Source organism: Tibeticola sediminis, from assembly GCF_003843835.1.
GTDB classification, from domain to species: domain Bacteria; phylum Pseudomonadota; class Gammaproteobacteria; order Burkholderiales; family Burkholderiaceae_C; genus Tibeticola; species Tibeticola sediminis.
The window spans coordinates 1-55,957 of record NZ_RKQL01000008.1; the positions used below are offsets into that span (position 1 = coordinate 1).

Sequence of the window (55,957 nt, forward strand, 5' to 3'; positions counted from 1 at the left end):
TCGGGCGCGGGGGCGGCGTTGCAAATCCTCGCCATGGCACCCGCCATGGCTGCGGTTTGCGCCTTGCCCGCGCGCCCGATGACGACCCGCCCGGGCGCGCCCAACTGCCGGATTTAGGTTGAGTCCAGCTTGAAGCCGTCCCGGACAAGGGCCGGCGGCTGCGCCGCGCGAGCGCCGGGTTCGCGTGGCGCTTACTTGCGGCGAAACTGCTTGTGGCAGCTCGTGCACTGGTCCTGCACGGCGTTGACCGCGCGGCGCATGGCGTCGAGGTCGTCGCCTTTGGCGGCGGCGAGCAGGGTTTGGGTGGCGGCGACGTACTGCTCGCGGGCTTTCGTGAACTCGGCAGCCTGGCTCCAGACCTCGGGCTTGGCGCGGCTCGGTGGGTAGTTGGCGTCGGGCGTGAAATACGGCCAAGGCTCGGGCGCGAGCCGCGCGAGCTCCTCGGCCTGAGCGAGGAATTTCTCGCGCTTGTAGGGCTCGCGCGCGCGTGCGACCAGGCCCATGGGCTCGAGGGTTTTGGCGAACTGCTTGAAGATCGCTCGGCGCTTGGTCACGGGCTGGCCCGGGTGGTCGTCAGGGGGCTCGCCGCTGCAGGCGGCAAGCCCCACGGCCACGAGCAGGGCCAGCACCAGCACACTCAAGCTCAAGCGCAGGCTGCGGATCATCGGCATCGATGGCATGGGTGTCGATGGCATGGGTGAAGGATGGAAGGCAGGGCGCGCGTCGGGCTGGGCGCTCACTGGCCGCAGCATTTTTTGTATTTCTTGCCGCTGCCGCAGGGACACGGGTCGTTGCGGCCCGGCTTCAGGGCTCGGCGCACGGTTTCGACGCGCGGGCCGAGGGAGGCCCAGACGTCGTGCAGGTCGTACACCGCCCAGATCGCGTCGGCATAGGCGTCGAGGCGCGACTCGCTGATGCTGGGCGGGCCGTCTTCGGAAAAAGGCGAGAGCGTGGGCGGATCGCGGTCGTCTTCGGTGAGCGCATGGATCGCATCGAGGCTGTCGTCGATCAGGTCGGCGGCCTCGCGGTCGCGCGGCAGCGCCCAGTCTTCGGGCCAGCTTTCGACGGCGGTCAGGAAGCCGATGGCCCAGACCTGCGCGAACGAGGGCAGCTCCGCGCCGCCGACTTCCTGCTCGAACGCGCGCCGATCGTCTTCGGACAGTAGCGCGACCATGCCGCGCATGTCGAGCAGCTCGGGCGCGTAGGCCTGCGTGTCGTCGAGGTTCTCCACCTCGGCTTGGAGCGCGGCCTTGACCTGCGCCAGACGGCGCTCCCACAGTTCGACGAAGCGCGCCGCCTGGGCGGCGTCGGCAAACACGCCGAACGTGCCCTCGGCTAGGGCTCCGTCCGCCCCGCCGCCGAACAGCACCCGCAGCGCTTCGGCCGTGGGCACGGGCGTGCGCGCGCAGGCCAGCGCGGCGATGAAGCCCTCGCAGAATTCCCACTGCGGGGTGTCTTCGTTGCGCGTGCGCAGCTCGTCGAGGATGGTTTCGAGCGTCTCGTAGTCCTCGGGTTGCATTTCGGCGCCCTGCGGCGCGGGGGTGGTGGTGTCAGCGGTCATGCGGGGCCTCGTTCGGCAAGCGGCGGTGGGGAAAGCGTCGGCGCAGGCTCGGGAAAACCCGCAGTGTAGTCGCGCGCGGCGCGCACGCCGTGTGCGACCAAGCGTCGGCGCGTGGCCAGCACGGCGCGGTCTTTGCTGAGCAGCACCGCGCGGTAGGCCACGGCCAAGTCGATGAATTTCTGGTCATCGGCGTCGCGGCAGACCACGGGGGCGCGGGGCGCCGGCGCCACGCTGTGGCTGGCGGCGTCGTAGCGCTCGAGTAGCGTGGCCGCCTCGAGGCCATGAAACCGGCGCCGCGGCACGATTTGCGGGTAGTCGAGGACGCGACGGAATTCCTCGCGCATCGCGGGCGTGGCCAGCCACACGTGGCGACCGGCTTCGAGCGCGCGCGCGAGCGGCTCGGCGGCCGGGTCGGCAAAGAGCAGCAGGTCGAGCGCGATGTTGGTGTCGAGCACGAGCGCGCGGCCGGCGTAGGCCTCGTTCATCCCGGCGCCCCAGACTGCGCGGCGGCGTCTGCCGCGGGCCCGCGCGCGGGCCGCACCGGGCCGCGCACCAGGTCGAAGCGGAACAGCCGGCATTCGATCGGGCCGTTCCACATCGGCACGCGGCGGCTTTCTTTGAGGCGCATTTTGGCCGGCAGCTTGAGGTCGGGCGTGAGCAACCAGGCGGTCCAGCCCGCGTAGTGGCGCTTCCAGTGGCTGGCCAGTTGGGCGAAGAAATCGCCGCCGTCTTCGGTCTGCGCGAGTTCGCGCGCCCCAAAGCGCGGCCCAGCCTCAGCGTCTCGCCCCGAGCGGGTGCCGGCCACGCCTGCGACGGCGATGCGCTCGCCATACGGCGGGTTGAGCAGCATCACGCCCGGCGTCTCGCACGGCGGCATACGCTGCAGTGCGTCGCCGCCCCGCAGTTGCACGGCGTGGGCGACGCGGGCGCGTTCGGCATTGCGTTGCGCGAAATCGACCATGCGGTGCGCGACATCGCTGCCAAACACCGGCGCCGTCGGGGCGTGCTCTGCCGCACGGGCTTGGTCTTTGAGGTCTTGCCAGACATGAGCCTGAAACGGCAGCATTTTCTCGAAGGCAAAGCGGCGCTGGCCGCCCGCAGCGATGCCGCAGGCGATTTGCGCCGCCTCGATGACGATGGTGCCGCTGCCGCAGCAGGGGTCGTAGAGCGGCACGCCGGCAGCGCAGCCGCCCTCGGGATCGGTGCTCCAGCCGCTGGCAGCGAGCATGGCCGCGGCCAGCGTTTCCTTGAGCGGCGCGTCGCCCTTGTCCTCGCGCCAGCCGCGCTTGAACAGCGGCTCGCCCGAGGTGTCGATGTAGAGCGTGGCAGTGTCGGTGGTCAGGTGGGCATGGATGCGCACGTCGGGGTGGCGCGTGTCCACGTCGGGGCGCACGCCGCCGGCCTTGGCGCGGAAGCGGTCGGCGACTGCGTCCTTGATCTTGAGCGCGGCGAAGTTGAGGCTTTGCAGCGGGCTGTGCTGCGCGGTGACTTCGATCTTGAAGCTCTGGCGCGGCGTGAACCACAGCTCCCACGCCACGGCGGAAGCCGCCTCGTAGAGGTCACGCTCGTTGCGATACGAACGGTGGCCAACCTGCACCAGCACGCGCTGCGCGAGTCGGGTGTGCAGATTGAGCCGCATCGCATCACGCCAGCTCGCGCGCACGCGCACGCCGCCACGGTGGCTCAGCAGGTCCTGGCCTTGCGCGCCGGTGAGGGCGTGCACTTCGGCGGCGAGGTAGTCCTCGACACCGCTGGCGCAGGGAAGAAACAGGGTGAGATCGTTCACAGGGTCTTTCGCAGGGGGGCGGGCGCGATCCGCATCGCCTCTCGGTATTTGGCCACGGTGCGGCGCGCGCAGGCGATGCCTTGCTCTTTGAGCATGTCGGCGATCTGGCCGTCGCTTAAGGGATGGGCGGGGTCTTCGGCGTCGATGAACTGGCGGATCAGCGCGCGCACCGCCGTGCTCGAGGCGCTGCCGCCCGCTTCGGTCTCAAGGCCCGAACCGAAGAAGTATTTGAGCTCGAAGGTGCCGCGCGGCGTAGCCATGTATTTGGCGGTGGTGACGCGGCTCACGGTGGATTCATGCAACCCGAGTTCGTCGGCAATCTCGCGCAGCACCAGGGGCCGCATGGCGAGTTCGCCGTGCACGAAAAAGCTCTTTTGCCGCTCGACGATGGCGCGCGAGACGCGCAGGATGGTGTCGAAGCGCTGCTGGATGTTCTTGATGAACCAGCGCGCTTCCTGCAAGCGCGCAGACAGCGCAGCGCTCCCCTCGCCCTTGTGCTCGCGCAGGGCGCGGGCGTAGATGTCGTGCACCCGCAGCCGCGGCAACACCTCGGGGTTGATCTGCACGCGATAGCGGGGCTGCGCGCCCTCGGTGTCGGCCGTGACGATGACATCGGGCACGATCACCAGCCGCTCGGCCTGAGCAAAGCGCCGCCCCGGCTTGGGTTCGAGCCGGGCGATGAGCGCGAGCGCGGCGCGCAGCTCGGTTTCATGACGCCCGGTGGCGGCAGCGAGCCGCTTGAAGTCGCGCCGCGCCAACCACTCGAGCGGCTGGGCCAGCACGTCGAGCGCGGCGGCTGCGACCGACTCGCCATCGGCGGCGCGCTCACGCACCTGCAAGCGCAAGCACTCGGCGAGATCCTGCGCGCCCACGCCCGTCGGCTCGAGCGACTGCAACAGGCCGCGCGCGACGGTGAGGCGGTGGACCAACTCATCGAAGCGCTCGGCATCCTCGCGCGGGCACAGCGCTTCGGCCAGGCGCTCGAGCGGTTCGCTGAGGTAGCCGTCGTCGTCGAGCGAGTCGATGAGGAAATCCAGCGCGGCGCGGTCGACCGGGTCGAGCCGCAGCGCCAGCGCCTGGCGGTGCAGATGCTCGGAGAGGCTGTCCTCGGAGCCGGCGCGCTCCCAAGGCGATTGAGCATCCTCATCCTCGCCGCCAGCGGATCCGGATACGCCGCTGCGGCCTTCGGCGCCGTCGAAGGGCGCGTCGTCTTCGCGCTCCCCGTGCGGCGCCTCGTCGGGCGAGCCCGCCCAGTCGGTCGGACCCTCCCAGTCGGGTGCGGCGGCTTCGGCGCCGTGGTCGGCCTCGGGCGTGGCCCCAGCGCCTTCATCCAAGCCGAGGGGGCCCGATGCCGGCGTCCATCGGTCTTCTTCTGCTACAAAATCAGGATTGGCCAGCGCAGACTCGGGCGGCGCCTCGTCACCAGCGAGGCCCGCGGACTCGGTCTCGGCGCGCTCGAGAAACGGGTTCTCGTCGAGCATCTGCTCGATTTCCTGTCCGAGTTCGAGCGTGGACATTTGCAGCAGCCGGATCGACTGCTGCAACTGCGGCGTCAGGGCCAGATGCTGCGACACCCGCAGCGACAAGCCTGGCTTCATGGGCGTGCCCTCTGCATCGCCGACCTACATGCGGAAGTGTTCGCCGAGGTAGACGCGGCGCACCTCCGCGTTGTCGATGATGGCCGCCGGTGTGCCTTGCGCCAACAGCCGACCCTCGCTGATGATGAACGCGTGGTCGCAAATGCCCAGCGTCTCGCGCACGTTGTGGTCGGTGATGAGGACGCCGATGCCGCGCCCTTTGAGAAACGCGACGATGCGCTGAATCTCGATCACCGCGATCGGGTCGATGCCGGCAAACGGCTCGTCGAGCAGGATGAAGCGCGGCTGCGTGGCCAGCGCCCGCGCGATCTCGACACGGCGCCGCTCGCCGCCCGAGAGCGAGACGGCGGGCGCATCGCGCAGATGCTCGACGCGCAGTTCGCGCAGCAGCGCGTCGAGCCGGCGCTCGAGCGCTTCACCCGCGAGCGGGCGGCCGGTTTCATCCCGCTGCAACTCCAGAATCGCCCGCACGTTCTCCTGCACGGTGAGCTTGCGAAAAATCGACGCCTCCTGCGGCAAGTAGGACAACCCGAGCCGCGCGCGCCGATGGATCGGCATGTGCTCGATGTGCTGCTCGTCGATCCAGATTTCGCCCGCGTCGGGTCGGATCAGCCCCACGATCATGTAGAAGGACGTCGTCTTGCCCGCGCCATTGGGGCCGAGCAAGCCCACGACCTCGCCCTCGTGCACGGTCAGCGAAACGTCATGCACCACCGTGCGCGCCCCGTAGGCTTTGCGCAGATGTCGGGCCTCGAGCTTGCCCGCCGCCACGCGCAGCTGCGTCGAAGGCGCCGCGTAGGCTTCGTCGAGCCGCTGCGTCATCGGACCGCCCCACCCAGGGCGCTGGCGGGCCGCAGCGGCGAGGTCGCCGCCGGCAGCGCGCTGGTCGGTGCCGAAGCCGCCGCCCGCGGCGCGATGACCGCGCGCACACGCCCGCCACCGGGCACCTCCCGCACACCGTCGACGCTGAACTGGCCGCTGGCGTGCTCGTAGACGATCACCTCACCCGTCACCTGATCGGCCAGCGTCTCCCCGCGCAGACGCCGCAACTCGGCGCGCCGCACGAAGCGCACGCGGTCGGCGCGCCCGTCGTACTCGATACGCTCGGCCTCGCCCTCGATGAACTCATCGACGCCGTCGCGCTTTTGCCGGAAGAACGCACGTTCACCGGGCGCGGCCGTCAGCGTGCCCGAGACTTGGCCATCGGGCTCTTGCCGCACGACCAGTTGCGCGCCGCGCATCACGATGGTGCCCTTGGTGGCCACCACGTGACCGGTGAAGGTGCTCGTCTGGGTGCGCTCCTCGTAGCGCAGCGCGTCCGACTCGATGTTCAGCGGTCGGTCCCGATCGGCGCGCTCGGCATGCGCGGCGGTGACGGCCGCCAAAACCAGCGCGGTCGCGGTGAGGAAAAATTGGGCGTTCATAAAGAGGGCATGAATCTTGCTGACGATTGTACGGTTGCCCCGGTGGCGCGCCCGTCCGCCGCCATCAAGCAACGCTGAATTCGTTCCCGCGATGGCGCGCGCCCGGTTTCGGGATGCGATGCGAGGCGCAAACCGAGGCAATAGCCGCAGCTGTGGCGAGGATCGTCAACGACGCAGACCGCCCGCAGCCGGGATGCGCGGCGCGCCAGGCGCTTGTTCAGCGTTGCCATAAAAAAGGCCGCCCGAAAGCGGCCCGCTTCAGCCAGGAATGTTCACGCGACCAATCGCTTGGCCGCCTCCTGATGATGATCCTGCAATCGGCTCTTGTGCTGCACGACCTGGCGGTCGAGTTTGTCCATGAGCTCGTCGATGGCCGCATACAGATCGGCGTGGGCCGACTGCGCGAACAAGTCGTTGCCCTTGACGTGGATCGTGCATTCGGCCTTTTGCCGTTTGTCTTTTTCCTTTTGGTTGTCCACGGTGAGCAGGACCTTGACGTCCACCACCTGGTCGAAATGCCGGATGACGCGCTCGAGCTTGGCCTTCACATAGTCGCTCAGGGCGGGAGTGACTTCGAGGTGGTGACCGCTGATCGTCAGGTTCATGAATAGCCTCCTGTTGCTCTCGAAATGGAATGCCGCCAACCGGACACGCTCGGCAGCGGCTGTAACGGGCCTGACATGTACGCCCGAATCCACTATGCCCGCGACCGCGCGCTTTGGCAATGACCGGCATCATTCCCCAACGTGGCCGGGGAATCGCTCGCTGCCCGGTTGGGGCGATGCCATAATTTCGGGGTTCACGATTTCCGCAAGCTTCCCCATGGAAAACCCCGCGAGTCGCTAGCTTTCGGCACCCTGTGCGCGGTGGGTGTCGAAGGCGTTGATGTTCGAGACCGCCAGCCCACCCAGACACGCCAGGGAGTTCACTCGTGCTCAATGTTTTCACGCTCGTCAACGGCCGCCTGTTCCAGGAAGAAATCGAGTCGCTCGAAGAGCTCTCGCGCTTTCAGCCCATCTGGGTCGACCTCGAATCGCCGAGCGTCGAAGAAAAGCGCTGGGTCAAGCAGTATTTCGGCCTGTCGATCCCGGAAGACGTCACCGACGAAGACCTCGAAGAATCGGCGCGCTTCTACGAAGAGCCCAACGGCGAGCTGCACATCCGCAGCGACTTCCTGATCGACGATGACGAGCCACGCACGGTCCGCGTGGCCTTCATCCTGAACCAGCACAACGCGGAGCTCAAAAGCCGCGGCGTGCTGTTCTCCATCCACGACGAGGACGTGCCGGTGTTTCGGCTGCTGCGCATGCGGGCCCGCCGCGCGCCCGGCCTGATCGACGACGCCAAGGACGTCTTGCTCAAGCTCTTCGACGCCGACGCCGAATATTCGGCCGACACGCTCGAGGAAATCTACGACCAGCTCGAAAAATCGAGCAAGCTCGTGCTTTCCGGCGACGTGACCGATGCGGTCGCCGGCGAAGTGCTCGGCGCGATTGCGCGCCAAGAAGACTTGAACGGCCGGATCCGCCGCAACATGATGGACACCCGGCGCGCGGTGAGCTTCATGATGCGCAGCAAGATGCTCAACGCCGAGCAGTTCGAGGCCGCGCGCCAGTTGCTGCGCGACATCGACAGCCTCGACAGCCACACGGCCTTCCTGTTCGACAAGATCAACTTCTTGATGGACGCCACCGTCGGCTTCATCAACATCAACCAGAACAAGATCATCAAGATCTTCTCGGTGGCCAGCGTCGCGCTGCTGCCCCCGACCTTGGTGGCGAGCATTTACGGCATGAACTTCAAGTACATGCCCGAGCTCGAGTGGCAGGCGGGCTACCCGTTTGCGCTCGCGCTCATGGTCGCCTCGGCCGTGGTGCCGATGATCTATTTCCGCCGCCGCGGCTGGCTGAAATAGCCCCGCCGGCAAGATTTTTCAGCCTTTTTGCCCAGACCCCAGCGCCAAATGGTCAGTGGGCGCTATTATTTTTGATATTGTCCAGCAGCGCGTCGATCACCGCGAGGCTGTAGGGGCTCGCCACCGTGCGCACGAAGCGCATGAAATCGGCGTGCGCGGCGTCGTCCGCCCGGTCTGAAATCGTGCGCACCACCGCGAGCGGCACGCGGCAGTCGTGGCAGACCTGGGCGAAGGCTGCGCCCTCCATCTCCACCGCCAGCGCATCGGGCAGCGCGCGCTGCAAGGCCCGGCTTTCCTCGGCGGTGGAGACGAAGCGGTCGCCACTGATCAGCAGCCCCTGATGCAGGCGCGGCCTTCCGAGCCCCAGCGCTTGCAGCGCGTCGGCCAAGCCGTGGCGCCCGAGGTTCTCGAGCGCCGCGCCGGCGGCCGCGCACAGCGCATCGGTCCAAGCCGCATCGGCCTCGTAGCGGGCACGGCCGTGCCCCGGCACGACGTATTTTGGAAAAATCGGCGAGGCGTCGAGGTCGTGCTGCAGAAAAGACCGTGCCACGACCACGTCGCCCACCCGAACGCCTGCGCCCAAACCGCCCGCCACCCCGGTGAACACGATCGCGCGCGCCCGGCAGTGCTCGGCCAACAAGACCGCCGTCGTCGCCGCCGCGACCTTGCCGATCCCCGACAGTGTGGCCACCACCGGCAGGCCATCCCAATGGCCGTGCAGAAAATCGCGCCCGGCCACGCGCTCCACCCGCGCATCGGGCAGACGGGCGAGCACCGCGTCGAGTTCTTCGCGCATCGCGCTGACCAGGGCAATCGGTCGGTTCATGGGTCTGAGCGGCTCTATGGAACGTCGGAATTTGTGGAAGGCAAAAAGGCAACAGGCCGCCGAAGCGGCCTGCCGATGCTGCCACAAGCCCGCGCCCGTCTGGGCGCAGTGGAGCGCGGTCAGCGCTTGTCGCGCAGCTCGCGCCGCAGGATCTTGCCCACCGGCGTCTTGGGCAGTTCTGTCCGGAATTCGATGATCTTCGGCTGCTTGTAGCCGGTGAGGTTGTCGCGGCAGAACGCGCGCACCGCGGCTTCGGTCAACGCCGGGTCCTTCTTGACGATCACGAGCTTGACCGCTTCGCCCGATTTCTCATCAGGAATGCCGACCGCCGCGCATTCGAGCACGCCCGGACATTCGGCCACCGTTTCCTCGATCTCGTTGGGGTAGACGTTGAAACCGCTGACCAGAATCATGTCCTTTTTGCGGTCGACGATGCGGAAATAGCCGCGCTCGTCCATCACGCCGATGTCGCCGGTGCGGAAGTAGCCGTCGGCGGTCATCACCTTGGCCGTCTCGTCGGGCCGCTGCCAGTAGCCCGCCATGACCTGCGGCCCACGGATCGCAATCTCGCCGGGCTGCCCCGGCGGCACCTCATGGCCCTCGTCGTCGAGCAGCTTGATGTCGGTGCTGGGCAGCGGCACGCCGATCGTGCCGGTGAATTCGGTGCTGGTGACCGGGTTGCAGCAGGCCGAGGGGCTGGTCTCGGACAAGCCATAACCCTCGCAAATCGGGCAGCCGGTCTTCTCCAGCCACAGCCGCGCCACCGCGCTCTGCACCGCCGTTCCGCCGCCGAGCGAGACTTTGAGGTGCGACCAGTCCACTTTGTTGAAGTCGGGGTGGTTGGCCAGCGCATTGAACAAGGTGTTGACCGCGGGGAAGCTGTGCACCTTGTGTTTGGACAGCTCCTGCAGCACCGCGGGAATGTCGCGCGGATTCGGAATCAGCACCAGCTTGCCGCCCGTGCGCATGGTCAGCATCATGCCCACGGTGAAGGCGAAGATGTGATAGAGCGGCAAGGCGCACACGGTGGTGGGCTGCTCGCCCTTCGGAATCTTGTCCATCACCGGCTGGTTCCAGGCTTCGGACTGCAGCACGTTGGCGATGATGTTGCGATGCAGCAGCGCCGCACCCTTCGAGACGCCGGTCGTGCCACCGGTGTACTGCAGCACCGCGACGTCGTCGGGGCCAATGGAAGGCGCTTTGAAGGGGGCACGGGTGCCGCGCGCGATCGCGTCGTTGAACCGCACCGCCTGCGGCAGGTTGAACGGCGGCACCATCTTGCGGCGATTGCGGATCACATAGTTGACGATGGCACCCTTGACCAGGCCCAGCATGTCGCCGAACGCGCACAGCACCACATGCTTGACCTCGGTGTGCCCGATGCACTGCTCCAGCGTGTGCGCGAAGTTTTCGATGATGACGATGGCCTTGGCGCCCGAGTCTTTGAGCTGATGCTCGAGCTCGCGCGGCGTATAGAGCGGGTTGACGTTGACGACGATCAGGCCCGCGCGCAGGATGGCTGCCACCGCCACCGGGTACTGCGGCACGTTGGGCATCATGATCGCCACGCGGTCGCCTTTGACCAGCCCCAGGCTCTGGAAGTACGCCGCCAGCGCCTGGCTCAAGGAATCGACCTGGGCATAGGTGATGTCCTTGCCCATGAAGCTGTAGGCCACGCGATCGGCGTACTTGCGAAAGCTCTCTTCCATGAGCTCGACCAGCGATCGGTAGACGCTCGGATCGATCTCGGCGGGAACGCCCGGGGGGTAGCTTTGTAGCCAGATGCGGTCGGTCATAAAAGGTCAACTCCGTGGAAGATCCGCCGCAGGCGCGGCGTACAAATGGAAACAGCCGCCATTCTGTCGTGAAACTGACAGCTCGGCGGCTGTGTTTTCCCTAGGCAAACCTAGAGAGGCGGCTCGAAAATCCCCCGAATCGGGGCAAAGTCGAAGCCATGCCCATCAAAGCGGACACGGATGGGTCCGGCCCTGCTTCAGCCTTTGAGCGCGACGAAAACCTCGTCGAGCATCTTCTTGGCATCGCCAAAGAGCATGCGGGTGTTGTCTTTGTAAAACAGCGGGTTGTCGACACCCGCATAGCCGGTGGCCATGCTGCGCTTCATCACGATGCAGGTGCGGGCCTTCCAGACCTCGAGCACCGGCATCCCCGCAATCGGGCTGTTCGGGTCTTCCTGCGCGGCCGGGTTCACGATGTCGTTGGCGCCGATGACCATCGCGACGTCCGCATCGCTGAACTCATCATTGATCTCGTCCATCTCGAAGACGATGTCGTACGGCACCTTGGCCTCGGCCAGCAGCACGTTCATGTGGCCCGGCATGCGGCCCGCCACGGGGTGGATCGCGAAGCGCACGTTCACCCCCCGCTCGCGCAGCAGCCGCGTAATTTCCGACACCGTGTGCTGGGCCTGGGCCACCGCCATGCCATAGCCCGGAACGATGATGACGTTCTTGGCTTCGCGCAGCAGCTCGGCCGTCTCGACCGCGCTGATCGGATGCACCTCGCCGCCCACCGCCGCACCCGCCCCTTGCGGTTTTTGCTCGGTGCTGCCAAAGCCCCCGGCAATCACGCTGATGAAGCTGCGGTTCATCGCGTTGCACATGATGTAACTCAGGATCGCGCCCGACGAGCCGACCAGAGCGCCCGTGACGATCAGCAAGTCGTTCGAGAGCATGAAGCCCGTCGCCGCCGCCGCCCAGCCCGAGTAGCTGTTGAGCATCGACACCACGACCGGCATGTCGGCGCCGCCGATCGCCATCACCATGTGCACGCCAAAGAGCAGCGCCACGGCCGTCATGATGGCCAGCGGCACCAGGCCCTGCTCCACGGTTTCGGTCTGCAGATAGGCGCGACCAAACCACAGCACCAGCAGCAAACCGGCCAGATTCAGCCAATGGCGGGCCGGCAGCAGCAAGGGTTTGCCGCCGATGCGGCCCGAGAGCTTGCCGAACGCCACGAGCGAGCCCGAGAACGTGACTGCCCCGATGAAGATGCCGATGTAGATCTCGAGCTCATGCACGGTGCGCGCCGCCCCGGTGTACGCACCGATGGCGGTCGGATCGATCGCGGTGGCGTAACCGACCAGCACCGCGGCCAAGCCCACCATGCTGTGCATCAAGGCCACGAGTTCGGGCATTTGCGTCATCTGCACGGTCCGGGCGGCATAGAGGCCGACCGCCCCGCCAAGCAGCATGGCAGCAATGATCCAGGGCAGCCCTTGCGCCGTGACCGCAGGGCCGAACACGGTGGCCAGAACGGCCAGCGCCATGCCGACCATGCCGTAGAGATTGCCCCGGCGTGCCGTCTCCTGATTGGACAGGCCCCCGAGGCTGAGGATGAAGAGAATCGTCGCTCCGATGTAGGCGACGGCGGTCAGACTGGTGGACATGCGTCGTCTCCTCTTATTTGCGGAACATCGCCAGCATGCGCTGGGTCACGGCGAAGCCGCCGAACATGTTGATGGCCGTGAGCACGACCGCAGCCGCAGCCAGCCACCGGATCCAGTCGTCGGGCCGCTCGGGCGCGCCGGTCGGAGAGATTTGCACGAGCGCGCCGATCACGATGATGCTGCTGATGGCATTGGTCACGCTCATGAGCGGCGTGTGCAGCGCGGGCTTGACGTTCCAGACCACCATATAGCCCACGAAGCAGGCGAGCACGAACACCGTGAAGTGCGACAGGAACTCGGGCGGCGCGTAGCGCCCGATCAGCCAGAACAACACGGCCGCGACCGCCGCCAGCACTGCCAGGCGCGTGGCCGGCAGCGGGCCTGAGACCTCCCCGTGGGCGGCGGCTTTCTTGGCCGCCGCGGCCGGCGCCACGGCCGGTTTGGCGGCAGCCGGGGGCAGCTTCGGGGGCGGCGCGGGCCACGTGATCTCGCCGTCCTTGATGACGGTGAGGCCACGGATGGCATCGTCTTCCATGTTGATGTGGATGACGCCGTCCTTGGTCTTGCACAGCTCCTCGGTCAGGCGCAGCAGGTTCGTGGCGTACAAGGTGCTCGACTGCTTGGCCAAACGCGACGGCAGATCGGTGTAGCCGACGATGGTCACCCCGTGGCGCACCACGGCCTCGCCGGGAACGGTCAGCTCACAGTTGCCCCCCTGCTCGGCTGCCATGTCCACGATCACGCTGCCGGGCTTCATGGTCTGCACCATCTCGGCGGTGATGAGTTTGGGCGCAGGCTTGCCCGGAATCAGCGCTGTGGTGATGATGATGTCGACCTCGCGCGCCTGCTTGGCGTACATCTCACGCTGCGCTTGCTGGAAGCCCTCGCTCATGACCTTGGCGTAACCGCCGCCGCCCGAGCCTTCTTCCTCATAGTCGACCTTGACGAATTCGCCCCCGAGCGAAACGACCTGATCGGCCACCTCACTGCGGGTGTCGTTCGCGCGCACGATCGCGCCCAAGCCCACGGCCGTGCCGATGGCCGCCAGGCCCGCCACCCCGGCGCCGGCGACGAACACCTTGGCCGGCGGAACCTTGCCCGCAGCGGTGATCTGGCCGTTGAAAAAGCGGCCAAAGACGTAAGCGGCCTCGATCACGGCGCGGTAGCCGCTGACGCCGGCCATCGAGGTCAGCGCGTCCATCTTCTGCGCGCGGCTCAGCGTGCGCGGCAGGCAGTCCATTGCCAGCACCGTGACTTTTTGGGCGGCGAGCTGCTGCATCAGCTCGGGGTGCTGCGCGGGCCAGATGAAGCCGATGAGCGTCTGCCCGGCGTGCATGCGCGCGACTTCCTCGGCGCTGGGCGGACGAACCTTGAAGACGATGTCGGCACGCTGCCAAAGCGCCGCTGCGTCCGGGGCGATCTCGGCACCGACCGCGCGATAGGCCTCGTCGCTGAACGACGCCGCGGCACCCGCGCCCGATTCGACGCAGACGGAAAAGCCGAGCTTGCGCAGCCGCTCGACGATTTCGGGCACGGTGGCCACGCGTTTCTCACCGGGATAGACCTCGCGCGGAACGCCGATGCATTGCGCCGCAGGCGCGGCCGCCGGGGGGGTAGCCTCGGATGACATGGGGATTCCTCCTCGTGTGGGTGTTCTCGTCGGGCCGAGCCTCTGCCCACGCCGCAGCGCGGGCGACCGCCCAACGCGGGGGAGCTTAACGGAAAAACGGCAAGCCACGCGCGTCCGATAATCGAGGCATGACTCAAACCCGATGGAAACCCAGTGTCACGGTGGCGGCGATCATCGAGCGCGACGGCCGCTATTTGCTCGTCGAGGAACACACGCCCGAAGGGCTGCGGCTCAACAATGCGGCGGGCCATCTCGAGCCGGGCGAGTCGCCGATCGAAGCCTGCGCGCGCGAGGCGCTGGAGGAAACCGGCTACGCCTTCGAGCCGACCGGAGTGCTCGGCGTGTATCTGTCGCGCTTTCAGCGCCCGAGCACGGGCGAGGACATCACGTACCTGCGACTCGCTTTCTGCGGCAGGCTGGGCGCGCACGATACCGCACGCGCGCTGGATCACGGCATCGTACGCACGCTGTGGATGACCCCTGAGGAAGTGCGCGCGAGCGCGCCGCGGCATCGCAGTCCGCTCGTGCTGCGCTGCATCGAGGACCATCTCGCCGGCCAGCGCTTCGACCTCTCGCTGATCTACACGGACCCGAGCGTCGTGCGGGCTGTGGCCCCATGAACGAAACCGCCGGTATCTGGGCACTGCTCGGTCTGGCCGCCTACGCCGCCGGGGTGCTCAACGCGATCGCGGGCGGCGGCAGCTTTTTGACTTTTCCGGCGTTGGTCTTTGCGGGCATTTCGCCGATTTCGGCCAACGCGACCAGTGCGGTCGCGGTCAGCCCGGGCTACCTCGGCAGCAGCTTGGGTTTACGGCGTGAACTCGCCCTCGTCCCCTGGCCGCAACTGCGGCGGGAAATGCTGATTTCGGCGCTCGGTGGCTGGTTCGGCGCGATGCTGTTGCTGGTCACGCCGGCGCGGGTTTTCTCCGGGCTGGTTCCGTGGCTGCTGTTGTTTGCGACGCTGCTGTTTGCGCTTGGGCCGCGCTGGGTCCGGGTCGGAGCGCCGGCGGCCGATGCGCCGCTGGTGCGCTGGCGCGCGCCCGCGTTGTTTGCGGTCTCGGTCTACGGGGGTTATTTCAACGGAGGCTTGGGCATCCTCCTGATGGCGCTCTACACGTTGGCCGGCGAATCGCGGCTGCCCGTGGCCAATGCGCTCAAGAACCTCAATTCATTTCTGCTCTCGCTCCTGTCGGTGGCGGCTTTCGCTTGGGCCGGCGCCATCGCCTGGCCGCAAGCGCTCTGGATGATGGCCGCCGCCACCCTGGGTGGCTACCATGGCGCCCGCCTGGCGCGCTGGCTGAGCCCGCGCTGGGTTCGGGGCGTCGTCATCATGACCGGTACGGTCATGAGCGTGGCGTTCTTCGCGCGCAGCTTCGCCTAGCGCGGCCGTCGCTGCCCAACCCGGCCGTTCTCGTCGACAATTGGGGTTTTTCCACTTCAACCAAGGCTCTCTGATGAACATCGCCCCCAATGCCGTCGTCACGCTCGGCTACCGCGTGACCAACCTCGAGGGCGACCTCATCGACCCCGGTGCGCAGCCGCTGCGCTATCTGCACGGCCACAACGGCCTGTTTGCGAAGCTCGAAGCAGCGCTCGAAGGCAAAACCGTCGGCGACGCAGTCGAGGTCACGCTCGCGCCCGAAGAAGCCTTCGGCCCGCACAACGAGGATCTGGTCTTCGTGGAACCGCTCGAGCGCCTGCCCGAAGGCGTCCAGGTCGGTACGCAGCTCGAAGCCCGAGGCCCCGAAGGCGCCCGTCTGCTGACGGTGACGCGCATCGAGTCCGGCCATGCCGAGCTCGACGCCAACCATCCCCTGGCCGGCATGGACCTGGTGTTCTCCTGCACCGTCAACGAGGTTCGCCCCGCCAGCGAGGAAGAACTCGCACATGGCCATGCGCACGGCCCAGAAGGTCACGAGCACTAAGGCAACGCTGAACAAGTCCCTCGCGCGTCGCGCATCCCGGCTGCGGGCGGTCTCGTCGAAAGCAAATCCTCGCCATAGCTTCGGCTGTGGCTGCGATTTGCGCCTCGCATCCCATCCCGCGGCCGGGCGCGCGCCATCACGGGGACTGATTCAGCGTTGCCCTAAGCATCAGCTGCCGAGAGGGCGCGCGTCCTCGAGGGAGCGGGTTCAGCCTGGCCCTCATTGCCCGCCTAGGCCGGGCCGGGGCGGGCCCCCGCTCGGTTTGTCGTTGTCTTTCCCATGAGCGAACGTCTCGAAACGCATCGCGTCGTCGTCGGCCTCTCGGGCGGCGTGGATTCGGCCGTCAGCGCCTGGCTGCTCAAGCAGCAAGGGCATGAGGTCGTCGGCATCTTCATGAAAAACTGGGAGGATGACGACGACAGCGAATACTGCTCGAGCCGCCAGGACTGGCTCGACGCCGCCAGCGTTGCTGACGTGCTGGGCATCGAGATCGAACATGTCAATTTCGCCGCCGAGTACAAAGACCGGGTCTTCGCCGAGTTTCTGCGCGAATACCAGGCCGGGCGCACGCCCAACCCGGACATTCTCTGCAACGCCGAGATCAAGTTCAAAGCCTTCCTCGACCACGCCATGCGGCTGGGCGCGGAGAAAATCGCCACCGGCCATTACGCCCGCGTGCGGCGCAACCCCGCCACGGGGCGCCATGAACTGCTCAAGGGCCTCGACCCCAACAAGGACCAAAGCTACTTCCTGCACCGCCTGAACCAGGCGCAACTGGCGAAAACGCTGTTTCCGGTCGGGGAATTGCACAAGACCGAGGTGCGGCGCATCGCCTCGGAAATCGGCCTGCCCAATGCGCGCAAGAAGGACAGCACCGGCATCTGCTTCATAGGCGAGCGGCCTTTCCGCGCCTTCCTCAACCGCTACATCCAGAGCGCGCCCGGCCCCATCGAGGACGACCAGGGTCGCACCATCGGCGAACACATGGGTCTATCCTTCTACACCCTGGGTCAGCGGCAAGGCTTGGGCATCGGCGGCATCAAGGCGCGCGGAGCGCCGCGCGGCGGCGGCGAACACGCGCCCTGGTTCGTCGCGCGCAAAGACCTCGCGCGCAACACGCTCATCGTGGTGCAGGGACATGACCATCCCTGGCTGCTCTCTAAACGGCTCACCGCGGCCGACGCGAGTTGGTGTGCCGGCGAGCCACCGGCCCCGGGCCGCTACGCCGCCAAGACCCGCTACCGCCAGGCCGACAGCGCTTGTGCATACGCAGCCAGCGACGAAGCCGGCACTCGCTTCTCTTTGAGTTTCGACGAGCCGCAATGGGCGGTGACACCAGGCCAGAGTGCGGTGCTCTACGACGGCGAGGTCTGCCTAGGGGGTGGCGTCATCGACGGCAATGGCGCGGGTTGAGCAAGATCAAACGGACGACCTAGGGTTTTCACTAAAATCGCGCGGTTTCTGGCTCCACCCACCGCCCATCATGAACACCGCCGCATCCCCCGCCTGCACCGTCTCGCCCGAAGCTGCTTCCCGGGCTTTCCGCCGTCAACTGGTGCTGATGGCCACGCTGGGCACCTTCGTGCCGCTGGCCGTGTTGAGCCTGCTCTACACGCTGGCCCCACTGCCGCTGACGGCCCAGGCTGCCTCGATGCTGCGCGCCGCCAACGGCATCGCGGCGGTGGTCATCGGGCTCAACGCGCTCGCGGTCGCCGCGCTGGCGCTGGCTCGGACTTGGTTCATGCGCCGCGGGCTGGTCAGGCCCGCCGTGTGGCATCCGGTGCAAGTCGTGGGCCGCGGCGAATCGGCCTGAGGCTTTGCATCGAGCCCGCCAAGCCCGCTGACGCGGGCTTTGTTTTTGATAGCAACATCCGACCATTCCACGGTGGCGTTCGCTTGAACCTAAATCCGGCAGTTGGGCGCGCCCGGGCGGTCCGTCATCGGGCACGCGGGCAAGGCGCAAACCACAGCCATGGCGGGCGCCATGGCGAGGATTTGCAACGCTGCCCCCGGGCCCGAGGGCGGCTCGAACGGGTGCGCAGCGCTCACCCAAGCGGTGAACGGCCTCCGCACCGAAACTTGTTGAAACATCAACACCTTGCTTTTCGCGAGTAGCGGTCAACTGCCGGATTTAGGTTGAAATTGAGTCCACGACGGCACGGCGACCGGGCCCAGAGGCGGGGAAGACCCTGCGCGCGCCTAGACCGGCGTCGCGGCGCACAATGATGCATAGATCGAGGAGTCATCTATGAACTGGCTCAACAAACTACCAGGCTTTCAGCGCTCGCCTCACGGCCTCGAGTGGGTGCTGTGGAAGAAGCTGCCCAAGATTCTGCTGCTGGGCACGCTGCTGCCGGCGTTGGGCCCACTGGCGGCACGCTTGTGGTGGACGGACGATCCGCTGCCTGCAGCAACGCTGCGACTGATGACCCGCATCGACTTCTTCGCCATCTCGCTGGTGGTTTTGCACTGGACGTTGGTGCTCACGCTCGCCATCGGCTGCGCAATCATCATCGTGATGAAAGGGCCCGCCTACGTCGCCGACGGCTACGAGCTCCCACACCGCGACCAGCCCGGTGGCGAGCCGGCAGGGGCCGCATCGCGCGAAGGCGAGCGCGGCAGGGCGCGCTGACGCGGCCCCCGCGCACCACCCACCCCGTGGCCGCACCGGCCAGCGCGGGCCGAGGCTCAGAAGCTGTACAGCTTCTCAAGCCCCGAAGTTCTCCGGCATCTGCACCGCCACCACCTCGCCGCGCGCGGTCAGCACGCCGCCCGAGCGCACCTCGGTGCGGACCACCACCTTGCGGCCCTTGATCTCCTGCACCCGGCCGCGAATTTCGACCGGCGCGTCGATGGGCGTAGGCTTGAGGAAATCCACATGCAACGATGCGGTGACGAAGCGAAACGCCGGCAGACTGTCCATGTCGCGCCCCTCCTGGCGGTACATCGCCGCGGCGGCCGTGCCAGTGCTGTGGCAGTCAATCAGCGATGCGATCAGCCCCCCATAGGCAAAGCCCGGCACCGAGGTGTGGAAGGGCTCGGGCTGGTACACGGTGACGGTTTCGTCGCCGTCCCAGATGGTCTTGATCTGATGCCCGTGCGGATTGAGCCGGCCGCAGCCGTAGCAGTGCGCAACGTTGTCGGGGTAATGGTCTTGAAAGGCGTCCATGGCGGTCATTGCAAAGTGAGGGAGGATGGGTCGAAGGCCGGCGTGGACGCAGCGGGCAGCGGCGGCGGCTGATGGGCGGTGCCGCGGGCATCGTGGGCAGCCGCGAGGGGTGCGCTGGCCAGATGCTTGTGCAGAAAAGCCCGCACAGTGTCGAACAGCGCCGGCTCGTCGTCGAATTGCTCGTGCGTACCTTCGACGATGAGCAGCTCCACCGAGGCCGTACCCCGCCGCGCGAAGAGTTGCTCCGCGTCGTCCAGCGGCACGGTGCGGTCGCTGCGGCCGTGGATCAGCAAGACCGGACAGCGCGCCTGCGGCAAGGTGGTTTCGGGTGCTATACGGGCAAAGCGCGTGCCGATCACCGACTCCACATATCGGTTCACCAGCCAACCCAGCGGCCAATAGGGAATGCGACGGGCGGCAAGCCAGCGACGCATCACCTGCTCGGGATGTGCGAACGACGACACGCTCACGACCGCCCGCAGGTCGTCGCGCTGCGACGCCGCCAGCAGCACCGCTGCCGCCCCCACCGAATGACCGAGCGCCGCGAGCCGATCGGCGTCAACTTCGGGTTGGCACTTGAGCCAGTCGAGCGCGCAGCCCAGATCCTCGGCAAAGCGTGGCAAGGAGCTGTGGTCATCCCGGTCGCTGCGGCCGTGGTTGCGCGCCTCGGGCAGCAGCACCGCATAGCCCGCGCGCTGCAAGGCCACCGCCGCCTGCAGCAAATGCCCGGCGTGGCCACCCCAGCCGTGCATCAGCACCACGGCTGGCGCACGCGACACACCCTGCGCCGGCGCAAACCAAGCGAACAACTTGCGGCCACGCGGCGCGTCGAGCCAGACGGTCTGCACACCCCGCAGCCCACGGGCGCCCGGATCGTCTTGCGGCACCTCCGCCGCCGGCGTCAGGCCACGCCGCAAGACCCAGCGCGCCAGCGCCAACAGCGCGAGCGCGGAGGCCGCCGCGATCCACCCAGTGCTCACCTGCGGCTCCCGTTCACCGGCCCACACGCCGGCCGGCCCGGCCGGCGCCCGAGGCGCTTCACAACCCGAGCGCCGTGCGCAGTTGGGCTTCGGTGCTGACCGGGCGCAGCGCCGTGACCCGGCCGTTGGTCAGTTCGATCAGCATCAGCGCGTCCTCCTGCGCAGGCCAGCCCTGCAGCAGCGCCGAATCGAGCACCACGCCCACGGTGAACGGCTGCTCGCGCAGCGACGGCAGCGCGAAGGTGCGGGTGACGAACGATGGCATGCGGCTCATGTCGGCCAGGTACACCGCCTTACGCGACTCCAGAAAGCCCTTGGGCTGTGCACCCACCACCGACTGCATCAGGTTCGACGCCTTGCGCCCGTTGGCGAACAGCACCAGCCGGGTGTCGGCGCTCACGTGCCAGTCCTGGCCGTGCTGGTCCTTGATCTGCAAGGCCGGCAAGGGCTGCCCTGGCTCGACCGCAGCGGCCGGGGACGCCTGCAGGCCAAGGGAAAAGGTCGCTGCCACCAGCGCGAGCCGGAGCGCGTGCCGCAGAGTGTGTATCCAGGAGGTCATGCGCTCACCGCGCCTTTCTTCGCCGCAGCAGCGGCACTCGCCCCCGCATGCGCGGAGCAGCCCTGCGCGGGGTCGGTGTTGATCATGTGGTCGGCCATCTGGGCGAAGGTCTCGATGAGCCAGGCCCGAAACGCGGGGTCTTCCACCTGCTCCTCGATCGCCTGGCGCATGCACAGCATCCAGGCATCGCGCTCCTGCGGGCCGATGGTGTAGGGCAGGTGCCGCATCCGCAGCCGCGGATGGCCTTTCTTCTCGATGTAGAGATTGGGCCCGCCGAACCAGCCCGAGAGAAACTCGAACAGGCTCTGGTTGGCCCCAGCCAGGCTGTCGGGGTGGATGCGGCGCGAGGCGTACGCCTCGGGCAGTTCATCCATGAGTTCATAAAAACGGTCGACGAGCCGATGCACGCCGGCTTCGCCGCCGAGCGCTTCATAGGGGGTCAGGGCTTGGGTTTCGGACATGCGTGTTCTCCTCTTCAAGCTGCTTTGGCCGGCGCAGGCGCAGCACCGAACAGCCGATCCGTGAGCTTGACATACCAGGCCGCGCCCTGAACCTGCACGATATAGGCCAGAGCGATCAGCAAAGCCGCATCCGCGCCCTGGGCGCCAAACACGCCCATGGCGATGGCCAATGCGATCGAAAGATTGCGCATGACGGTACCGTAGACCAGCGCAATCGCGTCTCCACGCGGAAACAGCGCTTTGGCCACGAGCGTGCTGATCCCGAAGTTGATCGCATAGAGCAGCAGCAATGGGCCCAGCAGGCGCGGCAACAGCGTCGGGTGTGCAAAGATGTCATGAGACTTCAGCGCCATCGACACGAACACGATACCCAGCACGCCCAGCGTCGAGAACGGCGGAAACTTGGGCTTGATCTGCTGGTGAAACCGCGACTCGCCATAACGGCCGACCAGCCAGTTCTGCGTCAGGCTGCCCAAGAGCAAGGGCAGAAACACGATCAAGGCGATCTGTATGAATACCTGCAGCACCGGAATCTCGACCGCCGCGCCAAGCAAGACCTTCAGGTACAGCGGCGCGAGCAGCGAACCCAAAATCAGCCCGACCACCGTCATCTTCACCGCTGCAGGCACATTGCCCTTGGCAAAACCCGTCCAGGAGATCGTCATGCCCGAGGTGGGCAGCAACGCCGTGAGCAGCAGCGCGAGCCGGATCATCGGCTCGTCGGCATAGAACAGCACCCCCATCGCGTAACCGATGGCCGGCATGACGATGAAGTTGATGGCTTGGACGACGCCATGAAGACGCGCGCCGCCGGGTTTGAACAATTCGCGCACATTCATCGTGACCATCATCGGATAAACCATCAGAAAGGTCAGCGGCAGGATGGCCGCGCGCAAAAACGCCGGGTCGGTGACTTGCCCGAAAGCCAGTCCTGCGAGCATCGCCAGAGGAATGCTCCAGATCAAATTCTTCTGAAGCCAGTTGAGGATGGTCCACATGTCAGCAACTCGATCTCAGCAGGCTTATCGGTTGCGCAAGGCCAGCGCCCACGCCTGCATCGCATCGTTGGCCACCTTCATCGGCGCGTCCATGAAGCTGACGACGAAATGGTCGCCCATGTCGGCAATGCCGATGGAGCGCGGCCGAACGGCCAGCACCTGCGGATTCGGCAGCGCGTGGCCAAAGCAAAAAACCACGTTGACGGCGGCGCGAATCTCGGGGTTGACCTCGCCACCGATCGCTCGGGTATGCGCGAGGTGGTCGAAGGTGGCGATGTACTGCACACGCGGGGTGTTGGCGATGCTGTCGCGGAAATAGGCCGCGATCTCCTCGGCACTTTGGTAGCGGCATTCGCTCTTGGCGATGTCGACGACGGTGATGGGATATTTTTCCTGGAAGTGAACTTGCTTCATCGAGACCTCGTTGGTTGGGTTGGAGAAAAATAGGCCCCCACCCCGGCCGAACCCTCCGGCCGGCGCGGGGGCAAAGGAGTCACGAAACCACTTCGCCCCGGACCGTCGGACGGCGGCGCTCGGGCGAGCGACGAGCCGTGCGCGGCAAGCCGGCGACGGCAGCCAAAAATTCGTCGCGTGTGCGCGCGGCGAAGTAAGGGTGGCCGGCGCGCTCCTCGAGCACGGTGCTCACCACCCGTCCCTGCCGCACATGCCCGGCAAACAGCAGCGTCTCAGCCGGCAGCGCAAACAGCCGTTGAACCACGCTGTCCCAAAGCGCCTCGGGCTCGGCCGGCAGCGGCTGCTGTGCACAGGCGTCGATGGCGAGCAATCCACCGCAGAACATCCGGTCGCGCCAGAGAAAGCTCAGGCAGCCGGCCGTGTGTCCGGGCGTGCGCCAGACCTGCACGCATTCGCTGCCAAAACACAGCGCATCGCCGTCACCGGGGTTCACCGCCCCCTCGGCAGCGTCGCCCTGCACCACCGGTGCCCCCAGCGCACCGAAAGCCTGCAGCGTCTGCAGCGGATCGGCATCATGCTGATGCGTGCGCAGCGTCCAGCGCAGCCGCAGCCCTCGCTCAGCCATGAGCGCAGCGAGCAGCGGCACATCCGGCACGCGCGGATCGATCAGCACGCACTCCTGCGCATCGAGATCGGCCAGCAGGTAACTCACCGCCCCCGAGGCTTCGTCGCGCAAGATCCGGAAATACATAACCTCAAGCCCCAAAACGCAGCGCGGCCGCCAAGGCGAGCGCAAGAGCGCAAGCGGTGGCCGAAAACAGCCAGCGCCACATCCGCGCGCGCGGAATGAAGCCCACGCCACGCACGATCCCCGCACTCATGGCCCAAAACAGCAGCATGGCCAAGCCGTGGTCGGCGCGGGCGTTGCCGTCTTGCATGCGTGCGAACATCAGCGGGTAGATGCTGCCACCGACCATGATCGCGAGCCCCACCAAGAGACAGGGCCAGTGCATGCCCGGCCCCTCCGGCGCGGGGGCTGGAGCGGGGCCGGGCGCAGGTGCGGCGCTCACGAGCCTCCCCCTTCTTGGCGCTTGCGGGCTTCCTCGTTTTCGCCCCACATCGCGTTGAGAATGGCCAGCAGAACGGCAAAGCCGACGCCGAGTATCCAGGCGAAATACCACATGGTTGTGTCCTTTCAGAGGGTCGTTGAGGGGCTGTGGTGCGAGCGCGCCAGAGGAAGTCAGGCCAAACCCGCCGGCTTGGCCGGCTCGGCATGGGCACCCTCGTCTTCCTCCCAGCCGGTGATCATGGCCTTGATGTGGGCTGTGAGCGTGTGGCCGGTGGTGGTGAGGTAGACGTGCACGATGACGAAGGCCAGCATCATGAAAGCGCCGGCCGTGTGCGCCCAAGCGATGGTCTGCAGTGAGAACCAGCGGTCCAGGCCGAGTTGCGGCCAATAGGCGCGAAACAGGTAGATCAGGCCGGAGACCCAGATCAGCGGCGAAATCATCGCCAGCAAGGCCAGGTAGGCCAGCCGCTGCAAGGGGTTGTGCTTCTTTTGCACCGTTTTCTTGAACGGGTGCGGTGCGCCGCGGAACATGCCCCAGGCGTAGTACTGCGCCATGGCCAGCACCTTCTTGTGCGTGGGCAGGTACTGGCGCCATTCGCCGGTGGTGAACTGCCAGAAGATGGTGAAGGCCCACAGCGTCAGCAGCGCCCAGGCGGCCAGCGTGTGCAGCCGCACCGCAGGTTCGAAACCAAGCAGTTGGTAACTGCCGTGGACCTCAAAGCCCGTCAAGAGCATGGTCAGCACCAGCAGCGCCTGCGACCAGTGCCAGAAACGTTCGTAGCGCTTGTAGATATAGATCCGTCCGGACTGGGGCGCGACAGTTGCGGCCGCGCTGTGGCCGGCGGTTTCCAGTTCGGTCGATTGGATGCTCATGCGGCCTCCTTTTTTTGATATTCAGTGCGCACGTCCCGAGCGCAGGTGCGTGACCACGCGCGCGCCGCCATGAATCAGCACGCCGGCCACCACGGCTGCGACGGCCAGCCAGCCCAGACGGTCGATCCAGGGATGGTGGTCGCGTGCCGGCAGGTACACACCCGGCAGGTCACCGAGTCGGCTTTGCGCCGGCGCGCTGTGGCACGACGCGCAGGCCACCGCATTCTTGGCGGGTGCGACCATGTGCGTGATGGGCCAGAACATCTCGGTCTTGACAAAACCGTACTGACCCGAAAACTCGGTGCCCGTGGCTTCGGCCCCCGCCTTGAGCGCCTTGGGCCAATCAAAGTTGAACCAGAAGGCCGTGTCGTCGGGGGTTGCGGTATGCGGCACGAGCAGTTTGTTCGTGACCTTGTCGTACGGCTGCGCGCCCCGGAAATGCTTCACCGGCCAGATCCGCGCCTTGGGGTCTTCTGGGCTCCCCTCGAAGTGGTTGATTTGGACCACTTGGGTGGGGTCGATCGTGTCTTGCTGCAAGGTGTACCGAACCTTGCCGTTGAACCAGACATACTCCGGAACGACATGCTCGCCGTACTTGAAGTCGCCCTTGCGACTGTCATAGATGGCATGACCGTGTTCGTCCTTGACCAACATCGGCTTGCCCTGGGCGTCGAGCTTGCCTGCGGTGGACCAGTCCCAGAACATCTTGGTCGGAACCCCTCCACGGGCGAACTCAGGCACATGACAAGCTTGGCACGCGAGCTTGCTCGTGTGGTTGTTCAGCCGCTCGATGGAAAGCAGGCTTTCCTTGTGTGGCTTGTCACCGTGGCAGCTTTGGCAGGTGGCCGCATTGCGGCCGGCGTGTACGGTGTCGCCACGCAGCAGGGGGCCGTGCGGGTCGGACGCGGTAACCGAAATGCGGCTGCCGGCGATCTTGTGGCCGTCGGCTTCGTGGCAAGTGGCGCAGGCAAACCCAGCGCCACCCTTGGCCTTGCTGGCCATGTGCACGTCGAGTTCGCGGTCGGCCGTGTTCAAGGACGAATCGAGGTCGCCGTGCTTGACGCCGTCGCCCCCGCCGCCGTTGTAGTGGCAGGTGCCACAGGTTTGCACGCTGGTCTTGCCGACGTACTGCGCGACCTTGGCCAGGTCGACCGGGTCGAGGTACTTTCCCGAGCCGGGCGGGTATTCCATGCGGGTGGTCGGCACTTCGCCAGCCAGGCCGGCGGGCTTCTTGTAGCCCCCCGTGTTGTGGCAAACCAGGCAATCGACTTTCTGCTGGGCATGGAAGTCGAAGCTCGCATCCTTCCATCCGTAGCCGATGTGGCAGGAGTTGCAGAAGGCTTCGTTGGAGCGGTCGCCGATGCAGAAGCTGTTGAGCATGGTTTTCTTGCCCAGCTTCTGCCCGGTGTCGGGGTTGGTGTATTCCCAGGTCCAGTGGCGGGTCTCCATGACCTGTTTGGCGGCCTGGTTGTGGCAGCTCAGGCAGGCCTTGGTGACTTCCTCACCGCTGGCAAAAGGCCCTTTGAGCTCCTTGAACTGGCTGTGGTCCGCGGTGCTCTTGCCCGCCCAGGCCACCGCGGCGGCCAGCGCGGCAGCCCCCAGCGCGGCACCACGCAGCCAGCGGCCCAACCGCATCGATACTCTCGCGTGTTGCATGCCCCGTGTCTCCTCTGACGTCGTCCCTGGCACCGATGATGGGTGGCCCGTGAGCGTCGACCCTAGACTTTTGTCAATAGGCCACATGCTCGTTGTCGCGAATCTGCTGCTCGGTGACCTTGCCGCGCATGACGCGGTAGGCCCAGCCCGTGTAGAGGATGATGATGGGCATGAAGATCAAGGTGGCATAGAACATGATGGCGAGCGTCAGGTGGCTCGAGACGCTGTCCCACACCGTGAGGCTGGCCGCGAGTTGCGTCGAGGACGGCATGACGAACGGGAACATGGACGCGCCCGCGGTACCGATGACCCCCACGATGGCCAGCGACGAGGCCACGAAGGCCGAGAGGGTGCGCCGCGCGCGCATGAGCACCACCGCGGCCAGCGCCCCTACGACGCCCAGCGCCGGCAGCAGCCAGAGCAGCGGCTGGCGGCCGTAGTTGGCCATCCAGGCGCCGGCTTCGCGCACCACCGTCTTGCTCATCGGGTTGGGCAAAGCAGCCGGATCGACCACGGAGCTGATGCGATAGCCGGGAATGCTCTGCAGCCAGAAGCCCGCGGCAATGAAGGCCACGACCATGACGATGCCCGCAATCGTGCCGGCGCGGATGGTGCGCGCCTGGATCGCGCCCTCGGTGCGGTGCGCGAGGTAGGTCGCGCCCTGCAGGGTGATCATGGCACTGCTGACCACGCCGGCAAGCAAGGCGTAGGGGTTGAGCAAAGCCCAGAAGCTGCCGGTGTAGGTGGAAATCAGATACTCGTCGAACTGGAAGGGCACACCTTGCAGCAGGTTGCCAAAGGCCACGCCGAAGATGACCGGCGGAATGAAGCCGCCGACGAACAGGCCCCAATCCCAGGTGGCGCGCCAGGTGGCGTTGTGGATTTTGCTGCGGTAGTCAAAGCCCACCGGCCGGAAGAACAGCGCCCAGAGCACCGCCAACATGGCCCAGTAAAAGCCGCTGAACGCGGTGGCGTACACCAGCGGCCAGGCCGCGAAGATGGCGCCGCCGCCGGTGATGAACCAGACCTGGTTGCCGTCCCAGTGCGGCCCGACGGTGTTGATGACGACGCGGCGCTCGGTGTCGCCCTTGCCGACGAAGGGCAGCAAGGTGCCCACGCCCATGTCGTGGCCGTCCATGATTGCGAAGCCCACGAGCAGCACGCCCACGAGCAGCCACCAGATGATTTTGAGGGTTGGATAGTCCAGCATGTCGTTCTCCCGTGGGGTTCAGGCGGCGGCCGTCGCGCCGTGGTGGGCTTCGTTCGTGTAGCGGCCGGTGCCCAGGCTGCCCGGTCCCATCTTGGCGAACTTGACCATCAGGTACATCTCGACGATCAGCAGCAAGGTGTAGAAGCCCACGAAGCCGGCGAGCGAGCCGTAGAGGCTGGTGACGCTCAGCGTCGAGACCGACAGATGCGTGGGCAACACGCCATAGATGGTCCAGGGCTGGCGGCCGTATTCGGCGACGAACCAGCCAAGTTCACAGGCGATCCAGGGCGCGGGCAGCATCACCAGCGCCCACTTGAGCAGCCAGGGTCGCTTGCCACACTCGAGCTTGAGCGTGCACCAGAAGGCAGTACCAAAGAGCGCGAGCATGAGGAAGCCCAGGCCGACCATGATGCGGAAGCTCCAGAACATGGGCGTGACGCGCGGGACAGTGTCGTCCACGGCGCGCTGGATGATCTCGGGTGTCGCCTGGCGCACGTCGGTGACGTATTTGCGCAGCAGGAGACCGAAGCCCAGATCGGCTTTGTGCGCCTCGAACAGCGCGCGCGCAGCCGCGTCGTTGCGGTCTTTGCGCAGGGCTTCGAGCGCGGTCACCGCGTGGATGCCGCTTTCGATGCGCTCGCGGTTCTTGGCCTTGATTTCCGCAATGCCCGGGATGGTCTTGGTGACCGAGCGCGTGCCGATCAAGCCCATGACGTAGGGAATTTCGATCGACCAATCGTTTTTCTGCGCCTGCTCGTTGATGCCCGCGACGAGGTTGAAGCTCGCGGGTGCGGGCTCGGTCTCCCACATGGCTTCGATCGCGGCCATCTTGGTCTGCTGCGCTTCGCCGACGGTATAGCCCGATTCGTCACCGAGCACGATGACGCTGAGCACCGATGCAAGCCCGAAGGCTGCAGCGACGCGGAAGCTGCGTTTGGCGAATTCGACGTCACGGCCCCTGAGCAGGTAGTAACTCGAGATCGAGAGCACGAACATCGCGCCGGTGACATAGCCGGCCGAGACGGTGTGCACGAACTTCGCCTGCGCATCGGGGTTGAAGAGCACGGCCCAGAAGTCCGTCATCTCCATGCGCATGGTGTCGAAGCTGAACTCGGCGCCCATCGGGTTTTGCATCCAGCCGTTGGCGATCAAAATCCACAGCGCCGAAAGATTGGTGCCCAGCGCCATGAGGATGGTGACCAGCAGGTGCTTAGGCTTGGAGAGGCGATCCCAGCCGAAGAAGAACAGGCCGATCATCGTGGACTCAAGAAAGAAGGCCATGAGTCCTTCGATCGCCAGCGGCGCGCCGAAGATGTCGCCCACGTAGTGCGAGTAGTAGGCCCAGTTGGTGCCGAACTGGAATTCGAGCGTGATACCGGTGGTCACGCCCAGCGCAAAGTTGATGCCAAAGAGCTTGCCCCAGAAGCGGGTCATGTCTTTCCAGACGACGTTGCCGGTCATCACGTAAACGCTCTCCATGATGACGAGTAACCACACCATGCCCAGCGTCAGCGGCACAAACAGGAAGTGGTAGAGGGCTGTCGCCGCAAATTGCAGCCGCGACAGATCCACCAGTTGTTCGGATATCACGTCACTTCTCCTTTTCTTCGCTGTTGCCCGGCCCGAGCAACTGGGTGGCCACGCCGGCCTCTGGCGGCGCGACGCGGTACTCGCGCACGAACACCCACCACAGCGCCACCAGCACAGCCAGCTTGATCACCAGCACGACGGCCAGCTTGCGCACCAGGGTTCGGTCTTGGAGGTTCATGGCACGGGGACCTTTCGTAATCATCGAAGCAATCTTCATGCCAATGACTCGGAAGCGAGCAGACCACCGTTCGCCTAGGGTTTTCCCTGGGAAGGGCAGCCGACCTGTCCCTGACAGCCCTGGGGACAAACCGCCGCAAAGGCTGCCAAAAAACTGCCAAACTGCCACAATGGCAGCCAAACCCTTCCACGCTTGCGCCGCCCATGAAGCCCTATGCCGAACTCACCAGCTTTCTTGATCAGCAGAGCGAGCCCTACATCCTGTTCGACGGCGACTACCGCATCCTCGCCGCCAACGCGGCTTATCGAATGCTGTTCAGTCCCGAACAAAGCGTGGTCGGGCGCAAGTGTTACGAGGTTTCACACCGCTACACCACGCCCTGCGACCAAAACGGCGAGACCTGCCCACTGGCGCGCGCACGAGCCTCGGGGCAGCGGGAGCGGGTGCTGCATCTGCACCACACACCGCGCGGCGAGGATTACGTCCAGATCGAACTGACCCCGCTGCGCGACGCGGCCGGCACGCTGCAGCTCTACGCCGAAAAAATGGAGCCGCTGCGCCAAAGCTATCGCGCCGCGTCTCCAAACGGGCCCGAGTTGATCGGCCGCTCGCCGGCGTTTTCGGCCATGCTTGCGCTGGTGGCGCGCGTGGGTCCGTCGATGGCCACCGTGCTGTTGCTGGGCGAATCGGGCACCGGCAAGGAACTCGTCGCGCGCGCGGTGCACGAGGCGAGTCCGCGCGCTGCGCGGCCACTCGTCGCGGTGGACTGTTCGAGCTTGCCCGAAACCCTCTTCGAGTCCGAACTGTTCGGCCACGAACGGGGCGCCTTCACCGGCGCGCATGCCGCCCGCGCCGGCCTGGTCGAAGCGGCCAGTGGCGGCACGCTGTTCCTCGACGAAGTGGGCGACATACCGCTGTCGATGCAGGTCAAGCTGCTGCGCCTGCTCGAGACCGGCACCTACCGGCGCGTGGGCAGCACCGAACTGCGCCGGGCCGACATCCGCGTCGTCTCCGCGACGCACCGCGATCTCACGGCCATGGTCGCCGATGGGCGCTTTCGCGAAGACCTGTATTTCCGGCTCAGCACCTTTCCGATCCGGCTGCCGCCGCTGCGCGAGCGCCTCGAGGACATCGCGCTGCTGGCCCCCGCATTGCTGCAACGGGTGGCGCCCGAGCGCAAGCTCGAGCTCGCGCCCGCGGCGCTGACCCTGCTGCAAAGCCAGCCCTGGCCCGGTAACGTGCGCGAACTGCGCAACCTGTTGGAGCGTGCCGCCCTACTCTGCGACGGCTCCGTGATCGAAGCGAGCCATGTCGCGCAAGCACTGTCCGTGAATCAGCCGATCCACCCGGCCGCGTCTCGCCTACCGGCCGCCACAGCGGACGCGGACGCGGATCGAGCCGCCGCTGGTCCAGAGGCAACGATCAACACCCTGCCGTTGCCTGAGCTCGAACTCGAGGTCTTGCGACAACGGCTGGCCCGCCACCGCGGCAGCCGCGCCGCCTTGGCCGCCGAACTGGGCATCAGCGAGCGCACGCTCTACCGCCGGCTGCGCGCCCTGGAAGCGCGAGCTGCGGGCCGGTGACGCCGGGAATTCAACTCGACCGAAATCCTACTTTTGTAGCGCAACCTGACCGTTTCAGGCTGGCATACGGCAAATTCCCTCTGAAAAAACCAGGACGAGAGGCTCAGCGCCGCCGCCCCACCCAGCGCGTCACATGCGCTCGGCCCTGATGGCCCGGACCTTCGGAGAGTTCGACGATGCCATCCCAGCGCAGCACGGGCTCGAGCCTAGCTTCGAAATCGGCGTCGAGCAGCGCCGGCGTGTAGAGCATGTCCAGATCCTTCGGGCCGCCGCTGTCGAAAGCGAGCTGGGCTGGGTGAAAGGCTTCCAGGATCAGCCAGCCACCCGGGCGCAAGCCCGCGGCCAAGCGCTGGTGCGCGCTGCGGCGGAAACTCGCGGGCAGGTGCACGTACACCAAGGCCAGCGCGTCGTAGGCTTCGGGCGGCGGCGCCCAGTTCGCGAGGTCGGCATGAACCGTCTGCACCGCCACGCCGTGCTGCGCCGCGAGCGCCTGGGTCTTTTGCAGCCCTACGGTGGAATAGTCCACCGAAGTCACCCGATGGCCTTGCCGCGCCAGCCACACGCCGTTGCGGCCCTCGCCGTCGCCCGGCACCAGCACCTCGGCCGGCGCGCGCAGGCGCTCGGCGGCTTGTGCCCGCAAAAACGCATTGGGCTCGGTGCCGTATTTGTAGTCAGGGCCGGCAAAGCGCTCGTCCCAGGGGTTGGCAGGGGTGTTCATGAGTGTCATTCGTTCGCGTGGATCTTCGCGTGGATGCGCCGGGTCGTGCGCCACACCGCCCACCAGACGAGCGGGATCAGCGCGCCGGCCGCGAGTTCCGGGTTGATGGGCACGCCCGCACCCTTGAGGGCCTTGCCGCCATAGAGCAGCAGGCTCACCACGTAATACGAAATCGCCGCGATCGACAAGCCCTCGACGGTCGACTGCAGCCGCAGCTGGAGCTCCTGCCCGCGCGTGAGCTTGGCCAGCAGCTGCTGGTTTTGCGCCTCGCGGGCGATGTCGACGCGGGTGCGCAGCAGGGCGCTGGCGCGCGCGATGCGCTCGGAAAGCGAAGCCAGCCGCTGGGCGGTTGCGGCCACCGTGGCCATGGCAGGCGACAGGCGGCGCTGCATGAACTCGCCCAGAGTCTGCGTGCCGGGAATCGGCTGCTCGCGCAGCTCGGCAAGGCGTTGTTTGACCAGCTCGTAATAAGCCGAAGTTGCGGAAAAACGGTACGCATGTTCGGCCGTCGCGCGCTCGATGCGTGTGGCCTGCGCGACCAGCGCGTCGAGCAACTGCTGGTCATCGACCGCCTTGGCTTCGAGCTGCGCCGTGATCTCCGCCAGCGCGCGCTCGGTTTCGCCGAGCATGGGCGTGAGCGCCTTGGCCACCGGCAAGCCGCGCAACGCCATGATGCGGTAGGTCTCGATCTCGAGCAGACGCCCGGAAATCCGACCCACGCGCGTTTCCGACGTGCCCGGCGGACAGACCGCCAGCATGCGTTCGAATCCGCTCGGACGTATCGTCAGGTCCGTCACCACGAGCGAGGCGCCCTCCTTGCCCACGAGCGAAGCCACCACGGCATGGCCGCCGAACCAGGCACGCGCGCGCTCGAGCGTCTGCGCAACGGGCTCGATCGGCTCCGAAACCATGGCCAGCTTGATCGCCGCAAGCGTGCGCCCAGGAATGCTCGCCAGCCACTGTGGGTCGACCCGCACCGCGGGGAACAGCTCGGGCTCGACACTGCCCAGCCCCGCGTGCGGCGGCAGCGGCTGCACGATCGAATAGCGGCTGAACTCGGTATGGCGCTCCCACTTGACCGTATAGCCATCCAGACGCAGGCGCAGGAAATTGCCTTGCATCGCGTCGAGCGGCAACTCCGCCTGCCCGGGCAGCTCGCGCAAATGCGCCCATTCTTCTTCCCGTCGGACGCCCTCGTTCGCCACCGCCACATACACCACCAGAGCGGGCAGCCGTATCCGTGCCGGCGGGCGCGCATGCACCTCGTCGTGCAGCACGCGGCGCTGCGGGTCTTCGGGTGGAAGTCGCTCGGCAAGCGCCGCTGCCGCGCGCGCTGCCTCAGGGTAGGAGCTCGTGGTCATGGTCATGAGTGTAGAAGGGCTCCGTCAAGAGGTGAACGACCTTTGCGCCCAAAACCGGTGGAGCATCCAGACCGTGCCTCCCGTTCAGCGCCGTCCACGGCTGGATGGAGGCTCAGAGGCTGAGAGGGAATTGGGCGTGCCCGAAGGGGCGCTCCAAAACGCGCCCGAGTAGGCGCAAAGCACAGCCGTAGCTCGGGCTACGGCGCGCATTTGCAACGCCCTCGGGCGTGTTTTGGGGCGTCAAAGCGGGCATGCCCAATTCCCTCTCAGCCTCTCAGCCCCGTCGGGCCAACATCTGTTCGAGTTCGCCCAGAAGCAGCGGCAAGCGGCTGCGCAGGGCATCGTCACTCTCGGTCAACTCCGCTGAAATCTCCTGCTGCAACAGGCAGACCGTCATGTGCACGAATGCGTTGTCGAGCGCCCGGCGAACCGCCGAGAATTGCTGCGCCACCTTGCCGCAATCCTCTCCGCGTTCGATCATGCCTTGGATGCCGCGCAGCTGCCCTTCGGCCCGGCGCAAGCGGTTGAGCAAGTCGTGGCGGACATCGGGCGAATCCAGACCCCCAGGCGCAGCCGCGTGCACCGCGCCGCCGGCATTCAAAGACCCCGTCCGTTCAGGCTGTGCCGCCATGACCCATCAGGACTGAGCCGGCGCGACCTGCATCGACGCCACGGGCTCGGGTGCCAACAGGCTGCCTTCCCGCAAGCCTTTGACCGTGGCCAGGATCAACCACACGATCACCAAGGTCGCCAAGGCAAGGCTCAGCAACACCATGGTCTGGAACGAGCCCGAGGCATGCGCGGTCAGCCGCAGGCCGAGTGCGGCGAAGGCCGCCAGCGGGAACGACAGGCCCCAGAACATCAAACCAAACGGCTGATCGAGCATGCGCCGCACGGTGGTGGCCGACCAGAGCAAGAAAAACAGCGCGATGCCCCAGGCCATCCAGGCCCAAATCGGTGGGGCGCCGAATTGCAAGGCGTCCAAGCCGATGACCGCAGGCGGCGCCACCGTGATGAAGGTGGTCGGCAGCAAACGCTCTGGCCAAATGCCGCTGACCGCGAGCCGCACCACGAGCAGGCTCAACACCACTGGCCACAAGAACAGGCCCACGCCAAACTGCAGTTGTGCCCAGGTTCCGAAACCCAAGGCCGGACCGGCCAAGCCTGTCACCACGTTCCCGACCACCGGCACGAACAAAGCGGGCGTCACCCCCGCCCAGAAAGCCGGCCCCGACACACCGGGCCGCAGCCAGCGCCCGAGCACCCACACCGTGACCGCGAACTGCCAGGCCGAGCCCAGCGCCCACAGCCCGCCGAGCAACGGATCGGGCCCGATCAAGGCCGTGCCGACGGTTGCGAGCAAGATGAGCGACACCGGCATCGCCGCCACCATGACATGCCGCACCGGGTGTTTGAGGTCTTCCGCCCAGGCCTGCGGGTAGCGGCGCCAGCGTATGAAGGACAAGACGGCCAGCACCACAGCGACGGTGGCCGCAAGCCCCGCGAGCACCAGCGCCCCGGCGCCGGCGAGCTCACCAAACAGCGGCGCCGCGCGCAGCCACGCGAGCGCCAGACCACACAGGCCCATCACCAGGACGAACCAGCCGGGAGCGAGAAACTTGAGCGGGGTGCTGGAGGTATTCATGCCATGGAACCTCGGAATTGAAGATCGTGCCGATCACCGCCGATCATTTGAGCTTCACACCTTCACTGTCGAAGACTTCAACCTCGATCGGCACCGCCTGCCCGATGGTCTGCGCCACCGTGCAAAAGGCTTCGAACTGCGCCAGCACCCGGTCGAGATGTTCGAGCGTGGCCGCAGGCACCCCGAGCGTGATCGCCGCGTGCATGGCCTGCACGCGAAGCCTGCCCTGTTCGTTGCGTCCAATCTCGGCACGCATCCGGCAGCGGATCGGCTCGGGCGCCTGTTTGAACTTGCGCAGCGCAAACAGCAAGGAGTCGCACAGACAGTTGCCCGCGGCTGCGCACAGCAGTTGCACCGGCGTCGGACCGAGGCCGGTGCCGAGTGGCACCGACTCGTCGGTCGTCAGCACCGGCACCGAGCCGCCAAAGTCCACATCGAAGCGGTAGTCCTGCCGCTGGCTCAGCGTGATTTCGACGGTTTTTTCACTCATGGTGCGCTCCAGGGTGCCGATCAGGCGCCGCAGCCTTTGCCTTCGGGCACGCCGAGCTTCTTGAGGATGCTCGCAAGCGGGCAGAAGTTCGTGAACCCGAACTGGAACAGGTTCAGGCCCACGAAGGCCGTGAACGCGAGCGCCCACTTGCTCACAAACAAGGGGCTGCCCTCCACGCCGAGCGCGAGCGAGATCAGGATGAACAGGCCAGCAAAGATGCGGATGTAGCGTTCAACGGTCATGGTCGGACTCCTCCAAAACAACAAAAACAATCAGTGCTTCTCGTGCAGGCGCACGATACCGAGCGCCTTGAGCACGTATTTCTCGTAGACCGGCTCGGAATTGCCGGTCTTCATCTTGCGCATGAAATACTTCTCGAAGGCAATCTTGGCCAAGTGCACCCACTTGCCCTTCTTGAACCAGTTCACGTTGCGCGGCGGGATTTGCGGCAGCGCCACGAACGCGGCCCCGTCGTCGCCCATGTCGGCCAGGCAGATCGCATTCCAGGTGCCCTTGGCCGTCGCCGGCTTGCCCGCCAGCTCATCGGCGATGTTGTGGCAAATGGCGGTCACCATGGTTTCGATCATGTAGCCGGTCTTGGGTGCACCAGTCGGCACCGGCGTGACTTCGACCGGGGGAATCGCCACGCACACGCCCGCCGAGAAGATGTTGCGGTACTTCTTGCTGCGCTGGTATTCGTCGATGAGCACGAAGCCGCGCGGGTTGCAGAGTTCGGGCACCGCGGCCACTGCATCGACGCCCTTGAACGCAGGCAGCATCATCGAGAGCTTGAACGGCACCTCGTGTTCCTTGACGACGTTTCCGTGGTCATCGAGCTGTGTGGTGTAGAGCTTGCCCGCCTCGACCTTGGTGGTCTTGCCGTTGGTGATCCACTTGATGTCGTGGTTGCGCATCTCCGACTCCATCAGCGACTTGGAGTCACCCACGCCGCCCAGCCCCAAGTGGCCGATATAGGGCTCACTCGTCACGAAGGTCATCGGCACCTTGTGGCGGAGCTTGCGCTTGCGCAGGTCGGCATCGACGATGAAGGCAAATTCGTAGGCCGGGCCAAAGCAGCTGGCCCCGGGCATGGCGCCGATGACGATGGGGCCAGGATTCTTCAAAAACTCCTGGTAGTCGCGCCAGAAGGCCTCGGCATGATCGACCGTGCACACCGAGTGCGTGTGGCCGCCGTGCGGGCCGGCACCGGGCACTTCGTCGAAGCTGAGCTTCGGCCCGGTGGTGATGACGAGGTAGTCATAAGCCAGTTCCTGCTCATCGGGCGTGCCACCGGCGAGCACGAGCTTGTTGCCCTCGGCGTCGATCTTCGTGACCGTCTTGGCGATGAAGTGGATGCCCTTGCGCTCGAGCAGCGGGCGGATTTGCAGAATGATCTCCTCGCGCTTGCGCCAGCCCACCGCAATCCACGGGTTCGAAGGCACGAACTGAAAGTAGTCCAGGGCGCTGACCACCGTGACGGTGTGCTCCTTGGAAAGGATTGCGCGCATCTCGTAGGCAGCGGGCATGCCGCCGATGCCAGCACCCATGATGACGATGTGGGCCATTGTTGTCTCCTGTCGTTGAGTCAAGGTTGAAAAAACATGCCGGGGCTCGCTCCGTCTGGTGCGGATTCAGCTTGCGGCATGGCGATGCCGGTACATCGCGAAATAAAGCACCGGAATGACCACCAGCGTGAGCAAGGTGGATACGAAAATGCCAAAAATCAGTGAGATGGCGAGGCCGTTGAAGATCGGGTCATCGAGGATGAAGAAGGCCCCGATCATCGCGGCGAGCCCGGTGAGCGCGATCGGCTGCGCACGCACCGAAGCCGAGTTGATCACCGCCTGCGCGAACGGCACGCCCTGCGCGACCTGCAGGTCGATGAAGTCCACCAGCAAAATGGAGTTGCGCACGATGATGCCGGCGAGCGCGATCATCCCAATCATGCTGGTCGCCGTGAACTGCGCCCCGAGCAAGGCGTGTCCCGGCATGACGCCGATCATGGTCAAAGGAATCGGCGCCATGATGACGAGCGGCGTCAAATAGCTCTTGAACTGCGCGACCACCAGCAGATAGATCAGCACCAGCCCCACCGCATAGGCCGCGCCCATGTCGCGGAAGGTTTCATACGTGATCTGCCACTCGCCGTCCCACTTGATCGCGTACTCGCGGAAGGTGTCGGCCGGCTGGCGGATCCAGTATTCGCCCAGCGGCCCAGCGTTGGGCAGTTGTGCCGCCGCCAGATGGGGGCGAATCGCAAACAGGCCGTAGAGCGGTGAGTCGAGCCGTCCGGCCATGTCGCCGATGACGTAGCTGACGGGCTTGAGGTCCTTGGTGTAGAGCGGCTTGTCGATCACGCCCCGATCCACGCGCACGAGCTCGGACAGCGGCACCATTTTCCCGTTGGCTGCCTTCATGGGCAGAGCGAGCAAACTGTCGAGGCCGACCTGGTCCGCCAACGGCAGCCGCAGCGTCACCGGCACCGGATATTTCGATTGGCCATCGTGCAAATAGGCGGCGTCGACCCCGGACAAAGCCGCGTAGACGGTGCGCGCCACCGCTTCGACCGGGATCCCCAGCGACTCGGCGCGCTGGCGCCGCACGGTGATGTGGGCACGGGGCGCGTCTTCCTTCAGCGTGGTGTCGATGCCGACGATGTCGGGCGTCTGCGCAAAAGCTTCGCGGGCGATGCGCTCGGCGAGCGCTTGCCGGCCGGCTTCATCAGGCCCGTAGACCTCGGCGACGAGCGGACTCATCACCGGCGGGCCGGGCGGCACTTCGACGACCTTGATGCGCGCCTGGTGGCGCGCGCCGATGCGCTCGAGCTCGGGGCGCAAGCGCTGCGCGATCGCATGGCTCTTTTCGCTGCGATGGTGCTTGTCGACCAGGTTGACCTGAAGGTCCCCCTGTTCGGCGTCGGCGCGGAAATAGTATTGGCGCACGAGACCGTTGAAGGTGATCGGGCTTGCGGTGCCGGCATAGGCCTGCAGATCGACCACCTCGGGCTGCTGTGCCAGGAAGCTGCCGAGGTCGCGCAGGGCCGCTGCAGTGTCCTCGAGCGGCGTGCCCGCCGGCATGTCGACGACGACCTGGAACTCGCTCTTGTTGTCGAAGGGCAGCATCTTCAGCACCACCCACTGCACGACCGCCAGGCCAGCTGAGAGCATCAGCGCGACCAGGATGCCCGCGAGCATCAGCCAGCGTTTGCGCGCGCTCTCCAAAAAGGGCGTCAGCACGCGCGTGAAGAAGCGCTGCAGCATCGGGCCCAAGCCCTTGGGGTTGTCCGCGTGGGCACCCGACACATGGCTTTGAAGCAGGCTGCGCGCGAGCCAAGGCGTGACGCTGAAGGCGATCAGCAGCGAAATCGCCATGCCCATGCTGGCATTGATTGGGATGGGGCTCATGTACGGCCCCATGAGGCCGCTGACGAACGCCATCGGCAAGAGGGCTGCAATCACGGTCAGCGTCGCGAGGATGGTGGGGCCACCGACCTCGTCGACCGCAGCCGGGATGATCTCGGCCAGCGGCTTGTGCGGATCGAGTTGCTGATGCCGATGGATGTTTTCGACGACGACGATGGCGTCATCGACCAAGATGCCGATGGAGAAAATCAGCGCAAACAGCGACACTCGGTTCAGCGTGAAGCCCCAGGCCCAGCTGGCAAACAGCGTGGCAGTGAGCGTGAGGATGACCGCCGCGCCGACGATCACCGCCTCGCGCCGGCCCAGTGCCAGGCCGACGAGCAAAATCACCGAGGCGGTCGCAAACGCCAGCTTCTGGATCAGCTTGTTGGCCTTCTCCGCGGCCGTCACCCCGTAGTCCCGGCTGACGGTCACTTCGATGTTCGAAGGAATGACGGTGTTTCGTAGCGCATCCATGCGCTCGCGTGCCGCGCGTGCCACGTCGACCGCGTTTTCGCCGGGCTTCTTGGTCACCGTAATCGTGACCGCAGGATAGACACCGCCGGGCTGCAGCCCCGCGGTGCTTTCGGCCCCTTCCGAGGCGGCACCCACGGCCGCTTGGCCTGGGGTGTGCCAGACATAACGCTGGGGCAGTTGCGCGCCGGTTTCGATCTTGGCGACCTCGCGCAGGTACACGGGCTTGCCCTCGTGGACGCCGACGACCAGCGAGCCGATCTCTTGCTCGTTGCTGAGGAACTCGCCGGTTTCGACGCTCAGCATCTGCGGTTTGTTGGGCGCACTCGGGTCGATCACGGCGCCCGAGGGCATGCCGAAGTTGGCCGCCGAGAGGATTTGCTTGAGTGTGAGCACGTCGATGCCCCGCTCACGCAGCCGCGTCGGGTCGAGCCACACATGAACCGCGCGTCCCGGCCCGCCGATGGTCTGCACCTCGCGCGTGCCTTTGACGGACTTGAGCTCGAGTTCGACCGTGCGCGCCACCTGCTCGAGATCGACCGCTGCCGTGGCGTCACGACTCCACAGGGTCAGCGCCAGCACCGGAACGTCGTCGATGCCCTTGGGCTTGATGATGGGGGCGAGCGTGCCGAGGTCACGCGGCAGCCAATCCTGGTTGGCGTTGAGCACGTCATAGAGGCGCACCAGCGCTTCGGTGCGCGGCACGCCGACTTTGAACTGCACCGTCAACACCGCCAGGCCCGGCCGCGCCACCGAATAGGTGTGTTCGATGCCCGCGATCTGCGCCAGCACCTGCTCGGCCGGACGTGCCACCATGTTCTGCACGTCGGTGCTGCTGGCCCCGGGGAAGGGGATCAGCACGTTGGCCATGGTCACGTTGATCTGCGGCTCCTCTTCACGCGGCGTAACGAGGATCGCAAACAGCCCCAGCAACAAGGCCACCAGCGCGAGCAGCGGCGTAATCGCGTTGGCCTGGAACAACGCGGCCATGCGCCCCGAAATACCCAGGGACTGCGGCGCGACGACGGGCGAGGAGGACGGATGTTCGTTCATGGCGGATCGAAGCTCGCTCAACGGGCTGCGGCAGCCGCGGCGGGACGCGCACCTGCGAGCCCTGCGCGGACGGGATCGAGCGCCACCCGGTCGTCACGGCCGAGGCCGGCGAGCACTTCGATGCCCGCGGCCCCATGATCCGCGCCGAGTCGCACGGCTTTGAGCATGAAGCCCTGCTCCGTCGCGGTGTAGACACCCGTCAGTTCCCCCCGGCGCAAAACCGCCTGCGCGGGAATGACCAGACGCTCGGCGCTGCCGCCAACGAAGCGCACCCGCACCTGCTGCCCCGGCACGACCGCCGAGGCGGCCGCATCGGGCAGATCGAGCCGCCATTCGACCGTTTGCGCGACCGGATCGGCCGCGGGCAAAGCCGTGCGGCTGGTCGGCTCGATCCACGAGGTCGCGCCGCCTTTGGCCGTCGGCACTTGCACCTCGACCCGCGTGGCGCTGCGGGCCACCGCATCGAGCGAAGCGGGCACCTGCACCACGGCCCGTAGCGGGCGCGGCGCATACAAAACCAGCAACGGCCGCCCGGGAGCCGCGAGGTCGCCCGGATCGGCCAAGGTCTGCAGCACCCAGCCCTCATAAGGTGCCGTCACCCGCGTGTAGCCCTGGGCAAGACCGGCCTGCCGCAAGGCCGCGGCCGCCTGGTCGCGTCCGGCGAGGGCGGCTTTGTATTGCGCTTCGGCGGAGTCGAGCGCCGCCTGGCTCACGAAGCCCTTTTGGCGCAGCTCGGTGGTACGGTCGAATTGGGCCTTGGCGTTGCGCAAATCGGCCTCGGCCTGCGCGACCTGCGCCTGGCTGCGCTGGACCCCGGTTTGCGTCTCGCGGTCGTCGATGGTGGCCAGCACCTGCCCCGCCTTCACCCGATCCCCAGCCTTGACGAGCAGCGCCACGACGCGGCCCGCAGCCTGCGCCGCGATGGTGCTCTGACGCACGGGCTGGATGACGGCGTCGTATTCGATCCCGGTGGCCACTGGCTGCGGACGGACCTGAACGACTGGCACCTCGATGGCCGTAGCCGCCGCGGGCGCAGCCCACGCCCAAGGTGCCGCGGCCAGCGCCAACAGCACCGCAGAAAGCCGACGAACAGAAAACACGGACGGACGCATGAAACCTCCACTCTGAAGTTGCGGATGATAAATACCCCCTGGGGTATATGTCAACCGCCCCCGGGTTTCCCCGGATGCCGGACCGCAATCATCCGACCCAGGCCGCGGAGACCGCCTCCGCCTGCGCCAACACTTGCTGAATGGCGGCGTCCTGCAAATCGGGCGGGTAGCCATACTTGCGCAGGATACGCTTGACCAGCACGCGCATGCGCGCACGCGCCGATTCCCGGTGCGCCCAATCGACGGTCACGTTCGCGCGCAGGCTCACCAAGAGCTCATGGGCGATGACCTTGAGCTGGGCATCGCCCATCAGCTGCACCGCGCTTTCGTTTTCGGCCAGGGCGTCGTAGAACGCGATCTCCTCGTCCGACAGCCCCTGTTCCTCGCCACGCCGACGCGCTGCCCGGATGTCCTTCGCGAGCTCGATCAACTCCTGCAGCACCTCGGCCGTGGTGATGGCGTTGACATGGTAGCGCGCCACCGCGTCCTCCAATCGTTCGGAGAACGCGCGGGTCTCAACCACGTTGGCCTTGGCTCTCGAGCGAATGCCGTCGTTGATCAGCTTGCGCAAGGCTTCCAACGCAAGGTTCTTCTTTTCCATCTGCTGCACTTCAGCGAGGAATTCGTCCGAGAGGATGGAGATATCGGGGCTCTTGATGCCCGCAGCGGCCAGGATGTCGACGATCTCGGTCGAGACCACCGCACGGCTGACGATTTGCTGGATCGCCAGCTCGCGTTCTTGCTGGGTCACGCCGGAGCCCATGCTGCTCTTGACCAGCGCGGCACGGATCGCCTGGAAGAAGCCGACTTCCTCCCGAATGGCGCGGGCCTCGTCGGAAGCGGAGGCCAGCGCGAACGCCTTGGACAAGGCCAGCACGGCGTCCTGATATCGACGGTGAGCGTTCTTCTTGCCTTCTTTGGTCTTCTCTTTCGCTGCCAGCTTCTGTTGCAGGTCGAGAATCCACTCGATGGCTCCCGCCATCATCGCAAGGCGCTCCTGCGGCGTGCCTGTCATCGCCGAGACGTAGTCGAAGCCGTGGAACATGTCCCGCACGACCTCGTACTTCTCCATCATCACCGCAATGGCTTGCGCTTCGTCGACGCCCGTGTTTTCCTGGTCGTTCTTGGAGTACTGCTGCAGCGCCGACTTCAGGTTTTGCGCGATACCGATGTAGTCCACGATCAGCCCTGCAGGCTTGTCGCGAAACACCCGGTTCACGCGCGCAATCGCCTGCATCAGCCCGTGGCCGCGCATGGGCTTATCGATGTACATCGTGTGCATGCACGGTGCATCGAAACCGGTCAGCCACATATCGCGCACGATCACGAGCTTTAAGGGGTCGTTCGGATCGCGCGCACGCTTGGCCAGCAAATCCCGCCGCGCCTTGTTGCCGATGTGCCGCTGCCACTCGGGCGGGTCGCTCGCCGCGCCCGTCATCACGATCTTCACCACGCCGGCGTTGTCATCGTCGCTGTGCCAATCGGGGCGCAGCCTGATGATCGCGTCGTAGAGCTTCACACAGATGCGCCGGCTCATGCAGACGATCATCGCCTTGCCATCGAGCGCGGCGACGCGGTCTTCGAAGTGACGCACGATGTCCTCGGCCACCAGCCGCAGGCGCTTGTCCGCCCCCACCAGCGCTTCCACCGTGGCCCATTTTTGCTTGACGCGCTCGCGGGTCGGTTCTTCCTCGTCTTCGAGCAGTTCCTCGATTTCCGCATCGATCTTCGGCTTTTCTTCCTCGTCGAGTTCGATGCGCGCCAGCCGCGATTCGTAGTAGATCGGCACGGTCGCGCCATCCTCGACCGCACGGCTGATGTCGTAGACATCGATGTAGTTGCCGAATACCGCCGGGGTGTTGACGTCGTCCGCCTCGATCGGCGTGCCGGTAAAGCCGATGAAGGACGCGTTCGGCAGGGCGTCGCGCAGGTATTTGGCAAAGCCGTAGGAGATTTCGCCGGTCTGGCCGTCCACCTTGGCTTTGAAGCCGTATTGGCTGCGGTGCGCTTCATCCGCGATCACGACCACGTTGCGGCGCGTGGTGAGCGGCCCGGCGATCTCACCGAACTTCTGCAGGGTCGTGAAGATCACCCCGCCCGAGGCGCGATTGAGCAGTTCCTTCAAATGTTCGCGCCCCTCGGCCTGCACCGGCGTCTGCCGGATCAGGTCACTGCACATCGAGAAGGTCGAAAAGAGCTGGTCGTCCAGGTCGTTGCGATCGGTCAGCACCACCAGCGTGGGGTTTTCCAGCGCCGGATGTTTGACCAACTGCCCCGCATAGAACGCCATCAGCAGGCTTTTGCCCGACCCTTGGGTGTGCCAGATGACGCCGACGCGGCGGTCGCCTGGGCGTTGGTCCTTGACCGAAGGCAGGCCATAGCGGGCCGGGTCTTCCCGCACGAGGTTCGCGGGCGGCATCGCGCGGATGGTTTGCTCCACCGCCTTCTTGACCGCATGGAACTGGTGGTAGCCCGCGATGATCTTGACCAGGCCCGAACCCGTCTCGGCAAACACCGTGAAGTCGCGCAGCAGGTCGAGCAGGCGGCGATGCTCAAACACGCCCTCGATCAACGTCGAAAGTTCCGGCGCCCCCTTCGGGGCAACGTCCGTGCCGTCGGTGGTGCGCCACGGCATGAAGCGCTCGAGGTCTGCGGAGAGTGAACCCACCCGGGCGGCAATGCCATCCGATGTCACCAGCAGCGCGTTGGTGTTGAACAGCGCCGGAATCTGCTGCTTGTAGGTCTGCAGCTGGTTGAAGGCACCCAGCAGATGCGCGCCCGCGCTACCCGGCGCTTTGAGCTCGATCACTGCAAGTGGCAAGCCGTTCACGAACACCACCACATCGGGCCGCCGTTTGTTCTGGCCGTTGATCACCACGAACTGGCTCACCGCCAACCAGTCGTTGCGCTCTGGGTGTTCGAAGTCGATGAGCGCGACCTTGCCTGCCGTCAGCGTGCCGTCGTCGGCGTAGTATTCGACGTCCACACCTTCTGTCATCAGCTTGTGGAGGCGGCGGTTCTCTTCAAGCAGCGAGGGCAGTTCGGATTGCATCACCCGCCGCACGGCATCCTGACGCGCCTCCAACGGCAGACCAGGATTCAGACGCGCAACGGCTTCTTCAAACCGCTTCTTGAGCACAACCTCATCGTGACTTTCGCGCTCCGGTCGATGACCATCGGGGCCGATGTCCTCCTCGCGTTCGATGGCATATCCGAGCGCACGCAGCTGATCCAGCAGCGCTTGTTCCACGGCGGCCTCCGGCAGAAACGCCATTACGGTTCTCCTTGCGTGACCGGCAGCGCCAGCATGTTTTCGATCAGGCGGGTCATCACGCCCTGATTTTTGGCGTCCGATTCGGCCACCAGCAGCGCGAGCGCGGCTTCCAGTTCGGCGGGGTTCTTCTCGAAGCGCTGGCGGTCGAGCGAAAACCCACGGGTCAGGTGCTCGCGCAACACGCGCGTGGCCCACTGGCGAAAGCGCGTCGCGCGCGTGGAGTTCACCCGGTAACCGACCGAGATAATGGCGTCGAGGTTGTAGTGCTTGAGCCGACGCTGTACCTGCCGCCGACCTTCGGTTTGAACTGCTAAGAAATCCTTAGTGGTTGCCGCTTCCTCCAGCTCGCCCTCACGGTAGATGTTTTTCAGGTGCATGAGCACGTTTTCTGGGGTGGTGGCGAACACCTCGGCCATCTGGCGCTGGGTGAGCCAGATGGATTCGCCCTCGAGCCGAACCTCCACCGACTGATCGGCGGCTTCGAAGATGACCAGCGAGTTTGACGTGGTCATGATTTTTCCTCCCTCAAAAGCGATTCGGCATTCTTCACCCGAGCCTCTCCGGAACCGCAACGGGTTTTGGTGATGTGAGTCAGGCCAAAACCAAGCCGGGTTTCAGACCGAGGCGATCACGGAACTCCGGTGGAATATCGCCCCAATGTTCGACCAAGAGATCGACGAGTTGACGCCCGTTGACGAGACCGATACGCGGAAATCCCGTTTCTAGCGCTACGTCGGCGGCGGCACTCTGGAAGTCGGCCGTCGTAATGAAGGCGCCTTGCCCCCCAAAAGGAATGGCCTGCCGAAGCTGCCGCACCGTATTCGCACTGACCTTGGTGCCGAGCTTATAGCGCTTGGCCTGCACAAAGACCTTGACCTTGGCGAGATTGGCGACGTTCAGTTCTCCCGTGGCATCGACGCCTCCATCGCCCGTCTTGCCGATAACCTCCGATCCCTCGAAGCCCAGCGCGGTGAGCAAATGCCCGACCAGAATCTCGAACTCCTTGTCGTCCAGTTCCAGTAGCTGTTCCAGCACAACACGGTAGGGATCGTACGGCGAAGCAGCCGATTGGGGCACCAGATCCGAGCGGCCAATCACTGCCAGAAACTCATCGCGCTGAGATACGGCAAACACGGTCAGCGAAGAACGGATCGTGTTCTGGAAAGGCACGGAGAACTCACCGCGCTTCAGCCGTTCTTTCGCCCAGATCACCCGGCGGCGGTGGCGATAAGGGCAGCCATCATCACCTGATGCATAGTAATACGAGGGCTCTGGCGCGATCTGCCCGTAGTGCAGCCACTCGGTATCGGCGGCCGGCGTGATGACATAGTCGCCGGCGCGGATCTCCAGAAGGAAGCGGGCAATCTGCCCAACCTGTTGTCCAATGACGATATTGCTTGTGTCGTCGGGGTGTTCCGCTTTGTAGATGGGGTATAACTCGTCGCGCGACTGGACCGAAGACAGATCCGTGTTGGGCAACCAGCCGATGGCAACGTAACCCCCCTCGACAAAATGTTTGGTGTAAGTGCCGAAGTCGGCACGAACGCACCAGACGTTGGTCATGTCCTGGCCTCCAAGAAACGCTCGGCATCCTTGACTCGCAGCGCGCCGGAGATCAGCTTGGGCAGCAGGGTGTCGCGGAGTTGGGCGAGGGTGCGGGATTCTTGTTCGTTTTTTTCGACCTCATCATCTAGGTTGGCCGCCAGCTTCTCATAAGTCAGCACGAGATCACGAGGCGGCTTTACGTGAGAAATCGAATGGAAGTCCTTTTTCCCAATTGACCCAAAAACTGTTCCCTCTGCATCAAACCGCGCAAATATGTCTGAGATGGAACTCATGAAGTGATACGTATAAGAACGAGAGCCGGTCTTATGCCGAACGGCGGCGACACCACGACCAATCGCGCAGTCCTCTAATGCCATGTTGATGTCACCGACTGGTGCGCGAACGCTAACGAGCGTGTCTCCGATTTTTGCTAATCGCGTCGGTGCTGTGCAAAAAACGCGCCTCTTGGGGAATCGGAATTCGAAATCTGCACGCCCTTGGTAAAAAGGCAACCCTTCACCAATGTCGTTGTAGGTACTGCCGGGTGGCGACTGCCCCATCGTGATATCAAACTCGGTATCAACGGATATCACCTCCCACCCCTCCGGAATTTCCCCCAACTCCGATTCGACGAGCCGGTCGGGGAAGAGGTCGTAGAGGTGCGCGGGGAGGCCGGGCAGTGACTGGCCGCGCTGCCAGCGGCCTTCGATCTTGGCGCGCACCGGCTCGAAGTCCACGAACCAGGCCTTGAACAAGGCGCGGGCCATCGCCTCCAGCGTTTCGTTCTGCTTGCGGTTGAGCTCGATCTTGTCGTCCAGCGTGCCGAGGATGTGGGCGATAGTGCGTTGTTCGGGGAGGTGTGGCACTAATATTTTGCGCGCGTGTGCTGCGTCACGGTTTAATCCCGGCACTGCGCTATCTGCATTCATGTGCTCCAAGCCCAGGGAGTTCAACAAGTAGTACTTGAATCGAAGCACGTCCGGGTCGGGATCGATCACGTAGAAAGTAGTATCAATAGGCCAGCATGGTTTCGGGCTGTAGTGAACAGCGCCGACAGTTCCCTTCCGCCCGATGATAACCGTCTGGCTACAAGTCAGAGCTTTATCGTGAAAACCGACCACACCGTTTGAGCCAAAAACGGGAACCTCGCCGGAAAGATTGCGCCGATGCTCAGGCAATCCTTTGCCGTAATCAAATGGCGTGAACTCCCCCACAGTAGCCTCTCGCCACTCACCCACCATCCCCAACCTCCCTCAGATTCGCCTCGATCATCGCATCCCGTCGCGCCGCCTCGCTCATACCGCCCCCTCGCCCGTCTCCTCGAACAGCCGCACATACGGCTCGAAGCGGAAGCGCCGGTTGCGGGCGTAGCCGGTGATTTCGCGCAACAGGCCGATGCCTTCCAGTCTGGAGACGATCTGGTTGGCCCCGGCCGGGGTGAGCCCCAGCCATTCGCGCACGGTGGCCACCGAAACGATGGGGTGGTCGAACAGGCGGTCCATCACGCGTTGGCCGTTGGCGGCGGCGCGGCCCAGATGCTCGGTGATGCGGGCGCGGTAGTCCTCGCGCATGCGCAGGATCGCGGCGGCGGTGTGCGTGGCCTGCTGGCTGACGTCGATGACGCCATCGAGAAAGAACGCGAGCCACCCCTCCCAATCCCCGACGTCGCGCACAGCCTGCAGGCGTTCGTAGTACTCGCTGCGGCGCTGCCTGAAGTAGTGGGAAAGGTAGAGCACAGGTTTGGACAGCAGCCGTTTTTCGGTGAGCAGGAAGGCGATCAAGAGCCGCCCGATGCGGCCGTTGCCGTCCAGGAAGGGGTGGATGGTCTCGAACTGGGCGTGGGCAAGGCCCACCTGCACCAGCGGGGGCAGGCCGCCGCCGTCGTGGAGGAAGCGCTCCAGATCGGAAAGCGCCTGCGGCACCTCGTGCGGCGGCGGGGGCACGAAGGTCGCGTTGGCCAGCGTGCAACCGGCGGGGCCGATCCAGTTCTGGCTGGTGCGCAGCTCTCCCGGTTGCAGGCGGCCGCCGCGCACGCCCTGCATGAGCTGCGCGTGGATTTCGCGGATCAGCCGCACCGAGAAGGGCAGGTCCGCCAGCCGGTTCAAGCCGTGGTTCATGGCCCGCACGTAGTTGGCCACCTCATTCACATCCTTGGGTGTGTCGGGGTCGAAGAGCTGCGCCTCGGCTGCCAGCAGGTTCTGCAGCGAAGACTGGGTGCCCTCGATCTGGCTGGAGAGCACGGCCTCCTTGCGCACGTACATGAAGACGAACAGATCGGGGTTGGGCAGCGTGAGCACCGCCCCATCGAGACGGCCGAGCGCATAGTCGGCGGCAGAAAGCTTGTCGCGCAAGACGCCGCCAAGGTCGAGCGGGGGGTCCGGCGGCAGGGGTGCCGGAATGAAGGCACGGTAGCCCGTGGGCTGGCGCAGGTAGCGCCCGGCGCGGGCTGCCTTGTTAGCGGTTGCGTTATTTATGGCCATTTGCGCGCCGCTTGGTTAACGTAGCGTTTATTATTGGGCGATTTGGCGGCCATATGCAACGCAGCGCTCAGAACCCGAACGCCCGCAAATTCGCCTCGATCGCCGCAGCCAGCTTGGCCGCCTCGTCCCGCTGCGCGCGCCATTGGGCCGAAAGCCGCGCCATCTTCTCGGCGAAGGGTTCGCCGTCGTCTTCCTGTTCCGCTGCGCCGACATAGCGGCCGGGGGTGAGGACATGGCCGTGTTTGCGGATGTCCTCCAGCGTGGCGGATTTGCAGAAGCCCGGCACGTCGGCGTACTCGCCCGCGCCGGGTTCGCCGCGCCAAGCGTGGTAGGTGTCGGCGATGCGTTTGATCTCGTCATCGGTGAGTTCGCGCCGGGTGCGGTCCACCAGCACGCCCAGCTTGCGGGCGTCGATGAACAGTACCTGCCCGCGCCGGTCGCGCCAGCCTTTGCCAGGGTTTTTGTTGCGGGCCAGAAACCACAGGCAGGCGGGAATCTGCGTGGAGTAAAAGAGCTGCCCGGGCAGTGCGACCATGCAGTCCACCACGTCCGCCTCGATCATCGCGCGGCGGATGTCGCCTTCGCCGGATTGGTTGGAACTCATCGAGCCATTGGCCAGTACCACGCCCGCCACCCCAAAGGGCGCAAGGTGGTGCCAGATGTGCTGGAGCCACGCGTAGTTGGCATTGCCCACGGGCGGCACGCCGAATTTCCAGCGCACGTCGTCACGCAGGCGGTCGCCGCCCCAGTCGGAGATGTTGAACGGTGGATTGGCGAGGATGTAGTCGGCCTTGAGGTCGCGCAGTTCGTCCTTGTGGAAGCTGCCCTCGTTGTTCCAGCGGATGTCGGCGTCGATGCCGCGCACCGCCAGGTTCATCTTGCACAGCCGCCAGGTGGTGTAGTTGCTCTCCTGCCCGTAGATGGCGATGTCGCCGATGCGGCCGCCGTGCTCCTGCACGAACTTTTCTGACTGCACGAACATGCCGCCGGAGCCGCAGCAGGGGTCGTACACGCGGCCGGAGTACGGCTCCAGCATTTCGACCAGCACGCGCACGACCGAGCGCGGCGTGTAGAACTCGCCGCCGCGCTTGCCTTCGGCACCGGCAAACTGGCCGAGGAAGTATTCGTACACGCGCCCCAGGATGTCTTTCGAGCGGCTGCCTTCCTCGCCCAGCGCAATGCCGGAGATGAGGTCGATCAACTCGCCCAGCATCACTTTGTTGAGCGCGGGGCGTGCGTAGTCCTTGGGCAGCACGCCCTTGAGCGACTCGTTGTCTTTCTCGATGGCGCGCATCGCGTCGTCGATCAGGGTGCCGATGGTGGGTTGCTTGGCGTTGGCTTGCAGGTGGGACCAGCGCGCCTCCTTGGGCACCCAGAACACGTTGTCGGCGAGGTACTCGTCTTTGTCTTCGGCGGCCAGGGGGTCCTCGACCATCAGGGCGGCATGCTTGGCCTCGAAGGCGTCGGAGATGTACTTCAGGAAGATCAAGCCCAGGGCGACGTGTTTGTAGTCGCTGGGTTCCATGTTGCCGCGCAGTTTGTCAGCGGCTTTGAAAAGCTCAGCCTCGAAGCCGAGGTTGCCTCCGTTGCCGTTTTTGACGGTGTCGTTCTTTGCCATTGCCGTTCATCCTTTGCGCTGCATGAAGTGTGCAGTCTATGGCCCCGACCACGGGTGGCGGCGATCGGCGCGCGGGTGTGTGCGCTGCGGCGCCAAGGGGACGAAGCGAACCCCGGCGACACCCGCGCGTCCGAGCGGGTCTGCGCATTGCGCGATGGTGGAACGCCCAGCCCGTCCCTGGTGCGCCGCGCATCGCGGGGACTGGCTGGGCAGCAACCTAGGGCAAGGCTGAATCCGTTCCCGTGATGGCGCGCGCCCGGCTGCGGGCTGGGATGCGAGGGGCAAACCGAGACAATAGCCGCAGCCATGGCGAGGATAGTCAACGACGCACGCCGCCCGCCGCCGGGATGCGCGACGCACGTGGGACTCGTTCAGCGTTGCCCTAGAACGGAATGTCGTCGTCGAGGTCGTCGAAACCGCTGCTGGGTTTGGGGGCGGCGGCCGGTGCCGGGGCGCGGGGTGCGGCGGCGGGGGCGCTGCGGCTCGGGGGTGGGGCGCGGCGCGGCGCGGCATCGCCGCCTTCGTCGCCCGGCTGGCCCATGCCCTCGCGGCCGCCGAGCAACTGCAGCTCGGTTGCGATGATGTCGACGGTGTTGCGCTCGACGCCCGACTGATCCGTGTATTTGCCGTATTTGAGCCGCCCCTCGACGTAGATGGGACGGCCCTTGCGCACGTATTCGCCAGCGATTTCGGCGAGGCGGTCATAGAAAGTCACGCGGTGCCACTGCGTGTCTTCGACGGTTTCGCCGGTGTTTTTGTCTTTGCGGCGGCTCGAGGTGGCGACACTGACGGTGGCGACGGCCTGGCCCGAGGGCATGTAACGAACCTCGGGGTCGCGGCCGCAATTACCCACGAGGATGACTTTATTGACCGATGCCATGGAACACTTCCTCCTATGCGTAGGGCCTGATTATTGCGCCTAGCCCGTGTCGGCCGCGCAAGGGACTGGTTCAGCGCTGCCTTATGCCTTTGGGCCCGCCGGCGCACGCCCAGGCAGGTCCATGCTCCAGGCCAGAGCCAGCCACAGCGCCATGGCGGCCGCGCCGGCGAGCAATACCGCGCCCAAACCCCAGCTTTTCGCGAGCTGGCCACCGAGCGCGCCGCCGGCAAAGAGGCCCAAGGATTGCAGCGTGTTGTAGAGACCCAGGGCCGCGCCGCGCATGTGTGGCGGGGCAATCCGGGAGACGAGGCTGGGCTGCGACGCCTCGAGCACGTTGAAGCCGCAGAAGAACACGAACAGCATCAGGCCGATGTGGGCGATGTCGGGCCGATCGGCGCCGAACCACAGGCCGAGTTGCGACGCCCCGATGAGTCCGATGGCGCCCAGGAACGCGAGCCGCAGCCGCCCGCGGCGCTCGAGCGGAAACAACGTGCCGCCCATGACGACGAAAGAGGCCAGCACGGCCGGCAGATAAACCTGCCAGTGATGATCTTTGGTCAAACCCGCTTGGACCAGCAGCGCGGGCACGGCCACCCACATGGCGATTTGGACGGCATGCAGGATGAACACGCCCGCATTGAGGCGCAGCAGCGCCGGATGGCGCAAGGCGACGAGGACGCCCTCGCGTGCGGCGCTCGCCGGGGCGCGCGCCGGCTCGGGCGGCACACCCCAGAGCACCACGGCCACGCCCGCGAGCGCCAGCACGGCGATGAGCACGAACAAGCCCGACAGATGCAACCACGCGGCGAGCACGGGCGCGATGACGAGCGAGAGCGCGAACATGAGGCCGATGCTCGCGCCGATGACGGCCATGGCCTTGGTGCGCACTGAGTCGCGCGTGAGGTCGGCGAGCAGCGCCGTGACGGCAGCTGAAATCGCGCCCGCGCCTTGCAAGGCGCGGCCGAAAATCAGCCCTTCGACGCTGCTGGCGGCCGCGGCGATCAAACTGCCCACCGCAAACACGAGCAGGCCCAGCACGATGACGCGCTTGCGGCCCAAGCGGTCGGACGCGAGGCCCAGCGGCAACTGGAACACGGCTTGCGTGAGGCCATAAATCCCCATGGCCAGGCCGACGCGCGCGGCGTCGTCACCGCCCGCATAGCCGCGGGCTTCGAGCGCGAACACGGGCAGAACCAGGAACATGCCCAACATGCGCAGCGCAAAGATCGACGCGAGCGACACGGTGGCGCGCCGTTCGGTGGGCGTCATGGACGACGCTGCGCTCGGGGCGGTCGAGGGAGAAACAGCAGTCTCAGACACGGCAATAGGGCTGGTTTTGGCAGCAGATGCAAAGGGCTCGATTGTCCAACATGCGCCCACCCTTTGCCCGCGCGGGCTGTCCGGGGTGCGTTGTCCGTAGAGGGGCTGGCCGCCGATAATGCGGGGTTTTCCCCGCGAGAGCCCGCCTTGACCGAGCCCCGTTCGCCCGATTCCACGCCGCCCCACGACGGGGGTGCGGCGGCTGCGCCGTGCATCCGCATCCGCGGCGCGCGCACGCACAACCTCAAGAACATCGACCTCGACATTCCGCGGCATCGCTTGGTGGTGGTGACCGGTTTGTCGGGTTCGGGCAAGTCGAGCCTGGCCTTCGACACGCTGTATGCCGAGGGCCAGCGGCGCTATGTGGAGAGCCTTTCGGCCTACGCGCGGCAGTTTCTCGAGCGCATGGACAAGCCCGATGTCGATTTGATCGAGGGGCTCTCGCCCGCGATTGCGATCGAGCAAAAGGCGACCAGCCACAACCCGCGCTCCACGGTCGGCACGGTCACGGAGATTCATGATTACCTGCGCCTATTGTGGGCGCGCGCCGGCACGCCTCATTGCCCCGAGCACGGCGTGCCGCTGGCCGCCCAGACCGTGAGCCAGATGGTCGATGCGGTCCTGGCGCTGCCCGAGGGCAGCCGGGTGATGATCCTCGCGCCGCTGCTGCGCCAGCGCAAGGGCGAGCATGGCGCGCTGGTCGCGCAGATGCAGGCACGCGGCTATGTGCGCTTCCGGCTCGATGGGACGGTGCTCGAAGCCGACGCGCTGCCGGCGTTCAAGGCGGGCGAGCGGCATGACCTCGACGTGGTGATCGACCGCGTGAAGGTGCGCCCAGGCGACCCCGACCTGCGCCAACGCCTGGCCGAGAGCTTCGAGACGGCGCTGGGCTTGGCCGAGGGCCGCGCGCTGGCGCTGGAGATGGACAGCGGCTGCGAACACGCCTTCAACGCGCGTTATGCCTGTCCGGTGTGCGGCTGGAGCATCGGGGCGCTCGAGCCCAAGCTGTTCTCGTTCAACTCGCCCGCGGGCGCCTGTCCGCGCTGCGACGGGCTGGGCACGGTGGATTTCTTCGACCCCGAGCGCGTGGTGGCCTTCCCCGAGCTGAGCCTGGCCGGCGGCGCGATCAAGGGCTGGGACCGGCGCAACGCGCACAGCTTCGCGTTGCTCGAGAGCCTCGCGCAGCACTATGGCTTCGATGTGGATACGCCCTTTCAGGCGCTGCCCGAATCGGTGCGCTCGGTGCTGCTGTACGGCTCGGGCCATGAGGACATCGCGTTTCGGTACATGCTCGACGGCGGGCGCAAGGTGACGAAGAAGCATCCGTTCGAGGGCATCATCCCGAACCTGGAGCGGCGCTGGCGCGAGACGGATTCGCCGGTGGTGCGTGAAGAACTCGCGCGCTGGCGCGCCACGCAGCCCTGCCCCGAGTGCGGCGGCACGCGGCTGCGGCTGGAAGCGCGCCATGTGCGCGTGGGCGAAGGCGCGCAGGCCCGCGCGATTTACGAGGTCGGCCGCGCCACGCTGGCCGAGGCGCAGGCCTGGTTTCAGACGCTGCGGCTGTCGGGCCAGAAGGCGGCGATTGCCGACAAGCTGGTGCGCGAGGTGGCGTCCCGGCTCAAATTCCTCAACGATGTAGGGCTGGGGTATTTGAGCCTCGAGCGCAGCGCAGAGACGCTCTCGGGCGGTGAGGCGCAGCGCATCCGGCTCGCGAGTCAGATCGGCAGCGGCCTCACCGGCGTGATGTATGTGCTCGACGAGCCCAGCATCGGGCTGCATCAGCGCGACAACGACCGGCTGATCGGCACGCTGCAGCATTTGCGCGACCTGGGCAATTCGGTGATCGTGGTCGAGCATGACGAGGACATGATCCGCGCGGCTGACTGGTGCATCGACATGGGGCCGGGCGCGGGCGTGCACGGAGGCCGCGTGATGGCGCAGGGCACGGCGCGCCAAATCGAAGCCAGCGCCGAGTCGCTGACCGGCCAATTCCTCTCGGGCGCGCGGCGCATTGCGGTGCCGCAGCGCCATGACTGCACGCAGAGGCCGTGGCTGCGCATCGTGGGGGCGCGCGGGCACAACCTGCGGAACGTGACGGTGGAGATTCCGGTCGGGCGCTTCACCTGCGTGACCGGGGTGTCGGGCTCGGGCAAGTCCACGCTCGTCAACGACACGCTCTACCGCGCCGCGGCGCAGCGCATCCACCGCGCGCATGAGGAGCCCGCGCCGCACGAGGCCATCGTGGGGCTCGAGCATTTCGACAAGGTGATCGCCGTCGACCAGTCGCCCATCGGCCGCACGCCGCGCAGCAACCCGGCCACCTACACCGGTGTGTTCACCGCCATCCGCGATCTCATGGCCGAGGTGCCGATGGCGCGCGAGCGCGGCTACGGCCCCGGGCGCTTCAGCTTCAACGTCGCCGGCGGGCGCTGCGAGGCCTGCCAGGGCGACGGCGTGGTCAAAGTCGAGATGCACTTCCTGCCCGATGTGTACGTGCCTTGCGAGGTCTGCCAAGGCCAGCGCTACAACCGCGAGACGCTCGAAGTGCAGTGGAAGGGGCGCAACATCGCGCAGATCCTCGACCTCACGGTGGAGGCAGCCTATGCGCTGTTCCGCGACGTGCCCGCCATCGAGCGCAAGCTGCGCACACTGCTCGACGTGGGCCTGTCCTACATCCGCCTGGGCCAGAGCGCGACCACGCTCTCGGGCGGCGAGGCGCAGCGTGTCAAGCTCGCGCAGGAGCTCTCGCGCCGTGACACCGGCCGCACGCTCTACATCCTCGATGAGCCGACCACCGGCCTGCATTTCGCCGACATCGAGCTGCTGCTGAAGGTCTTGCACCAATTGCGCGACGCGGGCAACACCATCGTCGTGATCGAGCACAACCTCGACGTCATCAAGACCGCCGACTGGCTCATCGACATGGGCCCCGAAGGCGGCAGCGGCGGCGGCCGCCTGGTGGCCGCGGGCACGCCCGAGGCGGTGGCCGCGCATCCGGACAGCCTCACCGGCCGCTACCTGGCGCGCGTGCTGGCCACGGCCGCGGCGCAGCCGGGCCAGCTGTGATTCATTTTTTGATAGCAACAAATCCCCGATTGGCGCTGGGGGTTTCTGGCTATTTTCATAAAAATTGCCTTTGCGATCGGGCTTTGACATGCTCCGTGACCCGACTACCGCCTGCGCACGCCCCGATGGCCACCGAAACCGAACTCAAACTCCAGCCCGCCCGCACGCGCGACCTGCCGCGGCTGCTGGCGCACCCGCGGCTCGCGGGCGTCGCGCCCGAGCGACTGCGGCTCGACGCCTGCTACTTCGACACACCCGAGCTCGACTTGCTGCGCGCACGCATGGCGGTGCGCGAGCGCCGCGAGGGCGCGCGCCGGGTCTGGACGGTGAAGACGGCGGGCGAGGCGCTCGGCGGGCTGTCGCGGCGCGGCGAGTGGGAGGGAGCGGCGCGCCGCGGCGGCTATGACTTCGCAGCGCTGCTCGGCGACGACGCGCCGGAACTCTCGGCCTGGTTGCGGGCACGGCAGGCGGCGCTGCAGCCGGTGTTTCGCACCCGTTTTACCCGGCTGCGCTGGACGGTCGAGGCGCTGGGCGCGCGCATCGAAGTCGCGCTCGACCGTGGGCAAATTCTGTGCGTCACGCCCGAGGGCACGCGGCGTGAGCCGCTGCTCGAGCTCGAACTCGAACGCCTCGCGGGCCCGGAAGACGCCTTGTTCGCGCTGGCGCTCGAGCTCAACGAGGCCATGCCGCTGTGGCCGCTCTCGGCCAG

The 55,957-nt window shown here is 66.1% G+C and carries 54 protein-coding genes (1 of these 54 cut by a window edge); 10 read left to right on the plus strand and 44 right to left on the minus strand.

Going from position 1 to position 55,957, the window contains the following annotated elements:
* Window positions 1-191: 191 nt before the first annotated feature.
* The 8 genes from EDC62_RS12570 to hpf all read right to left on the minus strand — a co-directional run bounded on the left by EDC62_RS12570 (window position 192) and on the right by hpf (window position 6,974).
* Window positions 192-695, minus strand: a complete 504-nt coding sequence (locus EDC62_RS12570; protein WP_170159077.1) for a c-type cytochrome — start codon at window positions 693-695, stop codon at window positions 192-194.
* Between the two features lie 41 nt (window positions 696-736).
* The gene (locus tag EDC62_RS12575; RefSeq protein WP_124224173.1) at window positions 737-1,561 is read right to left on the minus strand and encodes a UPF0149 family protein; all 825 of its coding nucleotides are present in this window, start codon (window positions 1,559-1,561) and stop codon (window positions 737-739) included.
* Window positions 1,558-2,046 carry a PIN domain-containing protein gene (locus tag EDC62_RS12580; protein ID WP_124224174.1) on the minus strand — a complete coding sequence of 163 codons (489 nt, stop codon included), beginning with the start codon at window positions 2,044-2,046 and terminating at the stop codon, window positions 1,558-1,560. The genes EDC62_RS12575 and EDC62_RS12580 overlap by 4 nt, the downstream gene beginning before the upstream one ends.
* On the minus strand, window positions 2,043-3,347 hold the full coding sequence (locus EDC62_RS12585; RefSeq protein WP_124224175.1) for a THUMP domain-containing class I SAM-dependent RNA methyltransferase: 1,305 nt from the start codon (window positions 3,345-3,347) through the stop codon (window positions 2,043-2,045). The genes EDC62_RS12580 and EDC62_RS12585 overlap by 4 nt, the downstream gene beginning before the upstream one ends.
* Complete coding sequence (locus EDC62_RS12590) at window positions 3,344-4,945, minus strand: RNA polymerase factor sigma-54 (RefSeq protein WP_124224176.1); 1,602 nt, start codon at window positions 4,943-4,945, stop codon at window positions 3,344-3,346. The genes EDC62_RS12585 and EDC62_RS12590 overlap by 4 nt, the downstream gene beginning before the upstream one ends.
* A 24-nt stretch (window positions 4,946-4,969) precedes the next feature.
* On the minus strand, window positions 4,970-5,767 hold the full coding sequence (gene lptB, locus EDC62_RS12595; RefSeq protein ID WP_124224177.1) for an LPS export ABC transporter ATP-binding protein: 798 nt from the start codon (window positions 5,765-5,767) through the stop codon (window positions 4,970-4,972).
* Entirely contained in the window at window positions 5,764-6,369 is a 606-nt protein-coding gene (gene lptA / locus EDC62_RS12600) for a lipopolysaccharide transport periplasmic protein LptA (protein ID WP_124224178.1), read from the minus strand. Before lptA ends, lptB begins: the two co-directional genes overlap by 4 nt.
* Before the next feature lie 272 nt (window positions 6,370-6,641).
* Entirely contained in the window at window positions 6,642-6,974 is a 333-nt protein-coding gene (gene hpf / locus EDC62_RS12605; RefSeq protein ID WP_124224179.1) for a ribosome hibernation-promoting factor, HPF/YfiA family, read from the minus strand.
* Window positions 6,975-7,300: 326 nt separating this feature from the next.
* Between hpf and corA the strand changes: the two genes are divergently transcribed.
* Window positions 7,301-8,284, plus strand: a complete 984-nt coding sequence (gene corA, locus EDC62_RS12610; RefSeq protein ID WP_124224180.1) for a magnesium/cobalt transporter CorA — start codon at window positions 7,301-7,303, stop codon at window positions 8,282-8,284.
* 52 nt (window positions 8,285-8,336) lie between these two features.
* On the opposite strand, the gene EDC62_RS12615 is transcribed toward corA, so the two are convergent.
* The 4 genes from EDC62_RS12615 to EDC62_RS12630 form a co-directional block, all read right to left on the minus strand.
* Complete coding sequence (locus EDC62_RS12615; protein ID WP_124224181.1) at window positions 8,337-9,110, minus strand: 5'-methylthioadenosine/adenosylhomocysteine nucleosidase; 774 nt, start codon at window positions 9,108-9,110, stop codon at window positions 8,337-8,339.
* Between the two features lie 119 nt (window positions 9,111-9,229).
* Complete coding sequence (locus EDC62_RS12620) at window positions 9,230-10,906, minus strand: long-chain-fatty-acid--CoA ligase (protein WP_124224182.1); 1,677 nt, start codon at window positions 10,904-10,906, stop codon at window positions 9,230-9,232.
* Window positions 10,907-11,103: 197 nt separating this feature from the next.
* Complete coding sequence (pntB, locus tag EDC62_RS12625; RefSeq protein ID WP_124224183.1) at window positions 11,104-12,516, minus strand: Re/Si-specific NAD(P)(+) transhydrogenase subunit beta; 1,413 nt, start codon at window positions 12,514-12,516, stop codon at window positions 11,104-11,106.
* 13 nt (window positions 12,517-12,529) lie between these two features.
* Complete coding sequence (locus EDC62_RS12630; protein WP_124224184.1) at window positions 12,530-14,146, minus strand: Re/Si-specific NAD(P)(+) transhydrogenase subunit alpha; 1,617 nt, start codon at window positions 14,144-14,146, stop codon at window positions 12,530-12,532.
* A 128-nt stretch (window positions 14,147-14,274) separates the two neighbouring features.
* Between EDC62_RS12630 and EDC62_RS12635 the strand changes: the two genes are divergently transcribed.
* From EDC62_RS12635 to EDC62_RS12655, 5 genes are all read left to right on the plus strand, one after another.
* A complete protein-coding gene (locus tag EDC62_RS12635; RefSeq protein WP_124224185.1) occupies window positions 14,275-14,766 on the plus strand; it encodes an NUDIX hydrolase in 492 nt (163 codons plus the stop codon).
* Window positions 14,763-15,527, plus strand: a complete 765-nt coding sequence (locus tag EDC62_RS12640) for a sulfite exporter TauE/SafE family protein (RefSeq protein WP_211331015.1) — start codon at window positions 14,763-14,765, stop codon at window positions 15,525-15,527. The genes EDC62_RS12635 and EDC62_RS12640 overlap by 4 nt, the downstream gene beginning before the upstream one ends.
* 73 nt (window positions 15,528-15,600) lie before the next feature.
* Window positions 15,601-16,071: an FKBP-type peptidyl-prolyl cis-trans isomerase gene (locus tag EDC62_RS12645; protein ID WP_124224186.1), complete on the plus strand. Its 471-nt coding sequence runs from the start codon at window positions 15,601-15,603 to the stop codon at window positions 16,069-16,071.
* A gap of 279 nt (window positions 16,072-16,350) precedes the next feature.
* On the plus strand, window positions 16,351-17,484 hold the full coding sequence (gene mnmA / locus EDC62_RS12650; protein ID WP_124224187.1) for a tRNA 2-thiouridine(34) synthase MnmA: 1,134 nt from the start codon (window positions 16,351-16,353) through the stop codon (window positions 17,482-17,484).
* 70 nt (window positions 17,485-17,554) lie between these two features.
* Window positions 17,555-17,884 (plus strand): hypothetical protein, encoded by a 330-nt coding sequence (locus EDC62_RS12655; protein ID WP_124224188.1) that lies wholly within the window; start codon window positions 17,555-17,557, stop codon window positions 17,882-17,884.
* Window positions 17,885-17,973: 89 nt separating this feature from the next.
* Here EDC62_RS12655 and EDC62_RS12660 read toward each other — a convergent pair whose 3' ends face one another.
* Window positions 17,974-18,162 (minus strand): hypothetical protein, encoded by a 189-nt coding sequence (locus EDC62_RS12660; protein ID WP_124224189.1) that lies wholly within the window; start codon window positions 18,160-18,162, stop codon window positions 17,974-17,976.
* Between the two features lie 157 nt (window positions 18,163-18,319).
* On the opposite strand from EDC62_RS12660, the gene EDC62_RS12665 reads away from it, so the two are divergent.
* Window positions 18,320-18,703, plus strand: a complete 384-nt coding sequence (locus EDC62_RS12665) for a hypothetical protein (protein ID WP_124224190.1) — start codon at window positions 18,320-18,322, stop codon at window positions 18,701-18,703.
* 75 nt (window positions 18,704-18,778) lie between these two features.
* Here EDC62_RS12665 and EDC62_RS12670 read toward each other — a convergent pair whose 3' ends face one another.
* The 14 genes from EDC62_RS12670 to cydP all read right to left on the minus strand — a co-directional run bounded on the left by EDC62_RS12670 (window position 18,779) and on the right by cydP (window position 29,228).
* A complete protein-coding gene (locus EDC62_RS12670) occupies window positions 18,779-19,240 on the minus strand; it encodes a PaaI family thioesterase (protein WP_124224191.1) in 462 nt (153 codons plus the stop codon).
* 5 nt (window positions 19,241-19,245) lie between these two features.
* Window positions 19,246-20,220 (minus strand): alpha/beta hydrolase, encoded by a 975-nt coding sequence (locus EDC62_RS12675; RefSeq protein ID WP_124224192.1) that lies wholly within the window; start codon window positions 20,218-20,220, stop codon window positions 19,246-19,248.
* Between the two features lie 58 nt (window positions 20,221-20,278).
* On the minus strand, window positions 20,279-20,779 hold the full coding sequence (locus EDC62_RS12680) for a hypothetical protein (protein WP_124224193.1): 501 nt from the start codon (window positions 20,777-20,779) through the stop codon (window positions 20,279-20,281).
* A complete protein-coding gene (locus EDC62_RS12685) occupies window positions 20,776-21,240 on the minus strand; it encodes a group II truncated hemoglobin (protein ID WP_124224194.1) in 465 nt (154 codons plus the stop codon). The genes EDC62_RS12680 and EDC62_RS12685 overlap by 4 nt, the downstream gene beginning before the upstream one ends.
* Window positions 21,241-21,254: 14 nt before the next feature.
* On the minus strand, window positions 21,255-22,238 hold the full coding sequence (locus EDC62_RS12690; RefSeq protein WP_124224195.1) for an arsenic resistance protein: 984 nt from the start codon (window positions 22,236-22,238) through the stop codon (window positions 21,255-21,257).
* A gap of 24 nt (window positions 22,239-22,262) precedes the next feature.
* On the minus strand, window positions 22,263-22,652 hold the full coding sequence (locus EDC62_RS12695; protein WP_124224196.1) for a DUF6858 family protein: 390 nt from the start codon (window positions 22,650-22,652) through the stop codon (window positions 22,263-22,265).
* A gap of 79 nt (window positions 22,653-22,731) precedes the next feature.
* Window positions 22,732-23,403 carry an MBL fold metallo-hydrolase gene (locus EDC62_RS12700; protein ID WP_211331016.1) on the minus strand — a complete coding sequence of 224 codons (672 nt, stop codon included), beginning with the start codon at window positions 23,401-23,403 and terminating at the stop codon, window positions 22,732-22,734.
* Window positions 23,404-23,407: 4 nt separating this feature from the next.
* Entirely contained in the window at window positions 23,408-23,665 is a 258-nt protein-coding gene (locus EDC62_RS12705; protein ID WP_124224197.1) for a cyd operon YbgE family protein, read from the minus strand.
* Between the two features lie 53 nt (window positions 23,666-23,718).
* Window positions 23,719-23,835, minus strand: a complete 117-nt coding sequence (gene cydX / locus EDC62_RS12710; protein WP_124224198.1) for a cytochrome bd-I oxidase subunit CydX — start codon at window positions 23,833-23,835, stop codon at window positions 23,719-23,721.
* A 57-nt stretch (window positions 23,836-23,892) separates the two neighbouring features.
* Window positions 23,893-24,594: a cytochrome b/b6 domain-containing protein gene (locus tag EDC62_RS12715; RefSeq protein ID WP_124224199.1), complete on the minus strand. Its 702-nt coding sequence runs from the start codon at window positions 24,592-24,594 to the stop codon at window positions 23,893-23,895.
* 21 nt (window positions 24,595-24,615) lie between these two features.
* Window positions 24,616-26,250: a tetrathionate reductase family octaheme c-type cytochrome gene (locus EDC62_RS12720; RefSeq protein WP_245968879.1), complete on the minus strand. Its 1,635-nt coding sequence runs from the start codon at window positions 26,248-26,250 to the stop codon at window positions 24,616-24,618.
* A gap of 73 nt (window positions 26,251-26,323) precedes the next feature.
* Entirely contained in the window at window positions 26,324-27,460 is a 1,137-nt protein-coding gene (gene cydB, locus EDC62_RS12725) for a cytochrome d ubiquinol oxidase subunit II (RefSeq protein WP_124224200.1), read from the minus strand.
* Window positions 27,461-27,478: 18 nt separating this feature from the next.
* Window positions 27,479-29,050, minus strand: coding sequence for a cytochrome ubiquinol oxidase subunit I (locus EDC62_RS12730; RefSeq protein ID WP_124224201.1), 1,572 nt, complete (start codon window positions 29,048-29,050; stop codon window positions 27,479-27,481).
* Between the two features lies 1 nt (window position 29,051).
* Window positions 29,052-29,228: a cytochrome oxidase putative small subunit CydP gene (gene cydP / locus EDC62_RS13055; RefSeq protein WP_170159078.1), complete on the minus strand. Its 177-nt coding sequence runs from the start codon at window positions 29,226-29,228 to the stop codon at window positions 29,052-29,054.
* 203 nt (window positions 29,229-29,431) lie between these two features.
* Here cydP and EDC62_RS12735 point away from each other — a divergent pair, with 203 nt between their 5' ends.
* Complete coding sequence (locus EDC62_RS12735; RefSeq protein ID WP_124224202.1) at window positions 29,432-30,811, plus strand: sigma-54 interaction domain-containing protein; 1,380 nt, start codon at window positions 29,432-29,434, stop codon at window positions 30,809-30,811.
* A 103-nt stretch (window positions 30,812-30,914) separates the two neighbouring features.
* On the opposite strand, the gene EDC62_RS12740 is transcribed toward EDC62_RS12735, so the two are convergent.
* From EDC62_RS12740 to EDC62_RS12825, 17 genes are all read right to left on the minus strand, one after another.
* Window positions 30,915-31,529 (minus strand): class I SAM-dependent methyltransferase, encoded by a 615-nt coding sequence (locus tag EDC62_RS12740; RefSeq protein ID WP_124224203.1) that lies wholly within the window; start codon window positions 31,527-31,529, stop codon window positions 30,915-30,917.
* A 5-nt stretch (window positions 31,530-31,534) separates the two neighbouring features.
* Entirely contained in the window at window positions 31,535-32,890 is a 1,356-nt protein-coding gene (locus tag EDC62_RS12745; RefSeq protein ID WP_124224204.1) for a DUF3422 family protein, read from the minus strand.
* A gap of 274 nt (window positions 32,891-33,164) precedes the next feature.
* Window positions 33,165-33,521 (minus strand): metal-sensing transcriptional repressor, encoded by a 357-nt coding sequence (locus EDC62_RS12750; protein WP_124224205.1) that lies wholly within the window; start codon window positions 33,519-33,521, stop codon window positions 33,165-33,167.
* A gap of 6 nt (window positions 33,522-33,527) precedes the next feature.
* Window positions 33,528-34,535 (minus strand): SLAC1 family transporter, encoded by a 1,008-nt coding sequence (locus EDC62_RS12755; protein WP_124224206.1) that lies wholly within the window; start codon window positions 34,533-34,535, stop codon window positions 33,528-33,530.
* A gap of 43 nt (window positions 34,536-34,578) precedes the next feature.
* The gene (locus EDC62_RS12760) at window positions 34,579-35,025 is read right to left on the minus strand and encodes an OsmC family protein (RefSeq protein WP_124224207.1); all 447 of its coding nucleotides are present in this window, start codon (window positions 35,023-35,025) and stop codon (window positions 34,579-34,581) included.
* A 20-nt stretch (window positions 35,026-35,045) separates the two neighbouring features.
* A complete protein-coding gene (locus EDC62_RS12765) occupies window positions 35,046-35,267 on the minus strand; it encodes a YgaP family membrane protein (RefSeq protein WP_124224208.1) in 222 nt (73 codons plus the stop codon).
* A gap of 30 nt (window positions 35,268-35,297) precedes the next feature.
* Window positions 35,298-36,590, minus strand: coding sequence for an NAD(P)/FAD-dependent oxidoreductase (locus tag EDC62_RS12770; protein ID WP_124224209.1), 1,293 nt, complete (start codon window positions 36,588-36,590; stop codon window positions 35,298-35,300).
* Between the two features lie 66 nt (window positions 36,591-36,656).
* Window positions 36,657-39,953: an efflux RND transporter permease subunit gene (locus EDC62_RS12775; protein ID WP_124224210.1), complete on the minus strand. Its 3,297-nt coding sequence runs from the start codon at window positions 39,951-39,953 to the stop codon at window positions 36,657-36,659.
* A gap of 17 nt (window positions 39,954-39,970) precedes the next feature.
* Complete coding sequence (locus EDC62_RS12780) at window positions 39,971-41,065, minus strand: efflux RND transporter periplasmic adaptor subunit (RefSeq protein ID WP_124224211.1); 1,095 nt, start codon at window positions 41,063-41,065, stop codon at window positions 39,971-39,973.
* An 88-nt stretch (window positions 41,066-41,153) separates the two neighbouring features.
* Window positions 41,154-44,339, minus strand: a complete 3,186-nt coding sequence (locus EDC62_RS12785) for a type I restriction endonuclease subunit R (RefSeq protein WP_124224212.1) — start codon at window positions 44,337-44,339, stop codon at window positions 41,154-41,156.
* Window positions 44,339-44,851 carry a virulence RhuM family protein gene (locus EDC62_RS12790; RefSeq protein ID WP_211331017.1) on the minus strand — a complete coding sequence of 171 codons (513 nt, stop codon included), beginning with the start codon at window positions 44,849-44,851 and terminating at the stop codon, window positions 44,339-44,341. The genes EDC62_RS12785 and EDC62_RS12790 overlap by 1 nt, the downstream gene beginning before the upstream one ends.
* Window positions 44,852-44,930: 79 nt before the next feature.
* Window positions 44,931-45,902 (minus strand): restriction endonuclease, encoded by a 972-nt coding sequence (locus EDC62_RS12795; RefSeq protein WP_124224213.1) that lies wholly within the window; start codon window positions 45,900-45,902, stop codon window positions 44,931-44,933.
* Window positions 45,899-47,125: a restriction endonuclease subunit S gene (locus tag EDC62_RS13105; protein ID WP_211331018.1), complete on the minus strand. Its 1,227-nt coding sequence runs from the start codon at window positions 47,123-47,125 to the stop codon at window positions 45,899-45,901. Before EDC62_RS13105 ends, EDC62_RS12795 begins: the two co-directional genes overlap by 4 nt.
* 54 nt (window positions 47,126-47,179) lie before the next feature.
* Window positions 47,180-48,364 carry a Fic family protein gene (locus EDC62_RS12810; RefSeq protein ID WP_124224214.1) on the minus strand — a complete coding sequence of 395 codons (1,185 nt, stop codon included), beginning with the start codon at window positions 48,362-48,364 and terminating at the stop codon, window positions 47,180-47,182.
* A 67-nt stretch (window positions 48,365-48,431) separates the two neighbouring features.
* Window positions 48,432-49,982, minus strand: coding sequence for a class I SAM-dependent DNA methyltransferase (locus tag EDC62_RS12815; RefSeq protein WP_124224215.1), 1,551 nt, complete (start codon window positions 49,980-49,982; stop codon window positions 48,432-48,434).
* A gap of 382 nt (window positions 49,983-50,364) precedes the next feature.
* A complete protein-coding gene (gene ssb, locus EDC62_RS12820; RefSeq protein WP_124224216.1) occupies window positions 50,365-50,862 on the minus strand; it encodes a single-stranded DNA-binding protein in 498 nt (165 codons plus the stop codon).
* 81 nt (window positions 50,863-50,943) lie between these two features.
* A complete protein-coding gene (locus EDC62_RS12825; RefSeq protein ID WP_124224217.1) occupies window positions 50,944-52,131 on the minus strand; it encodes an MFS transporter in 1,188 nt (395 codons plus the stop codon).
* A 198-nt stretch (window positions 52,132-52,329) separates the two neighbouring features.
* On the opposite strand from EDC62_RS12825, the gene uvrA reads away from it, so the two are divergent.
* Window positions 52,330-55,248: an excinuclease ABC subunit UvrA gene (gene uvrA / locus EDC62_RS12830; protein WP_124224218.1), complete on the plus strand. Its 2,919-nt coding sequence runs from the start codon at window positions 52,330-52,332 to the stop codon at window positions 55,246-55,248.
* Between the two features lie 125 nt (window positions 55,249-55,373).
* Window positions 55,374-55,957 carry the 5' end (the start) of a CYTH and CHAD domain-containing protein gene (locus tag EDC62_RS12835; protein WP_124224219.1) on the plus strand. The gene runs 1,018 nt beyond the window's last position, so only the first 584 of its 1,602 coding nucleotides appear in the window; its start codon is at window positions 55,374-55,376; the stop codon falls past the right edge of the window.

Bases quoted from the DNA above. Each gene is read 5' to 3' on its own strand.
- EDC62_RS12570 (WP_170159077.1), bottom strand. From the start codon at position 695: ATGCCATCGACACCCATGCCATCGATGCCGATGATCCGCAGCCTGCGC.
- EDC62_RS12575 (WP_124224173.1), bottom strand. From the start codon at position 1,561: ATGACCGCTGACACCACCACCCCCGCGCCGCAGGGCGCCGAAATGCAA.
- EDC62_RS12580 (WP_124224174.1), bottom strand. From the start codon at position 2,046: ATGAACGAGGCCTACGCCGGCCGCGCGCTCGTGCTCGACACCAACATC.
- EDC62_RS12590 (WP_124224176.1), bottom strand. From the start codon at position 4,945: ATGAAGCCAGGCTTGTCGCTGCGGGTGTCGCAGCATCTGGCCCTGACG.
- lptB (WP_124224177.1), bottom strand. From the start codon at position 5,767: ATGACGCAGCGGCTCGACGAAGCCTACGCGGCGCCTTCGACGCAGCTG.
- lptA (WP_124224178.1), bottom strand. From the start codon at position 6,369: ATGAACGCCCAATTTTTCCTCACCGCGACCGCGCTGGTTTTGGCGGCC.
- hpf (WP_124224179.1), bottom strand. From the start codon at position 6,974: ATGAACCTGACGATCAGCGGTCACCACCTCGAAGTCACTCCCGCCCTG.
- EDC62_RS12615 (WP_124224181.1), bottom strand. From the start codon at position 9,110: ATGAACCGACCGATTGCCCTGGTCAGCGCGATGCGCGAAGAACTCGAC.
- EDC62_RS12620 (WP_124224182.1), bottom strand. From the start codon at position 10,906: ATGACCGACCGCATCTGGCTACAAAGCTACCCCCCGGGCGTTCCCGCC.
- pntB (WP_124224183.1), bottom strand. From the start codon at position 12,516: ATGTCCACCAGTCTGACCGCCGTCGCCTACATCGGAGCGACGATTCTC.
- EDC62_RS12630 (WP_124224184.1), bottom strand. From the start codon at position 14,146: ATGTCATCCGAGGCTACCCCCCCGGCGGCCGCGCCTGCGGCGCAATGC.
- EDC62_RS12635 (WP_124224185.1), top strand. From the start codon at position 14,275: ATGACTCAAACCCGATGGAAACCCAGTGTCACGGTGGCGGCGATCATC.
- EDC62_RS12640 (WP_211331015.1), top strand. From the start codon at position 14,763: ATGAACGAAACCGCCGGTATCTGGGCACTGCTCGGTCTGGCCGCCTAC.
- EDC62_RS12645 (WP_124224186.1), top strand. From the start codon at position 15,601: ATGAACATCGCCCCCAATGCCGTCGTCACGCTCGGCTACCGCGTGACC.
- mnmA (WP_124224187.1), top strand. From the start codon at position 16,351: ATGAGCGAACGTCTCGAAACGCATCGCGTCGTCGTCGGCCTCTCGGGC.
- EDC62_RS12655 (WP_124224188.1), top strand. From the start codon at position 17,555: ATGAACACCGCCGCATCCCCCGCCTGCACCGTCTCGCCCGAAGCTGCT.
- EDC62_RS12660 (WP_124224189.1), bottom strand. From the start codon at position 18,162: ATGTTTCAACAAGTTTCGGTGCGGAGGCCGTTCACCGCTTGGGTGAGC.
- EDC62_RS12665 (WP_124224190.1), top strand. From the start codon at position 18,320: ATGAACTGGCTCAACAAACTACCAGGCTTTCAGCGCTCGCCTCACGGC.
- EDC62_RS12670 (WP_124224191.1), bottom strand. From the start codon at position 19,240: ATGGACGCCTTTCAAGACCATTACCCCGACAACGTTGCGCACTGCTAC.
- EDC62_RS12680 (WP_124224193.1), bottom strand. From the start codon at position 20,779: ATGACCTCCTGGATACACACTCTGCGGCACGCGCTCCGGCTCGCGCTG.
- EDC62_RS12685 (WP_124224194.1), bottom strand. From the start codon at position 21,240: ATGTCCGAAACCCAAGCCCTGACCCCCTATGAAGCGCTCGGCGGCGAA.
- EDC62_RS12690 (WP_124224195.1), bottom strand. From the start codon at position 22,238: ATGTGGACCATCCTCAACTGGCTTCAGAAGAATTTGATCTGGAGCATT.
- EDC62_RS12695 (WP_124224196.1), bottom strand. From the start codon at position 22,652: ATGAAGCAAGTTCACTTCCAGGAAAAATATCCCATCACCGTCGTCGAC.
- EDC62_RS12700 (WP_211331016.1), bottom strand. From the start codon at position 23,403: ATGTATTTCCGGATCTTGCGCGACGAAGCCTCGGGGGCGGTGAGTTAC.
- EDC62_RS12705 (WP_124224197.1), bottom strand. From the start codon at position 23,665: ATGCACTGGCCCTGTCTCTTGGTGGGGCTCGCGATCATGGTCGGTGGC.
- cydX (WP_124224198.1), bottom strand. From the start codon at position 23,835: ATGTGGTATTTCGCCTGGATACTCGGCGTCGGCTTTGCCGTTCTGCTG.
- EDC62_RS12715 (WP_124224199.1), bottom strand. From the start codon at position 24,594: ATGAGCATCCAATCGACCGAACTGGAAACCGCCGGCCACAGCGCGGCC.
- EDC62_RS12720 (WP_245968879.1), bottom strand. From the start codon at position 26,250: ATGCAACACGCGAGAGTATCGATGCGGTTGGGCCGCTGGCTGCGTGGT.
- cydB (WP_124224200.1), bottom strand. From the start codon at position 27,460: ATGCTGGACTATCCAACCCTCAAAATCATCTGGTGGCTGCTCGTGGGC.
- cydP (WP_170159078.1), bottom strand. From the start codon at position 29,228: ATGAACCTCCAAGACCGAACCCTGGTGCGCAAGCTGGCCGTCGTGCTG.
- EDC62_RS12735 (WP_124224202.1), top strand. From the start codon at position 29,432: ATGAAGCCCTATGCCGAACTCACCAGCTTTCTTGATCAGCAGAGCGAG.
- EDC62_RS12740 (WP_124224203.1), bottom strand. From the start codon at position 31,529: ATGAACACCCCTGCCAACCCCTGGGACGAGCGCTTTGCCGGCCCTGAC.
- EDC62_RS12745 (WP_124224204.1), bottom strand. From the start codon at position 32,890: ATGACCACGAGCTCCTACCCTGAGGCAGCGCGCGCGGCAGCGGCGCTT.
- EDC62_RS12750 (WP_124224205.1), bottom strand. From the start codon at position 33,521: ATGGCGGCACAGCCTGAACGGACGGGGTCTTTGAATGCCGGCGGCGCG.
- EDC62_RS12755 (WP_124224206.1), bottom strand. From the start codon at position 34,535: ATGAATACCTCCAGCACCCCGCTCAAGTTTCTCGCTCCCGGCTGGTTC.
- EDC62_RS12760 (WP_124224207.1), bottom strand. From the start codon at position 35,025: ATGAGTGAAAAAACCGTCGAAATCACGCTGAGCCAGCGGCAGGACTAC.
- EDC62_RS12765 (WP_124224208.1), bottom strand. From the start codon at position 35,267: ATGACCGTTGAACGCTACATCCGCATCTTTGCTGGCCTGTTCATCCTG.
- EDC62_RS12770 (WP_124224209.1), bottom strand. From the start codon at position 36,590: ATGGCCCACATCGTCATCATGGGTGCTGGCATCGGCGGCATGCCCGCT.
- EDC62_RS12775 (WP_124224210.1), bottom strand. From the start codon at position 39,953: ATGAACGAACATCCGTCCTCCTCGCCCGTCGTCGCGCCGCAGTCCCTG.
- EDC62_RS12780 (WP_124224211.1), bottom strand. From the start codon at position 41,065: ATGCGTCCGTCCGTGTTTTCTGTTCGTCGGCTTTCTGCGGTGCTGTTG.
- EDC62_RS12785 (WP_124224212.1), bottom strand. From the start codon at position 44,339: ATGGCGTTTCTGCCGGAGGCCGCCGTGGAACAAGCGCTGCTGGATCAG.
- EDC62_RS12790 (WP_211331017.1), bottom strand. From the start codon at position 44,851: ATGACCACGTCAAACTCGCTGGTCATCTTCGAAGCCGCCGATCAGTCG.
- EDC62_RS12795 (WP_124224213.1), bottom strand. From the start codon at position 45,902: ATGACCAACGTCTGGTGCGTTCGTGCCGACTTCGGCACTTACACCAAA.
- EDC62_RS13105 (WP_211331018.1), bottom strand. From the start codon at position 47,125: ATGGTGGGTGAGTGGCGAGAGGCTACTGTGGGGGAGTTCACGCCATTT.
- EDC62_RS12810 (WP_124224214.1), bottom strand. From the start codon at position 48,364: ATGGCCATAAATAACGCAACCGCTAACAAGGCAGCCCGCGCCGGGCGC.
- EDC62_RS12815 (WP_124224215.1), bottom strand. From the start codon at position 49,982: ATGGCAAAGAACGACACCGTCAAAAACGGCAACGGAGGCAACCTCGGC.
- ssb (WP_124224216.1), bottom strand. From the start codon at position 50,862: ATGGCATCGGTCAATAAAGTCATCCTCGTGGGTAATTGCGGCCGCGAC.
- EDC62_RS12825 (WP_124224217.1), bottom strand. From the start codon at position 52,131: ATGACGCCCACCGAACGGCGCGCCACCGTGTCGCTCGCGTCGATCTTT.